The sequence below is a fragment of the Gemmatimonadota bacterium genome (assembly GCA_039715185.1).
In the GTDB taxonomy this organism is placed as follows: domain Bacteria; phylum Gemmatimonadota; class Gemmatimonadetes; order Longimicrobiales; family RSA9; genus DATHRK01.
Map to the genome: position 1 here is coordinate 57,672 of JBDLIA010000001.1, position 54,086 is coordinate 111,757.

Annotated in this window: 55 protein-coding genes, 1 tRNA gene and 1 pseudogene (1 of these 57 only partly in view); 55 read left to right on the top strand and 2 right to left on the bottom strand. The window is 70.4% G+C overall.

Annotation, left to right across the window (positions count from 1 at the left end; all coding sequences use genetic code 11):
• From ABFS34_00250 to ABFS34_00345, 20 genes and pseudogenes are all read left to right on the top strand, one after another.
• Window positions 1-141, top strand: the 3' portion of a protein-coding gene (locus ABFS34_00250) for an outer membrane beta-barrel protein (GenBank protein ID MEN8373858.1). The gene continues 591 nt to the left of window position 1, outside the view; 141 of the gene's 732 nt are visible here — the last part of the coding sequence; the start codon falls outside the window, past its left edge; the stop codon is at window positions 139-141.
• On the top strand, window positions 138-1,145 hold the full coding sequence (locus tag ABFS34_00255) for a Gfo/Idh/MocA family oxidoreductase (GenBank protein MEN8373859.1): 1,008 nt from the start codon (window positions 138-140) through the stop codon (window positions 1,143-1,145). The genes ABFS34_00250 and ABFS34_00255 overlap by 4 nt, the downstream gene beginning before the upstream one ends.
• A gap of 182 nt (window positions 1,146-1,327) precedes the next feature.
• Window positions 1,328-1,519 (top strand): annotated as a pseudogene (gene rpmE, locus ABFS34_00260) (50S ribosomal protein L31).
• Window positions 1,520-1,693: 174 nt separating this feature from the next.
• On the top strand, window positions 1,694-2,767 hold the full coding sequence (gene prfA, locus ABFS34_00265) for a peptide chain release factor 1 (GenBank protein ID MEN8373860.1): 1,074 nt from the start codon (window positions 1,694-1,696) through the stop codon (window positions 2,765-2,767).
• 26 nt (window positions 2,768-2,793) lie between these two features.
• Window positions 2,794-3,636: a peptide chain release factor N(5)-glutamine methyltransferase gene (prmC, locus tag ABFS34_00270; GenBank protein ID MEN8373861.1), complete on the top strand. Its 843-nt coding sequence runs from the start codon at window positions 2,794-2,796 to the stop codon at window positions 3,634-3,636.
• Window positions 3,637-3,719: 83 nt separating this feature from the next.
• Window positions 3,720-4,088, top strand: a complete 369-nt coding sequence (locus tag ABFS34_00275) for a YlbF family regulator (protein MEN8373862.1) — start codon at window positions 3,720-3,722, stop codon at window positions 4,086-4,088.
• Between the two features lie 7 nt (window positions 4,089-4,095).
• The gene (locus ABFS34_00280) at window positions 4,096-4,758 is read left to right on the top strand and encodes a CDP-alcohol phosphatidyltransferase family protein (protein ID MEN8373863.1); all 663 of its coding nucleotides are present in this window, start codon (window positions 4,096-4,098) and stop codon (window positions 4,756-4,758) included.
• Window positions 4,739-6,064, top strand: coding sequence for an inositol-3-phosphate synthase (locus ABFS34_00285; GenBank protein ID MEN8373864.1), 1,326 nt, complete (start codon window positions 4,739-4,741; stop codon window positions 6,062-6,064). The genes ABFS34_00280 and ABFS34_00285 overlap by 20 nt, the downstream gene beginning before the upstream one ends.
• Window positions 6,051-6,707: a dTMP kinase gene (gene tmk, locus ABFS34_00290; GenBank protein ID MEN8373865.1), complete on the top strand. Its 657-nt coding sequence runs from the start codon at window positions 6,051-6,053 to the stop codon at window positions 6,705-6,707. The genes ABFS34_00285 and tmk overlap by 14 nt, the downstream gene beginning before the upstream one ends.
• Window positions 6,708-6,761: 54 nt before the next feature.
• Window positions 6,762-8,414: a S41 family peptidase gene (locus tag ABFS34_00295; GenBank protein MEN8373866.1), complete on the top strand. Its 1,653-nt coding sequence runs from the start codon at window positions 6,762-6,764 to the stop codon at window positions 8,412-8,414.
• A 25-nt stretch (window positions 8,415-8,439) separates the two neighbouring features.
• The gene (locus tag ABFS34_00300) at window positions 8,440-9,252 is read left to right on the top strand and encodes a sulfite exporter TauE/SafE family protein (protein ID MEN8373867.1); all 813 of its coding nucleotides are present in this window, start codon (window positions 8,440-8,442) and stop codon (window positions 9,250-9,252) included.
• Window positions 9,253-9,319: 67 nt separating this feature from the next.
• On the top strand, window positions 9,320-10,315 hold the full coding sequence (locus tag ABFS34_00305; GenBank protein ID MEN8373868.1) for an asparaginase: 996 nt from the start codon (window positions 9,320-9,322) through the stop codon (window positions 10,313-10,315).
• On the top strand, window positions 10,312-10,959 hold the full coding sequence (locus ABFS34_00310; GenBank protein MEN8373869.1) for a carboxymuconolactone decarboxylase family protein: 648 nt from the start codon (window positions 10,312-10,314) through the stop codon (window positions 10,957-10,959). Before ABFS34_00305 ends, ABFS34_00310 begins: the two co-directional genes overlap by 4 nt.
• Window positions 10,959-11,984, top strand: coding sequence for a GTPase ObgE (gene obgE, locus ABFS34_00315; protein ID MEN8373870.1), 1,026 nt, complete (start codon window positions 10,959-10,961; stop codon window positions 11,982-11,984). Before ABFS34_00310 ends, obgE begins: the two co-directional genes overlap by 1 nt.
• A complete protein-coding gene (dprA, locus tag ABFS34_00320) occupies window positions 11,972-13,174 on the top strand; it encodes a DNA-processing protein DprA (GenBank protein MEN8373871.1) in 1,203 nt (400 codons plus the stop codon). Before obgE ends, dprA begins: the two co-directional genes overlap by 13 nt.
• A gap of 72 nt (window positions 13,175-13,246) precedes the next feature.
• Entirely contained in the window at window positions 13,247-14,431 is a 1,185-nt protein-coding gene (gene hemW / locus ABFS34_00325) for a radical SAM family heme chaperone HemW (protein MEN8373872.1), read from the top strand.
• Window positions 14,428-15,519: a heat-inducible transcriptional repressor HrcA gene (gene hrcA, locus ABFS34_00330; GenBank protein MEN8373873.1), complete on the top strand. Its 1,092-nt coding sequence runs from the start codon at window positions 14,428-14,430 to the stop codon at window positions 15,517-15,519. The genes hemW and hrcA overlap by 4 nt, the downstream gene beginning before the upstream one ends.
• A gap of 6 nt (window positions 15,520-15,525) precedes the next feature.
• On the top strand, window positions 15,526-16,671 hold the full coding sequence (gene dnaJ, locus ABFS34_00335) for a molecular chaperone DnaJ (protein ID MEN8373874.1): 1,146 nt from the start codon (window positions 15,526-15,528) through the stop codon (window positions 16,669-16,671).
• Between the two features lie 28 nt (window positions 16,672-16,699).
• Window positions 16,700-17,569 carry a 50S ribosomal protein L11 methyltransferase gene (locus ABFS34_00340; protein ID MEN8373875.1) on the top strand — a complete coding sequence of 290 codons (870 nt, stop codon included), beginning with the start codon at window positions 16,700-16,702 and terminating at the stop codon, window positions 17,567-17,569.
• An 85-nt stretch (window positions 17,570-17,654) separates the two neighbouring features.
• The gene (locus ABFS34_00345; GenBank protein MEN8373876.1) at window positions 17,655-18,290 is read left to right on the top strand and encodes an aquaporin; all 636 of its coding nucleotides are present in this window, start codon (window positions 17,655-17,657) and stop codon (window positions 18,288-18,290) included.
• Between the two features lie 6 nt (window positions 18,291-18,296).
• Here the strand turns inward: ABFS34_00345 and ABFS34_00350 are convergent, their stop codons facing one another.
• Window positions 18,297-18,746 carry a hypothetical protein gene (locus tag ABFS34_00350; protein MEN8373877.1) on the bottom strand — a complete coding sequence of 150 codons (450 nt, stop codon included), beginning with the start codon at window positions 18,744-18,746 and terminating at the stop codon, window positions 18,297-18,299.
• 206 nt (window positions 18,747-18,952) lie between these two features.
• On the opposite strand from ABFS34_00350, the gene ABFS34_00355 reads away from it, so the two are divergent.
• From ABFS34_00355 to ABFS34_00525, 35 genes are all read left to right on the top strand, one after another.
• Window positions 18,953-19,303, top strand: a complete 351-nt coding sequence (locus ABFS34_00355) for a histidine triad nucleotide-binding protein (GenBank protein MEN8373878.1) — start codon at window positions 18,953-18,955, stop codon at window positions 19,301-19,303.
• A 7-nt stretch (window positions 19,304-19,310) separates the two neighbouring features.
• Window positions 19,311-19,754 carry a GatB/YqeY domain-containing protein gene (locus ABFS34_00360; GenBank protein MEN8373879.1) on the top strand — a complete coding sequence of 148 codons (444 nt, stop codon included), beginning with the start codon at window positions 19,311-19,313 and terminating at the stop codon, window positions 19,752-19,754.
• 13 nt (window positions 19,755-19,767) lie between these two features.
• A complete protein-coding gene (locus tag ABFS34_00365) occupies window positions 19,768-22,146 on the top strand; it encodes a Smr/MutS family protein (protein MEN8373880.1) in 2,379 nt (792 codons plus the stop codon).
• Complete coding sequence (gene dnaG / locus ABFS34_00370) at window positions 22,143-23,993, top strand: DNA primase (protein MEN8373881.1); 1,851 nt, start codon at window positions 22,143-22,145, stop codon at window positions 23,991-23,993. Before ABFS34_00365 ends, dnaG begins: the two co-directional genes overlap by 4 nt.
• An 86-nt stretch (window positions 23,994-24,079) precedes the next feature.
• On the top strand, window positions 24,080-24,787 hold the full coding sequence (locus tag ABFS34_00375) for a C4-type zinc ribbon domain-containing protein (protein MEN8373882.1): 708 nt from the start codon (window positions 24,080-24,082) through the stop codon (window positions 24,785-24,787).
• Window positions 24,784-26,568: a single-stranded-DNA-specific exonuclease RecJ gene (recJ, locus tag ABFS34_00380; protein ID MEN8373883.1), complete on the top strand. Its 1,785-nt coding sequence runs from the start codon at window positions 24,784-24,786 to the stop codon at window positions 26,566-26,568. Before ABFS34_00375 ends, recJ begins: the two co-directional genes overlap by 4 nt.
• The gene (gene rsmD / locus ABFS34_00385) at window positions 26,565-27,095 is read left to right on the top strand and encodes a 16S rRNA (guanine(966)-N(2))-methyltransferase RsmD (protein ID MEN8373884.1); all 531 of its coding nucleotides are present in this window, start codon (window positions 26,565-26,567) and stop codon (window positions 27,093-27,095) included. Before recJ ends, rsmD begins: the two co-directional genes overlap by 4 nt.
• Entirely contained in the window at window positions 27,088-27,582 is a 495-nt protein-coding gene (gene coaD / locus ABFS34_00390) for a pantetheine-phosphate adenylyltransferase (protein ID MEN8373885.1), read from the top strand. The genes rsmD and coaD overlap by 8 nt, the downstream gene beginning before the upstream one ends.
• Window positions 27,579-28,481, top strand: a complete 903-nt coding sequence (locus tag ABFS34_00395) for a phosphate acyltransferase (protein MEN8373886.1) — start codon at window positions 27,579-27,581, stop codon at window positions 28,479-28,481. The genes coaD and ABFS34_00395 overlap by 4 nt, the downstream gene beginning before the upstream one ends.
• Window positions 28,482-28,572: 91 nt before the next feature.
• Entirely contained in the window at window positions 28,573-28,905 is a 333-nt protein-coding gene (locus ABFS34_00400; GenBank protein MEN8373887.1) for an STAS domain-containing protein, read from the top strand.
• Between the two features lie 24 nt (window positions 28,906-28,929).
• Window positions 28,930-29,415 (top strand): ATP-binding protein, encoded by a 486-nt coding sequence (locus tag ABFS34_00405; protein MEN8373888.1) that lies wholly within the window; start codon window positions 28,930-28,932, stop codon window positions 29,413-29,415.
• Window positions 29,412-30,968: a GAF domain-containing SpoIIE family protein phosphatase gene (locus ABFS34_00410; GenBank protein ID MEN8373889.1), complete on the top strand. Its 1,557-nt coding sequence runs from the start codon at window positions 29,412-29,414 to the stop codon at window positions 30,966-30,968. The genes ABFS34_00405 and ABFS34_00410 overlap by 4 nt, the downstream gene beginning before the upstream one ends.
• A 2-nt stretch (window positions 30,969-30,970) precedes the next feature.
• Window positions 30,971-31,810 carry a 16S rRNA (adenine(1518)-N(6)/adenine(1519)-N(6))-dimethyltransferase RsmA gene (rsmA, locus tag ABFS34_00415; protein MEN8373890.1) on the top strand — a complete coding sequence of 280 codons (840 nt, stop codon included), beginning with the start codon at window positions 30,971-30,973 and terminating at the stop codon, window positions 31,808-31,810.
• On the top strand, window positions 31,807-32,547 hold the full coding sequence (locus ABFS34_00420; protein ID MEN8373891.1) for a histidine kinase dimerization/phospho-acceptor domain-containing protein: 741 nt from the start codon (window positions 31,807-31,809) through the stop codon (window positions 32,545-32,547). Before rsmA ends, ABFS34_00420 begins: the two co-directional genes overlap by 4 nt.
• 69 nt (window positions 32,548-32,616) lie before the next feature.
• Complete coding sequence (locus tag ABFS34_00425; protein MEN8373892.1) at window positions 32,617-33,264, top strand: redox-sensing transcriptional repressor Rex; 648 nt, start codon at window positions 32,617-32,619, stop codon at window positions 33,262-33,264.
• Window positions 33,264-34,547 carry an arginine deiminase family protein gene (locus tag ABFS34_00430; GenBank protein ID MEN8373893.1) on the top strand — a complete coding sequence of 428 codons (1,284 nt, stop codon included), beginning with the start codon at window positions 33,264-33,266 and terminating at the stop codon, window positions 34,545-34,547. The genes ABFS34_00425 and ABFS34_00430 overlap by 1 nt, the downstream gene beginning before the upstream one ends.
• The gene (locus ABFS34_00435; protein ID MEN8373894.1) at window positions 34,508-35,473 is read left to right on the top strand and encodes a 3'-5' exonuclease; all 966 of its coding nucleotides are present in this window, start codon (window positions 34,508-34,510) and stop codon (window positions 35,471-35,473) included. Before ABFS34_00430 ends, ABFS34_00435 begins: the two co-directional genes overlap by 40 nt.
• Window positions 35,474-36,364, top strand: a complete 891-nt coding sequence (locus ABFS34_00440; protein MEN8373895.1) for an MBL fold metallo-hydrolase — start codon at window positions 35,474-35,476, stop codon at window positions 36,362-36,364. It begins immediately after the preceding gene.
• 212 nt (window positions 36,365-36,576) lie between these two features.
• Window positions 36,577-37,788, top strand: a complete 1,212-nt coding sequence (locus ABFS34_00445) for a thiolase family protein (protein MEN8373896.1) — start codon at window positions 36,577-36,579, stop codon at window positions 37,786-37,788.
• 1 nt (window position 37,789) lies between these two features.
• Entirely contained in the window at window positions 37,790-38,377 is a 588-nt protein-coding gene (locus tag ABFS34_00450) for a biotin transporter BioY (GenBank protein ID MEN8373897.1), read from the top strand.
• 61 nt (window positions 38,378-38,438) lie between these two features.
• Window positions 38,439-39,299, top strand: coding sequence for a 3-hydroxybutyryl-CoA dehydrogenase (locus ABFS34_00455; GenBank protein MEN8373898.1), 861 nt, complete (start codon window positions 38,439-38,441; stop codon window positions 39,297-39,299).
• Window positions 39,296-40,432, top strand: coding sequence for an acyl-CoA dehydrogenase family protein (locus ABFS34_00460; protein ID MEN8373899.1), 1,137 nt, complete (start codon window positions 39,296-39,298; stop codon window positions 40,430-40,432). The genes ABFS34_00455 and ABFS34_00460 overlap by 4 nt, the downstream gene beginning before the upstream one ends.
• A 54-nt stretch (window positions 40,433-40,486) precedes the next feature.
• Window positions 40,487-41,542 carry a Glu/Leu/Phe/Val dehydrogenase dimerization domain-containing protein gene (locus ABFS34_00465; protein MEN8373900.1) on the top strand — a complete coding sequence of 352 codons (1,056 nt, stop codon included), beginning with the start codon at window positions 40,487-40,489 and terminating at the stop codon, window positions 41,540-41,542.
• Between the two features lie 40 nt (window positions 41,543-41,582).
• Entirely contained in the window at window positions 41,583-42,851 is a 1,269-nt protein-coding gene (gene glyA, locus ABFS34_00470; GenBank protein ID MEN8373901.1) for a serine hydroxymethyltransferase, read from the top strand.
• Window positions 42,852-43,028: 177 nt separating this feature from the next.
• Window positions 43,029-43,379 carry a Minf_1886 family protein gene (locus ABFS34_00475; GenBank protein MEN8373902.1) on the top strand — a complete coding sequence of 117 codons (351 nt, stop codon included), beginning with the start codon at window positions 43,029-43,031 and terminating at the stop codon, window positions 43,377-43,379.
• 159 nt (window positions 43,380-43,538) lie between these two features.
• The gene (locus tag ABFS34_00480) at window positions 43,539-43,685 is read left to right on the top strand and encodes a hypothetical protein (protein ID MEN8373903.1); all 147 of its coding nucleotides are present in this window, start codon (window positions 43,539-43,541) and stop codon (window positions 43,683-43,685) included.
• Window positions 43,686-43,719: 34 nt separating this feature from the next.
• Window positions 43,720-45,312 (top strand): NAD(P)H-hydrate dehydratase, encoded by a 1,593-nt coding sequence (locus ABFS34_00485; protein ID MEN8373904.1) that lies wholly within the window; start codon window positions 43,720-43,722, stop codon window positions 45,310-45,312.
• A gap of 82 nt (window positions 45,313-45,394) precedes the next feature.
• A complete protein-coding gene (locus ABFS34_00490; GenBank protein ID MEN8373905.1) occupies window positions 45,395-46,972 on the top strand; it encodes a hypothetical protein in 1,578 nt (525 codons plus the stop codon).
• Window positions 46,973-47,020: 48 nt separating this feature from the next.
• Window positions 47,021-47,974: a thiamine-phosphate kinase gene (gene thiL / locus ABFS34_00495; protein MEN8373906.1), complete on the top strand. Its 954-nt coding sequence runs from the start codon at window positions 47,021-47,023 to the stop codon at window positions 47,972-47,974.
• Window positions 47,971-48,804 carry a lysophospholipid acyltransferase family protein gene (locus ABFS34_00500; GenBank protein MEN8373907.1) on the top strand — a complete coding sequence of 278 codons (834 nt, stop codon included), beginning with the start codon at window positions 47,971-47,973 and terminating at the stop codon, window positions 48,802-48,804. The genes thiL and ABFS34_00500 overlap by 4 nt, the downstream gene beginning before the upstream one ends.
• Complete coding sequence (eno, locus tag ABFS34_00505) at window positions 48,801-50,072, top strand: phosphopyruvate hydratase (GenBank protein ID MEN8373908.1); 1,272 nt, start codon at window positions 48,801-48,803, stop codon at window positions 50,070-50,072. The genes ABFS34_00500 and eno overlap by 4 nt, the downstream gene beginning before the upstream one ends.
• A gap of 41 nt (window positions 50,073-50,113) precedes the next feature.
• On the top strand, window positions 50,114-50,446 hold the full coding sequence (locus ABFS34_00510) for a septum formation initiator family protein (GenBank protein MEN8373909.1): 333 nt from the start codon (window positions 50,114-50,116) through the stop codon (window positions 50,444-50,446).
• 43 nt (window positions 50,447-50,489) lie between these two features.
• A tRNA-Met gene (locus ABFS34_00515) sits at window positions 50,490-50,563 on the top strand.
• 32 nt (window positions 50,564-50,595) lie between these two features.
• Window positions 50,596-51,138 carry a 5-(carboxyamino)imidazole ribonucleotide mutase gene (purE, locus tag ABFS34_00520; GenBank protein MEN8373910.1) on the top strand — a complete coding sequence of 181 codons (543 nt, stop codon included), beginning with the start codon at window positions 50,596-50,598 and terminating at the stop codon, window positions 51,136-51,138.
• Window positions 51,135-52,226 (top strand): 5-(carboxyamino)imidazole ribonucleotide synthase, encoded by a 1,092-nt coding sequence (locus tag ABFS34_00525; GenBank protein ID MEN8373911.1) that lies wholly within the window; start codon window positions 51,135-51,137, stop codon window positions 52,224-52,226. The genes purE and ABFS34_00525 overlap by 4 nt, the downstream gene beginning before the upstream one ends.
• Before the next feature lie 10 nt (window positions 52,227-52,236).
• On the opposite strand, the gene ABFS34_00530 is transcribed toward ABFS34_00525, so the two are convergent.
• Complete coding sequence (locus ABFS34_00530; protein ID MEN8373912.1) at window positions 52,237-53,970, bottom strand: Mur ligase family protein; 1,734 nt, start codon at window positions 53,968-53,970, stop codon at window positions 52,237-52,239.
• Between the last annotated feature and the right edge of the window lie 116 nt (window positions 53,971-54,086).

Sequence of the window (54,086 nt, forward strand, 5' to 3'; positions counted from 1 at the left end):
TACGGGGAAGCGCGCTGGAACCTGCTCAGCGATCTGAATTTCGGGGGCTTCGCGGTGGGCGCGCAGTTCATGTTCCGCGGTCGGGATCCGACCGTCGTGGGGAGTGCCCCGGCGCCGCCGGCACCCCGTCGGGCGCGATGAGCGGCAAGTTCCGCGTCGGAATCCTGGGCACTGGGGGGATCTCTCAGGTCGTTCACCTGCCCACGCTGACCCGCATGCGCGGGGTCGAGGTATCGTGCGTGGCGGACCGCGATGCCGCCAAGGCCGGCACGCTCGCCGAACGCTTCGGCGTGCCGGAGGCGCACGCCTCGGACGAGGATCTGCTGGGCGATGCGGGGCTGGACGCCGTGGTCGTGGCGACCCCCAGCCACCTGCACGAGGACCACGCGATCGCCGCGCTACGTGCCGGCAAGCACGTTCTCGTCGAGAAGCCCATCGCGCTCAGCGCAGAAGGGGCGAAGCGGGTCCTGGAGGCGGCGGAAGAGGCCGGCAAGGTCCTGATGGTAGCATTGAACAACCGGTATCGGCCGGACGCCAGGGCGCTCAGGCCGTTCATAAAGGGTGGCGAGCTCGGAGAGGTGTTCCACGTCCGCGTGGGTTCTCTCAAGCGCAAGACCCGGGCGGCGCGGCCCACCTGGCGCCACGATCCCGAGTCGGCGGGGGGCGGCGCGCTCATGGATCTGGGGGTACAAGCGCTGGATCTCGCCCTCTGGCTGCTCGGCTACCCGGGCGTCGAGCGGGTCGTGGCGCACGCGCACCGGCCGTCGGGCTCGACGGTCGAAGACGCGGCCTCCGCGCTCATGCGCTGCCAGGGAGGCGCGGCCATTTCGTTGAACGTGACGTGGAGCTTGTTCGAAGGGCGAGACCGACAGTACCTGGACGCGCTCGGCACCCAGGGTTCGGCTTCGCTGACCCCGCTTTCCGTGCACAAGGAAGTCGAGCAGGGCGTGCTGGACGTCACTCCGCACGTGGCGCCGGGCCGCACCAACCTGTATACGAGTTCGTACCGCGAGATGCTCGCCGACTTCGTGCTGACCGCGAACGAGGATCGGGCGTACGTGGCACCGAGCGAGCAGATCGAGTTGATGGAGGTCATGGCCAGCGCGTATCGCTCCATCGAGCAGGGGGCGGAAGTCGTGCGCTGATTCGCTCGCGCCCGGTCGGCCGGCGGTTGTCGGCTTTCGTCACCTCGATTATTTTCTTCCGGCTTCGAGCCTAGTGGACTGTAACGGATGATGGCTCGAGTGCTAGGTACTCATCTGTTACAGTCCATTGGTGATATGCGACGAACGCCCCGTACGGGGGGCGCAACAGGAGTGGAGGGGCCATGAAGCAGGGTATCCACCCGGAATACAAGGCGACGCGCGTGCACTGTGCGTGCGGCAACTCGTTCGTTACGCGCAGCACGACGGACGATATCCACGTGGAGATCTGCTCCGTGTGCCACCCGTTTTTCACCGGCAAGCAGAAGCTCGTGGACACCGCCGGGCGCGTCGAACGCTTCCGGCAGAAGTGGGGCGGAGGAAAGGCGGAGGCCACCCCCGCCGAGGAGCCGGAGTCCCCGGAGCCCTCGGAAACCCCGCAACAGGCCGGCGACGAGGCCTGAAGCGAGCGAGCTTGGAGCCGGGGAGACCCGGCTCTTTTTGCTTGCCCGAGACCCAACTGCTCCGAGTTGACTCCCGGCGAATACGGCTTGCCCGACGACCTTGCCCGCGCGAACGAGCTCATCGCCCGACACGAGGCGCTGACCGCCCGCCTTGCCGACCCGGAGGTCCTGGGGGACCCCGCGATCCTGCGCGAGGTGGCGCGGGAGCACGCGGAGCTCTCCGACGCCGCCGCCGTGGCTCGGGAGCTGCGCGACGCGCTCGGCGAGCTGGATCAGGCTCGGACTCTCCTCGACAGCGAGGACGAAGAGTTGGCCGCCATGGCCGCGACCGAAGTGGCCGAGCTGGAGGCGCGGGCCGCGGCCTCGGCCGAAACTCTGCGGCGGCACCTGACGCCGCCCGATCCGCTGGCGAACCGCGCGGCGGTCGTGGAGATTCGAGCGGGTACGGGGGGCGACGAGGCGGGCCTGTTCGCCGGCGACTTATACCGCATGTACCTCCGCTACGCGGAGATGCGGAAGTGGACGATCGAGCTGATCAACGCCTCGGAGGGCGAGGTCGGTGGGTTCAAGGAGGTGGCCTTCCTGGTGCGTGGACGGGACGCTTACGGGAGCCTGCGTCACGAGTCGGGCGTGCACCGGGTTCAGCGAGTCCCCGCGACGGAGAGCCAGGGGCGCATCCACACGTCGGCCGCGACCGTGGCGGTTCTGCCCGAAGCGGAGGAAGTAGATATCGAGGTGCGGGACGAGGACCTGCGCATCGACGTGTTTCGCTCTTCGGGGCCGGGAGGGCAGTCGGTCAACACGACCGACTCCGCCGTGCGCATTACCCACGTGCCTACCGGCGTCGTGGTCACCTGCCAGGACGAGAAGTCACAGCACAAGAACAAGGCCAAGGCCATGAAGGTGCTGCGCAGCCGGTTGCTCGACGCCAAGATCTCCGAGCAGGAGGCAGAGCGCTCCCGCGAGCGCAGGACGCAGGTCGGCACGGGCGACCGATCCGCCAAGATCAGGACCTACAACTTCCCTCAGGGACGGGTCACGGACCACCGCATCAACCTGACGCTGTACAGGCTGTCGGAGATTCTCGACGGTGATCTGGGTGGCCTGGTCGACGCGCTGAAGGAAGCGCGCGAGGCGGAGCAACTGGAAGCCGCCGGTTGATCGCGCGAGGGGTTGGGCCGCGACCGATGACCGTCGGACGGGTCATCCGGGAGGTGGCCGCTCGCCTGGCGGCGCGGCACGCTGCCCACGAGGCGCGCTTTCTCGTGTCCGGCGTTCTGGGGCTCCGCACCGTCGACTTCGGAGCGCGATCTTCGCGCGCCGTGGACCAAGAGGGCTTGCGTCGAGTCGGCGACAGCGTGGAGCGGAGATTGGCCGGAGAGCCGCTCGCCTACATCCTGGGTAACGCGGCGTTTCGCGAGCTGGAGCTCTCGGTGGACGGGCGAGTGCTGATCCCCCGCCCCGAAACCGAGCTCGTCGTGGAGCAGGTGATGAAGCTGCCCGTGCCGGCGGCTGGGCGGGTGTTGGAGGTCGGAACCGGCAGCGGCGCGATCGCCCTCAGCCTGCTGCACGAAGGCCGCTTCCAGCGTGTCGTAGCTACCGACCTGTCCGCGGCGGCACTGGAGGTGGCGGCGGCCAACGCCGGGGCGTTGGGCCTGGCCGAGCGCGTGGACTTCCGGCTTGGAGATGCCTACGATCCCGTCGGGAGCGGCGAGACGTTCGATGTGGTGGTCTCGAACCCTCCGTATGTCGCGGAGAGCGAGCGCGGCTTTCTCCCCGCGGAGGTGGAACGCTGGGAGCCCGCGACGGCGTTGTTCGCCGGCGATGGGCTCGCCGTGATCGGCCGCCTGGTCGCGGGGGCGGGGTCGGTGCTGGCTCCGGGCGGATGGCTCGTTCTGGAAATCGGCGCGGACCAGGGCGTTGCGGCGCGGGGGGCGTGCGTTGCTGCCGGCTTGAGGGGCGTCCGCGTGGTGCCGGATCTGGCCGGGCGGGATCGCATGGTCGTCGCGCGAGCCGCGCGAGGGGAATAGGCAGCGGCGGGTAGCTGTGCGCGTGCCGGGGGGTCGTCGGGCTCCCGTGGTGGGCAAATCACCGGGACAGAGGACGAGGCTGCATGGACTCCAGGGAAGGCACGTTGAGGAAGGCCGAGGAACTCGGGCGTCTGGTCGGGCAGAGCGACGAGTACAAGGCGCTGTTACGCGCGCGCGAGCGCATCGAAGCGGAGGAGTCCGTCTCGGATATGATCCGTTCGCTCGCCGAATTGGAAGAGCAGCTCGCGGCGGCGCTGCGCAGCGGCCAGACACCGGACCCGGAGACGACCGGACGCTACGAGCAGGTGTTCGGAGAGCTCCAGGCGCACCCCGCCTACCAGGGCCTCGTGGCCGCGCAGGCCAACTTCGACAAGGTCATGACCGCGGTGAACGAGGCGATAGCGCAGGGCATGGATTCGGCCGCCCACTCGGGCATCATCCTGCCCTCCTGACACGATCGTGCAACTCGCTTCCCTGCGTGGCGTCGTCTACGGGATCATCGACCCGCTGACCAACTGGCTCGTGGCCCGAAGGGTTCACCCGAACCTGCTGACTACCTTGGGGTTCGCCGTGACGATCGCGGCCGCGCTGGCCTTCGATCAGAACATGGTCCGGAGCGCGGGGTTCCTCGTCCTGCTTGGAGGCTTCTTCGACATCGTCGACGGCCGCGTGGCGCGGCTGAGCGACCTCGGCAGCAAGTTCGGAGCGTTTTACGACTCGACCCTCGACAGGATCAGCGAGATCGTCGTGTACATGGGCATCCTGTCCCTGTACAACGACTACCGGGTCGAGTTGGGCGACGTGAGCATGATCTACCTCGTCATGGCCGCCATGGCCGGCTCCTTGATGGTCAGCTATACTCGCGCCCGCGCCGAGGTGATGGGACTGGACTGCCGCGTCGGCGTGATGCCGCGCGCCGAGCGCGTCGTGCTGATCGGCCTGGCATCTCTCGTGTTTGGCCAAGCCTGGAACGGGATCGCCCTCAAGGGCGTGATCCTGCTTCTGGCGGTTCTGACGAACTTCACAGCTCTGCAGAGGATCGTGTGGGTATACCGCCAGGTGGGCGGCGTCCCGCTCGGGGCTCCGCCAGGGACCCTCAAAGATGAGGAAGCCAGTGAGTAGTTTCGATGTTCGCCCGGCGAGCGGGCGTCTGGGGGTGCTGCTTCCGGGATTCGGCGCGGTCGCGACCACGTTCGTGGCCGGGGTCGAGCTGATCCGGAGAGGCCTCGCGGAGCCGTTCGGATCGGTCAGCCAGATGCAGCGCATCCGACTGGGGAAACGGACCGACGAACGGCAGCCCAAAATCAAGGACTTCGCGCCGTTGGCCAGCCTGGATGACCTCGTGTTCGGCGCCTGGGACCCGATCCCCGACAACGCGCTGGAGACCATCAGGAAGTCCGGCGTGCTGGAAGCCGCCCAGGTTGAGCCGGTGGCCGACGCGCTGGAGGCGCTCGCGCCCATGCCGGCGGTTTTCGACCCCGCCTACGTGAAGCGCTTGAACGGGCCCAACGTCAAGACCGGCGCCAACAAGCTGGAGTTGGGCGAGCAGCTGAGAGCGGACATCCGAGGCTTCAAGGAGTCCAACGGCTGTGATCGCCTCGTGATGGTCTGGTGCGGCTCCACCGAGATCTTCATGAAGCCGGGCCCCGCGCACGAGTCGCTCGAGGCGTTCGAGGCCGCGATGGAGCGCAACGATGACGCGATCGCGCCGTCCATGATCTACGCGTGGGCGGCCCTCAAGGAGGGCGTGCCGTTCGCCAACGGAGCGCCGAACCTCACCGTGGACACGCTGGCATTGCAGGAGTTGGCGGAAGCCAACGGCGTCGCCATCGCCGGGAAGGATTTCAAGACCGGCCAGACGCTGATGAAGACCATCATCGCGCCCGGCCTGAAGGCCAGAATGCTCGGCTTGAACGGGTGGTTCAGCACCAACATCCTGGGCAACCGTGACGGCGAGGTGCTGGACGACCCCGAGTCGTTCAAGACCAAGGAAGAGTCCAAGCTCGGCGCGCTCGAGTATATCCTCCAGCCGGATCTCTATCCCGAGTTGTACGAGGGTTTCTACCACAAGGTGCGGATCAACTACTATCCGCCGCGCGGGGACAACAAGGAGGGCTGGGACAACATCGACATCTTCGGCTGGCTGGGCTACCCCATGCAGATCAAGGTCGACTTCCTGTGCCGGGATTCCATCCTGGCCGCCCCGATCGTCCTCGACCTCGCGCTGTTCATGGATCTTGCACAGCGGGCTGGCCTGAGTGGCACGCAGGAGTGGCTGTCGTTCTACTTCAAGGCCCCGATGACCGCTCCCGGCCTGTACCCGGAGCACGACATCTTCATCCAGCACACGAAGCTCAAGAACACGCTGCGGCACCTCATGGGAGAGGGCCAGATCACGCACCTGGGCATGGAGTATTACGGCGAGTAGGGGGGCAGGGGAGCGGGGCCGCCTCCTCGTATTCGAGGGCCCGGACGGCTCGGGGAAGACCACGCAGGTCCGCTTGCTGCGCGACCGACTGGCGCGCGAGGGGATCCCGCACCTCTTCGTTCGCGAACCGGGCGGAACCGAGCTGGGGGAAGCGCTTCGGCCGGTGATCCTGCGCGGCGCCGAGATGAATCCCCGCTCGGAGCTACTGCTCTACCTGGCCGCGCGCGCCGCGCTGGTGGAGGAGAAGATCCTGCCCGCTCTCGCGGCCGGGACACTCGTCGTGGCGGATCGCTTCTATCTATCCAGTCTGGTCTACCAGGGGTACGGGCGCGGCTTGTCGCTCTCTGAAGTGACTCCCATTATTGAGTTTGCGACCCAGAACCTAAAGCCCGACCTTACCTTGGTCATGGACGTTCCGCCGCGTACGAGCCGAGAGCGTTCGCAGCGAAAGGGTCCCGATCGCATCGAAAGCGCGGACGAGTCCTTCCACGAGAGGGTGCGCGCGGGGTACCTGGAGCTCGCGGCGGCCGATGCGGCCATAGAACTCGTGGACGCGACGCCGGGCGTGCGCGCGATCCACCGCGCGGTGCTTTCCATCCTGGGCCGGCGGTGGCCGGAAACTTTCGCATCTGCCTCGGGTTAGCTAGCTAGGTAAGCAAGGCCGCACAGGCCGAACCGATCCCCCAAAGGGACCGCTATGAGGAAGACCGTCTACATGCCGCTGCTGGTCGGAGCCATCGCGCTCACGACGGGCGGCTGGTTCCTTCAGAAGGGCGCAGCCGAAGAGCTGAACCTCTATTCCCAGGTGCGCATCTTCGAGGAAGTGGTGGACATGGTGTCCAACCGCTTCGTCGATGAGAGCGGCCAGGACGAACTCTATCAGATGGCCGTGGAGGGGCTGCTCAACGAGCTGGGCGACCCTCACTCGATGCTGATGGACCCGGATCAGTACGCGGATCTGCGCCTGACCACCACGGGTGAGTACGGCGGCCTCGGCATCCAGATCGCGGTCCGCAACGGCTGGATCACCATCATCGCGCCCATTCCGGGCACCCCGGCCGAGCGCGCCGGGCTGATGGCTGGAGATCGCATCGTCGAGGTCAATGGGGTGTCCACCGAGGGCTGGACAGAGGACCAGGCGGTGAAGGTCCTGCGGGGGCCGAAGGGCAAGTCGGTCGATATCAGGATCGGCCGTATCGGCGCGGAAGAGCCGATCCCGTTCCGGCTCAAGCGCGACGACATCGAGGTTCGCGCCGTGCCGTCCGCCTACCTGATGGATGACGGCGTGGGGTACGTCGAGGTGGTGCAGTTCAGCGAGTCGTCGGCCGGGGAGGTCCGCGAGGCGGTCGACAGTCTCGTCGATGAAGGCATGACGAGCCTCATCCTCGACCTGCGAGACAACCCGGGCGGGTTGCTCGACCAGAGCTTCGAGATGGCCGACATCTTCCTGCCCGAAGGGGTCGTGATCACGGAGACCAAGGGGCGGGTGGATGACGACAATCGGCGCTACGAGGCCAGCGACCGCGACCACTACCCGGACGTGCCCATGGTGGTGCTGATCAACCGGGGCAGTGCGTCCGCCTCGGAGATAGTCGCGGGAGCGCTGCAGGATCACGATCGCGCGTTGTTGTTGGGGGAGCGGACGTTCGGCAAAGGATCGGTCCAGACGCTGTTCCCGCTGCGCGCGGGGGACTACTTCCTCAAGCTCACGACCGCGCGCTGGTATACCCCTTCGGGTCGGTCGATTCAGGGCCCGTATGGGGTCGGTGCGAGAGCGGAACTGCCTGCCGTGACGGACGACGCGGCGGAGCTGGACGACGACGGCGGACAGGAGATCTTCCACACCGACGGTGGCCGCGAGGTTCTGGGCGGTGGCGGGATTACTCCGGATCTGGACCTCGACGGCGAAATCGACCCGGAGGTGGACGCGTTCTTCAAGGCCATGAACCGGTTCGGGGCGGCGTACAACAACGCTGTCTTCGACTACGCCAACACGTACGCGGCCGAGCACCAGGGCTTGCGGCCCGGTTTCCGGGTGACTCCGGAGATGCTCGGCGGCCTCTATGCGAGACTGCTGGAGGAGGACGAAGTCGAGCTCGAGCGCCCGGTCTACGACGGGGCGCGGACGTGGCTGACTCGTCAGTTGGGCTATCGGATAGCCTACGCCAAGTGGGGGCAGCAGGGGGCTCGGATGCGTTGGAACGCAGACGACCCGGAGGTCGTGACGGCTCGCGATGTGTTGCGCGAGTCGACGACGCCGGCCTCCGTCTTCGCGGCGGCGCAGAGAGTGGAGAACGGGGTCGACTCCGCCGCCCTGGCGGGCGCCGGCGCCGAGGAGGGCCAGCCGTAGGAAGAGCGACGGAGTCGGTGGCGCGATGACAGTTGCCGGGGCCGCGATCTTGCTGGCCACCGGCGCGGCCGTCGGGCTCGTGTCCGGACTTGCCGGAATCGGAGGAGGGGTCCTCATGGTGCCCCTCCTCTACGCGTATTATGACGTCGTCGGCGCGGATGTCCCCTCGGCTGTAGCCCACGCAACCAGCCTTGCCGTGATCGCCCCCACGGCCCTCCATGGGGCGCTGAGGTTCGCCCGCTACGACCTGGTCGCCTGGCGCGCGGCGCTGGCGATGGGCGGGGGGGCTGCTGCGGCGGCTCTGCCGGCCGCGTTGCTCGCCGCTCGCGTCCCAGACCCCGCCCTGAGGGCCGGCTTCGCGCTTTTCCTGCTGCTGACCGCGGCTCGCATGGCGTTGCCGTACAGGCGGCGGGACGACGCGACGGACCGCGCGCCCGGCGCGACCTCGGCGCTCGTGGCCGCTGGCGTTCTGGTGGGCACGCTGTCGGCGCTCCTGGGCGTGGGCGGGGGAGTGGTCGCGATCCCGCTGCTCTACAACGTGGGGCGCCTCCCGCTCCGCCAGCTCGCGCCCACCTCGCTGGCCGTGATCGCCCCGGCCGCCGCGACGGGCGCGATCACCTACGCTCTGTCCGCTGGCGGCGCTCCTGCGCTTGGCTGGAGCCTGGGCATGGTCGACGTCGGCGCGGCGGCGGCGCTCGTCGCGGGGTCGTTGCCACTGGTGGCCGCGGGGGCGCGCCTCAACATCCGCGTGCCCGAGCCGGCCCTGCGCGTCGGCCTAGCGGTACTCCTGGCCGGCGTGGCGGCGCGGCTCCTGTGGGGCCTGCCCTGGTTCTCGTGAGGGGGAGATCCTCCGGCGCGGCCGCTATTTCGACGCCCCGCGGGGGCGTCCAAAGAAGGGGAGCGGGATGACCGAGTGCGGCACGGTGGATGTTCTGCGCGGCGGCCTGATCGAGTCTCGGCACGCCTTTCACGCGGTGGTCGCCGACGGGAGCGGTCGGTCGCTCATGACGCTGGGATCGGCCTCGGTGCCCACGTTCACCCGTTCGGCGATCAAGCCGCTGCAGGCGAGCGCGGTGGCCGCCGACGGCGCCTTCGACGCCTTCGACATGGGTTCGGACATGGTGGCCCTCGCGTGCGCGTCGCACGGCGGGGAGGAGGACCACGTGGCGCTGGCCCGGGCCATGCTGAGCCGGGTCGGCGCGAGCGTGGAGGACCTGGCGTGCGGCCCCCACGAGCCCATGTACGCCCCTGCGGCGCGCGCGCTGGCCGGCTCGGGCACGGCGCCCGGGCGCTTGCACAACAACTGCTCCGGCAAGCACGCCGCCATGCTGGCGCTGGCAGCCCACCTCGGGACCGGATTGGAGGGGTATCACAGGGCGGACCACCCGGTGCAGAGGCGTATGGGGGAGGAGCTGTGTCGCTGGGCAGGGCTCGACGCGGACGCCCTCGAGACGGGCGTCGACGGGTGCGGCGCGGCGACCTTCCGCGTGCCGCTCGCGGCCCTGGCGATCGCGTTCGCCCGTTGGAGCGTGGCCGAGGGCCCGCCGGCCCGCGTGCGTGCGGCGATCGCGTCGCACCCCAGGCTGCTGGCCGGCACCGGGCGCCTGTGCACGGCGATAGTTCGCGAGACCCGAGGCTCGGTCCTGGCGAAGGTCGGCGCCGAGGGGGTCTACTGCGCCTGCGTGCCGGAACGCGGGTTGGGCGTCGCGCTCAAGGTCGGAGACGGCGCGCGGCGCGCGGCGGAGGCCGCCCTCGTGGCGCTCCTCGAAGCCCACGGCGCGCTGGGCGCCGACCAGGCCGCGCGACTCGGCGCCGCGGCCGCTCCGCCCGTGTTGAACACGCGCGGGGAAACGGTGGGCGGCGTCGTGGTGCGGATGCCGGCGGGGGTGGGCGCGCCGTGAGCGGGCAGGTGCGCGGCGCGACGATGACCGGGGAGTTGACGTCGGAGGTGGAGGTCCTGGTCCGGCTGTCGGCGGCGATCGGGGCGGGTCGGTCGGACGAGCGCGAGAGCGCGTTCCGGGACGCGCTGGAGCATTCCCGAGCCGCGGTCGAGGAGGCGCTCCTGCAGAGCCATCTGTTCGCGGGGTATCCGGCGGCCATCGCCGCGCTGGGCCGCTGGCGTGCCCTGGCCGGCGCCTCGGGGGCCGAAGCCGGGCTAGAAGAGGGCGTCGACTGGGCGGAGCGGGGCGCGGCCGTGTGCGAGCGGGTGTACGGAGGACAGTACGGGCGCTTGCGCGCCAACGTAGCCTACCTCCATCCCGAACTGGAACGCTGGATGGTCCGCGATGGCTACGGCAAGGTCCTGGGTCGCCCGGGGCTCGCGCTGGCGGCTCGCGAACTCTGTGTGGTCGCGCTTCTGTGCGCGCAGGACGCAGAGCCCCAACTCTACTCGCACATGCGCGGCGCTTTGCAGGTGGGGTGCACGGAGGAGCAGGTGGAGACGGTGCTGGAAATCGCCGGGCGGATCGTCGCGCCAACGAACGCGCGAGCGGCCAGGCGGGTCTGGGCGAAGGTGCGACAGCGTACCGGCTCGGGAAGAGGCTGATGTTTCTGGATCGTGCGGAAGTCGAGGTCTACGGAGGTACCGGTGGCTCCGGCGCCGAGGCGTGGAGACGCGAAACGGGCGTCGCGCGCGGGGGCCCCGCGGGCGGCGACGGCGGCAAGGGCGGGGACGTCGTGCTCGTCGCCGACGAGCACATGGCCACCCTGCTGGACTACCGGTACCGGCAGCATCACCGCGCCGAAAGGGGCAAGCACGGCGAGGGATCCAACCGCACCGGCAGAAGCGGCGCCGACCTGGAGCTCGCGGTGCCGCGAGGCACGGTCGTGCGCGAAGCGGGGAGCGGAGTGCTCCTGGGGGAGCTCATGGCCGTCGGAGATCGCCTGGTCGTGGCGCGAGGCGGCCGCGGGGGCAGGGGCAACGCCGCGTTCGCGACCCCGACCAACCGCGCTCCACGCCGCTGGGAACCGGGCGAGGAGGGCGAGGAGCGCAGGATAGCGTTCGAACTCAAGCTCATCGCCGATGTGGGACTGGTCGGGCTACCCAACGCGGGCAAGTCGACCTTCCTGGCGGCGGTTTCACAGGCCCGACCCAAGATCGCCGATTACCCGTTCACCACCCTGCAGCCCAACCTCGGCGTGGTGGCTCGCTCCGAGGGCCGCACGATGGTGATCGCGGACATTCCGGGCATCATCGAGGGAGCCCACGAGGGCAAAGGGTTGGGGCTCCGCTTTCTGCGACACATCGAGCGCACGCGTGCGCTCGCCATCCTGGTGCCCGTCGACAGCGCCGACGCGAGCGACGAGTACCGACTTCTGCTGCGAGAGCTGGAGGCGCACTCTCCCGAGTTGGCCGGGAAGCCGCACTGCGTCGTCCTGACCAAGTCGGACCTGCTCGGCCCGGACGACGACCCCCCCAGCATCGACGCGCCCGGCGCGTGGGCGATCCACGTCGTATCCGCGGTGACGGGCGCCGGCCTGGATCCCCTCCTCGAGGGACTCTGGACCCGTGTGGCCCAGGAGCGTTCCGTCGAGTCGGCCCCCCTGAAAGAGGAGCCGTGGCACCCGTAGAGGCGGGGTCCCCTCGGGCGGCTGTGGGCGTATCCACCGCGCCGGGTGAGTCCATCGGCGACGTCGCAGCTCGCGTACGCGCCGCCGGGACACCCACCGATCCCCGGTCGCTGATCGCGCTGGTCGAGCTGACCGCGCGCCACCTGGGCACGCCCGGGCCGATCTGGAGGGCGCTCGACCGGTGGGGCGATCCCCTGCACGCCCTGCGAGCGACGCATGACGCCGGCCCGCGCGGAGCGGCACCCGCACCCCGCCGGGGCTCTGCCGCCGCCGGCGCGGGCGACGCCATCCCCTACTGGGACGCCGACTATCCCGCTCGCTGCTGGCATCTGCCGGATCCTCCGCCCTTGCTGTTCTGCCGCGGCGACCGCGCGTCCCTACGATCTCCGTGCCTGGCCATAGTGGGCACCAGGCGCTGCAGCGAGTACGGCCGCCGCGCGAGCGAGGCGATCTCGGCGTTCGTCGGCTCCCGTGGAATCGTCGTGGTCAGCGGCTTGGCGGAAGGCATCGACGCCGCGGCTCATCGCGCCGCGCTCGGTACCGGCACCGTCGCGGTCCTGGGGTGCGGGCTGGACGTCGCCTACCCGCGCGGAAATCGGTCCCTGCGCGACTCCATCGCGCGCGCCGGCCTGCTCGTGTCGGAGTTTCCGCCGGGCACCCAGCCGCTGCCCTTCAACTTTCCGCGGCGCAATCGCATCATCGCCGCCGTGTCGCAGGCCGTGGTCGTGGTGGAGGCGCCGCATCGAAGCGGCGCGCAGAACACGGTGACCCACGCGCTGGACCTGGGCCTGGAGGTCGGGACCGTCCCCGGTCCGATCGACAGCCCGAGCAGCGCGGGGTCGAACCGTCTTCTGAGGGAAGGTGCCGTTGCGATCACCCGTCCGCAGGACGCTCTGGACCTGATCGAAGAGGCGTTGGCGCCCGGGCTCTTCCGGCCGCCGACCCCCGGCCACGGTGAGGCGGAGAGCCCCTCCGCGAACTCGCCGCGTTGGTCCGCTCGCACGCGGGAAGATCGGCCGTTGGGTGGCGAGGGTGAGCTGTGCCGCGCGCTCGGCGCGGCGCCCGAGCGCATCGACGATCTGGCCGCCCGGGTCGGGCTGAGCGCCGCCGCGGCCGCCTCCGGGTTGATGGAGCTGGAACTGCTCGGGTTGGCGCGGCGTTGGCCGGGCGGCCGCTACTCTCGGCCGTGAGTCGGGGCGGCGCCGGTTCGACTCCGGCGGGTCGGGCGCAACGGCCGGCTCACCCCGGGGTATGCGCCGGACATGAATCCGCGAGCCATCTACGTCCACGCGCCGTTCTGCCGCAGGCGTTGCGCCTACTGCGATTTCGCCGTGACCGTGGCGGCGGACGCCGATCCGCGAACGTGGGCGGAGGCGGTCGCGCTGGAACTGGTCGCCGTCGCCGCGCGGGAGCGCTGGAGCCTACCGTTGAAGCCCCACACGCTCTATGTGGGAGGGGGCACTCCATCGCTGTTCGGCGCCGCTGGCATGGCCGCTCTGCGGCACGCGCTGGCGGACACTGTGGACCTGTCGGGCGTGAAGGAGTGGACCGCCGAGGCCAACCCGGAGTCTTTCGATCTGGCGGTGGCGCGCGGGTGGGTGGACGCTGGAGTCAATCGCCTCAGCCTGGGGGCGCAGACCTTCCACGCGCCGGCGTTGCGCTGGATGGGTCGTTTGCACGGCCCCGATGGGCCGGCGCGCGCTCTGGAAGCGGCCCGTGAGGCGGGCATCACGAACATCAGCCTGGACCTGATCTTCGGACTGCCGGAGCGCCTGGGTCGGGACTGGGGGCGCGACCTCGATTGCGCCCTGCGACTGGAACCCACGCACCTGTCCTTATACGGTTTGACCGCCGAGCCCGGCACGCCGCTGGGTCGGTGGGTGGCCGAAGGCCGTGAGCGACTCGCTGATGGGGACGGCTACGCGGAGGATTACCTGCTGGCGGCCGGGCGTTTGGGCGACGGCGGGTGGGACCACTACGAAGTGTCCAACTTCTGCCGCCCGGGCTGGCCGTCGCACCACAATGAAGCCTACTGGGATGGCACTCCGTACGTAGGCCTGGGTCCGGGGGCGCACAGTTTCGCGGGCTCGCGCCGGTGGTGGAACCTCCGGGACTGGCGCGCGTACCGGAGCGCCGTCGAGCGAGGTGAGGCGCCGGCGGCGGGCGCAGAAACGGTGTCCGGAGAGACTCGCGCGCTGGAGGAGCTGTGGCTGGGGCTGCGGACGGCCGCGGGGGTGGACCTCGTCGACGAAACCGAGATCACCATCGCGCGGGGGTGGGTCAACGCCGGGTTGGCGCTTTTCACCAGCGGCGCGCGGGTGCGACTGACCGCCGAGGGCTGGCTGCTACTGGACAGGCTCGCCGTGGAGCTCTCCGCGAGCGGAGGGCGAGATGCGCGGCGGGAGGGCGCCGGCCGGGCCGCCACGGCGACGGGAATGGAGAATTGAGGGAAGTCACGCAGACGCCACTCAGCGCGCGCGAGCGCCAGGTCCTGGAGGCGGTCGTGCGTACGTACGTGCGCACGGCCGAACCGGCCGGCAGCCGTACGATCGCGCGCGGCTTCGATCTGGGCGTGTCGCCCGCCACGGTGCGCAACACCATGGCCGACCTGGAGGCCAAGGGGTACCTGTTTCATCCGCACGCCTCGGCCGGCCGCATCCCCACGGACCTGGCCTACCGATTCTACGTGGACGCCGTGATGGAGCCGGTGCCGATGACCGCCCAGGAGCAGCGGGCGCTGCTCGAAGAACTCGCGGAGGGCGGCGGCGTGAGCGGCATCGAGTTGTTGCTGCAGCGGGCGGCCGGTGCTCTGGGGGTTCTAACGGGCGAGCTGGGCGTGGCGCTGGCGCCCAACCTGGCGGACGCCGTGCTCGAGCGGCTGGAGCTTGCGCCGCTGTCTTCGGGCAAGGTCGTGCTGGTCCTGACGCTGTCTGGCGGCCAGGCGCGGACCGTCTACATCGAGGTGGGCGGCGAGCTGATACCGGAGGCGGTCGTCGTCGTCGCATCGATCCTGAACGAACGGCTCGCCGGACGTTCGCTGCGCGAAATCCGCGCCACCCTTCCCGAGAGACTGCGCGACTCGGCGCCGCCGGGTGACCTGGCCGCGTCCCATCTGCTGAACATACTGGTGGAGTCGGGCGACGAGCTCTTCGCGCCTACCAAGGCGGCGGCGGGTCGTGTGCACCTGGGCCGCACCAGCGTCCTCGCGCGGCAGCCTGAGTTTTCCTCGGGTGAAGAGCTGAAGAGCCTGATCGAGCTAACCGAGCAGCGGGACCTGCTCGCCACCGTGCTGACCGGGTCGAACTCCGGACAAACCCTCCGCATCACCATCGGTAGCGAGCACGAGCACCCCGAGCTGGGCGCGTTCACGGTGGTCACGTCGCGGTACCACAGCGACGGCGTGTCGGGGGTGATCGGGGTGGTGGGGCCCACCCGCATGCCGTACGAAAAAGTCGTGGCCATCGTGGAACAGACGAGCGGCCTTCTCTCGGTTCTCTACGGTGGCGATCAGTCGCCCCGACTCGACCAACGGTGACCCCGCATGCGTGATTACTATGACATCCTCGGGGTGCCGCGCGGGGCCGACCAGGAGGAAATAAAGAAGGCGTACCGTCAGCTCGCGCTCCAGTACCACCCGGACCGGAATCAGGGCGACGGGCAGGCCGAAGAGCGCTTCAAGGAGGCCACCGAGGCGTACGAGATCCTGCGCGACGCGGACAAGCGCGCGGCTTACGATCAGTACGGACACGCCGGGGTGAGAGGAGCGGGTGGGGCCGGGTTTTCGGGATTCGACTTCTCGGACGCGCTGGAAATCTTCATGCGCGAGTTCGGGGGTTTCGGCTTCGCGGACATGTTCGCCGGCGGACGCGGCGGCCGCAGGCGTTCGCCGCGCGGGGCGGATCTTCGTGTCCGGCTCCCCATCACGCTCGCCGACGTGGCGTCCGGGGTGAAGAAGACCATCAAGGTGCGTCGCCAGCAGCCGTGCGAGCCCTGCGGGGGATCCGGCGCCGCCGAGGGGACGGGCGCCACGGTGTGTGACGGCTGCGGGGGTAGCGGAGAGGTGCGTCGTGCCCAGCGCTCTCTACTGGGCCAGATCGTGACCCTGGGGCCGTGCCCGCGCTGCGACGGCGACGGGCAGCGGGTGGAGCACCCGTGCGCCACGTGCGGTGGATCGGGAACCGCGCCAGGCGAGAAGAAGCTGGACGTCGACGTTCCGCCGGGCGTATCCACGGGCGACTACATCACCATTCGAGGCCAGGGCAACGCCGGCCGCCGCGGTGCGCCTCCGGGCGACGTGCTGGTCGTCCTGGAGGTCGCCGAGGATCGCAGGTTTCGGCGCGACGGCGCGGACGTCCTGTTCGAGCTACGGGTGACGTTCTCCCAGGCGGCGCTGGGTGCCGAGCTGGACATACCCACGGTCGATGAGGAGGCGCGCCTGAAGGTCCCCGCGGGGATCCAGTCGGGCAGCCTGCTGCGTCTGCGGGGGCGCGGCTTGCCCCGACTCCGAGGCGGCGGGCGCGGCGATCAGATCGTGCGCGTCAGCGTGTGGACACCCGACCGCCTGGACGACGAAGAGCGGGCCGCCCTGGAGGCGTTGGCGGAGGTCGAGCGGGCGCCCCCCGGCCCGGAGACCGACGCCGGCGATCGGGGATTCTGGAGCCGCGTCAAGGAGGCTTTCACGGCGTGAGCGCGCCACGCCCCGGCACGGCGCGGCGATGATCGACCCCGAGGACTGGCTGCGGGTTTGGGTCGGCGTGGCGCCGGGCGACGCGGACGCGGTCGCCGTCGCCGAGGCGCTGATCGCGGCCGGTGGCACCGCCGTCGAGGAAACCCCGGAGCGCCTGGGCACCTACCTGCCGCTGAGCGGAACGCCGGAACAGAGGATAGCCGAGGTGCGCGCGGCGCTGGCCTCGGCGGGCCTGCGGACACCCCCGGAAATAGGCTGGAGCATCGAAGCGGCGCGCGACTGGGCCGTGGCCTGGAAGGCCGGTCTCGGCGCCCGCCGGGTGGGCGCCCGCATCGTGCTGCACCCGTCCTGGATAGAGCCCGCCGCTCTGCCCGAAGACATCGCCCTCGCGATCGATCCGGGCATGGCGTTCGGCACCGGAGAGCATGCCACCACCCGCGGGGCGCTGCGCCTGCTAGAGGCCGCGCTGCGGCCAGGGATGACCGTGCTGGACGCCGGCACCGGGAGCGGAGTGCTCGCGATCGCGGCGCGCAGGCTGGGGGCCAGCCACGTGGTGGGCGTGGATGTGGACGGCGAGGCGGTCGCTACGGCCGCCGCCAATGTGCGCGCCAACGACTGCCAGGGAGGCGTGCGTCTCGAAGTCGCGGCCGTCACCTCCGCCTGGTTGGGGTCGTGTCCCCAAAGTCCGTTCGATCTGATCCTCGCGAACATTCTTAGCGGCGTGCTGGTGCCTCTGCTGACGCCCCTGAGCGATGCTCTCGCGCCGGACGGCGCGCTGATCGTGTCGGGGATCCTGGAGGACGAGGCGGGGGTCTTCCGGGCGGCGGCCGAAGCGAAGGGGTTGAGCACCGTACGTGAGGACATCGAGGACGGCTGGTGGAGCGCCCTGCTCGCCTGATCCCCGCTTGCGCTCTCCGGCCGAAGCCGCCGACACTACACCGCGTCGATGCACACACAACCCGCTCGTCCGAAGGAGGATTCGCATGCGTCAGTATCTGACGGAGTTCATCGGCACGTTCTTTCTCGTGTTGACGATCGGACTCGTCGTCGCCGACGGAACCGCCATGGGGCCCCTCGCGATCGGGTCGGCGCTGATGATCATGGTGTACATGGGCGGGCACGTCTCGGGCGCGCACTACAACCCCGCGGTGACGCTCGCGGTCTTCATGCGCGGAGGCATCGAATCTCGCTGGGTGGCCGGTTACTGGGCCGTGCAGCTCCTGGGCGCTCTGGCCGCCGCCGCGGTCGTTGGCGCGGCGACCGGCGCCACATTCGCGCCCGCGCCCGGGCCCGATGCGTCGGCCGGAGGCGCTCTGGCGCTCGAAGCCCTCTTCACCTTTGCGCTCGCGCTGGTGGTCCTGAACACGGCCACAGCCGACGAGACGAGCGGCAACTCGTACTTCGGGCTGGCGATCGGCTTCACGGTCATGGTGGGTGCGTTCGCCGCCGGGCCCATCTCCGGAGGCGCGTTCAATCCCGCGGTCGGCATTGGACCCATCGTCTGGCACTCGGTGGCGGGCGGGGGCGGCTACGGGGACCTGTGGCTGTACCTGGTCGGCCCGCTGGCCGGCGGGGCGCTCGCCGCGGTCGTGTTCAAGGCCCAGCACCCGGGTGCCTGAGCCGGATTACGCCGGGTCGGTCGCGAGCGCGCGCAGCCGGCGGCCGACCCGATTCGCGGCGAGGGTGGCTCCAACGATTTCGCGTCGCTCGAGATCGTCGGCGCCCGCGTGGCCCCACAGACCGGCTAGCGCGAGCGCGACGCCCTGGCGGATCAGCTCGTTCCCGGTGTGGGGCCCGGGCGCCCCTGGGGCGGGAAGCGGAAGCAGCATCGGCGGACGGTCCGTTGCGATCTGCAGAGCCGCGACCAAGCGTGCGTCACCGGCTACGCTGGGGTGTTTCGCCCAGGAAAGGGGCGGCGACCGCAACACGAGCAGTCCCGGCAGAGACCCCGACCGTGGCAGAGCCCACGCGGACGCACCGCCAGCCGTCTCCTGCGCTTCCTCCAGGGTCGGCGCGATCGCGCCCGATCCCCTGGTCAGCGTGCGAACTTCCTCTACGAATTGAGGTCCGTACATTGCTCCCTCCCGCACGCAGGGTGGGTCTCGGGGCCGCGCGCGGCCATGGCGGATCGGGACCCGGCCCGGCAGCCGCGGGGCGAGGCCTATCGGTCGCCCGTTTCGGTGGTTGCTGGGCCCGCCCGCGCCCCGCAGCTTGACTGTCGGTGGCAATCGAGTACGCTCCGACGGGCCCGGCCGTCGTCGGGCCTAGACGAGGAGGGCGCATGGGCGAGAGCGGATGCATTTTCTGCGCGATCGGCGCGGGCACGATGAGCGCCGACATGGTGCACCAGGACGACCGGGTGATCGCGTTTCGCGACGTCGCTCCCAGGGCGCCCGTGCACGTCCTGATCATTCCGAAGCGACACCTGGCCTCGGTGGACGCCGCCGGCGCGGAGGACGAGGAGCTGCTCGGCCACCTCTTTTCCGTCGCGCGCGATGTGGCGCGGGCGGAAGGCCTGGTGCCGGACGGGTATCGGCTCGTGGTAAACAGCGGTCCGGCCGCCGGACAGACGGTCGACCACCTGCACGTGCACCTGCTGGGCGGCCGCGAGCTCGGCTGGCCGCCGGGCTAGCGGCGGCATGACGGAGCCTCTGCCGGCGCGGCTGCGCGCCGACCTGAACGACGCGCGCCGCCAGCGTGACCGGGCGCGGACGCTGGTGCTCACGACCACGCTGTCCGAGATGAAGAACCGCGAAATCGAGCTCGGGCACGAGTTGGGCGATGAGGAAGCGCGCTCCGTCGTATCGACCGCGGTGCGGCGCCGCCACGAGGCAGCGCAGCACATGCGCGACGCCGATCGGCCCGAGCTCGCCGAGCGCGAGGAATCCGAAGCCGAGCTGCTGAAGACCTACCTGCCGGCGCCGCTGACCGAGGCGGACGTGCGCGCTCGCATCGACGCCGCCATAGCCGGCGGAGCCGCCGACCTGGGCGCCATCATGCGGGTGATCATGCCGGACCTCCGCGGCAGATTCGATGGCAAGGACGCCAACCGACTCGCGAGGGAAGCCCTTCCCGGGGGCTGAGGCGCGGACCGGCGTGACGACTCGACCCGCCGGATCGCACGCGCTGCAGGTGCTGGGGTTCGGCGACGCTCTCGAGCTGGTGGCTGCCCACGCGGCTTCGGAGCTGGGCCGCGCTGCGGTCCTGAGCCTGAGTCCGCTCACCGACCCCGACGCTGTAGGTGAGCAGATAGGCCGCGTGTCCGCGATGCTTTCGCTGCACGATCGGGACGCAGGCTGGCGCGCGCCCGACGTGCCGGACGCCTGGGAGGCCCTCCGGTCCGTGGCCGCGGAGGGCTTCGTGCTGTCTCCGGCGCAGCTGAGGCTCGTCTTCCGCCTGCTGGAGGCGGGAGCCGACGCCGCGCAGCAGCTCCGCGACCCGGACGAGGCGCCGGCCCTGGCCTTGCTGGCCGCTCGCCTCTATGCCGACGAGGGCATGGCCCGCCGTATCGACGCGGCGGTGGATGAACGCGGGGACGTAAGGGACGGCGCGTCCGCGGACCTGCGCCGGATCCGGCGCGAGCTCGAACGCGCCAACGCGCGCATCGTCAAGGAGTTGGAGCGTTTCGCCCGGAGTCTTCCGGATCGGGTGCGAGTGCCGGACGCGTCCGTGTCCGTGCGGGATGGCCGCTACGTCATCGCAGTGCGGCGCGAGGGTCGGGGCCTGGTCGGGGGACTGGTGCACGACGAGTCGGCGTCTGGAGGCACGCTGTTCGTGGAGCCCCCCATCGGCGTCGAGCTCATGAACCGCCTGCGAGAGCTGGAGCGCGCTGAACAGCGCGAGATCAGGCGCATCCTCGGCGAGCTGACCGACATCGTGCGGCCGGTGCGGCAGGCGCTCGGGGAGTCACTCGAGGCGCTGACCGAACTCGACTCCCTGACCGCGCGCGCTCGTTACGCCAGGGCCGTGGGCGCGGCGACGCCGACGCGCATCGAAGAGGGCGGTGGGCGTCTGCGCATCGTGGGCGGAGGTCACCCGAGCCTGTTCTCGGACGACGGCCGACCGGTGCCCTTCGACCTGGAGCTGGCGGCCGACGAGCGCACCGTGGTCGTCTCGGGCCCCAACACGGGCGGCAAGACCGTCCTCCTCAAGTCGATCGGCCTGCTAGCGGCGCTGCACCAGGCGGGAGTGGTTCCTCCCGTCGCGGAGGGGACGGCCCTGCCCGTGTTCGACGGCCTGTTCGCCGACATCGGCGACGAGCAGTCGATCGAGGCAAGCCTGTCTACCTTTTCGGGCCATCTCAAGAATCTGCGTGAGATCCTGGAGCGGGCGCGACCTGGATCGCTCGTGCTCATCGACGAGCTGGGTAGCGGGACCGACCCGGCGGAGGGGGCCACGCTGGCGCAGGCGATTCTGGAGACGCTGACGCGACGCGGCGCGACGACGGTCGCGACGACCCACCTCGGGACCCTGAAGCGACTCGCAGGGGATGAAGCGGGAGTCGTGAACGCCTCGCTCCAGTTCGACGCCGACCAGTTGCGCCCCACCTACCAGTTGGTGAAGGGAATCCCCGGTCGCAGCTTCGGCCTGGCCATCGCCCGCAGGCTAGGCTTTCCGGAGGACATCGTCGACCGCGCTGAGGCGCTGCTGCCGGAGGCCGAACGGGCGGCCGAGAGACTGCTCGCGGAGCTGGAAGCGGCGCTGAGCGCCGCAGACGCCGAGCGGCGCGAGGCGGAAGATCTGGCGCGGCGCGAACGCGCGAGCCTGGTCGAGGTGGAGGAGCGCGAGCGCACGGTGGCAGAGCGGGAGCGCTCGGCCGCGCTGGAGGCGGCCGAGCAGGCGCGCACGCTCCTGCTCGAGGCGCGAGCCGAGGTGGAGGCGGCGCTCGTTGAGGCGCGCGCGGCTGGCGGGGACGCCGCGGGCGCGGCCGCGGCGCGGCGGCGCGTGGAGGCCGCGGCGCGACGCCAGGCCGAGCGCATGGACGATCTGCGCCAAGGCGAGTCAGCGGCGCTCGCATCGGAGGACCCCCTCGCAGAGGGCGATACGGTCCGGCTACGCGCAACCGGCGCGCTGGGCACCGTGCGCGAATTGCGCGACGGCGGCGCGGTGGTGGACATCGGCGGAGTCCGCCTGCGCGTGCGCGCGGCAGACATCGACCGGGCCCCACCGCAGTCCCCGCAGCGACGCAAGGGAGCGGGCCCGTCGCCGCCGGCGGCCTCCTCCGTGCACGCCGCCCCGGAGGTGGATTTGCGGGGTCTGCGGGCGGAGGAGGTCGCCGCCCGTCTGCACCCGGCGCTGGACGCCGCGGTCGTGGCCGACCTGCGGGCGCTGCGGATCATCCACGGCAAGGGCGATGGCGTGCTGCGCGAGGTGGTGCGCGAGTTGCTCGAGGCCGACCGCCGGGTGAGGGCCGTCCGAGCCGGCGTCGCCGGTGAGGGCGGCACGGGGGTCACGGTCGCGGAGCTGGGCTCGTGATCCGGGACGATCTGGTGGAGGAGGTCCGGCTCCGTTCCGACATCGTGGAACTGCTCGGTGAGCACGTGCCGCTCAAGCGCGCGGGCAAGGACTACCGAGGCCTGTGTCCGTTCCACAAGGAGAAGACGCCCTCCTTCTACGTGGTGCCGGCCAAGGGGTTCTACAAGTGTTTCGGCTGCGGGGAGTCAGGCGACATCTTCGCCTTCTTGATGAAGCACCTCGGCCTGGATTTCCCGGGTGCCGTGCGGACGGTGGCGACCCGCGTGGGAGTCGACATTCCCGACCGCGACGAGGGTCCCCGGGGCCCGGACCCCAACGCCCCTCTGCTGGAGGCCCTGTCCTTCGCGGCGGAGTTCTACGCCGGCCGGCTCGCCGACCCGAACGCCGGCGCGGATGCACGCGCTTACCTCGAGCGGCGGGGCGTGTCGCCGGAGGCCCGGGAGCGGTTTCAGCTGGGCTACGCACCCGATGGGTGGCGCGCGTTGCGGGAGGCCGCGCGGGCGCACGGCATCGACGATGAGCGGCTCCTCGAGGCCGGTTTGATCAAGACGAGCGAGCGCTCCGAGGAACCCTTCGACCGGCTGCGACACAGGCTCGTCTTCCCCATCGTCGACACCAGGGGCCGCGTCATAGGCTTCGGCGGCAGGGCGCTCGGGGAAGCCGACGCGCCCAAGTACCTCAACTCGCCTGAGACCGCCGTCTACCACAAGGGGCGTGAGCTGTACGGCCTGCACTGGGCACGGACCGCGATTCGCCGCGCGGGCGAGGCGCTGGTGGTGGAGGGGTACATGGACTTCGTGTCGCTGGCCGCCGCCGGGATAGAGAACGTCGTGGCTCCTCTGGGCACGGCCATGACCACCGAGCAGGCGACCCTGCTCGCGCGCTACACCGACCGCGTGCTGCTCCTGTACGACAGTGACGCGGCGGGCCAGCGAGCGACGTTTCGCAGCGGAGACGTGTTGCTCGCCGTCGCGGTGCACCCCCTGGCCGTAACGTTGCCCCGGGGGGAAGATCCGGACTCGCTGGTGCGCGCGGGTGGCGTCGACGCGCTTACGCCGTACCTTAGTGCCGCCACTGACCTGCTCGACCGGAAAATCGAGATCCTGAAGGAGCACGGCCTGCTCGAAGACATCGACGGCCTGCGGACCGCCGTCGACAAGCTCCTGCCCACGCTACGGGCGGTGCGCGATCCGGCTCTCCGAGACCTGTACGTCGCGCGAGTATCGGAGCAGACCGGGGTACGCAAGGAGACGATTACCGCCGAGATCGGAGGCGGCGCCGGCGGCAGGCGTCGTGCGGGCGTGGCTCCAAGCGGTCCCCCTGCCCAGGTGTCAGCGCCCGACCTTCAGGGGCCCGCCCGCGAATATGGGCTCGTACTCCTTCTCCAGCGGGACCCGCGTCTGCGCGTTCCGGCGAGGGAGGCCATCGATCCCTCCCTGTTCCGCGATCCGACTCTACGTGAGATCTTCGTCGCCCTGATCCGGGAGCCGACGCCCGACGCGCCCGCCGAGCAGACGGGCGCGGGGGAAGACGGTCCCGTTCCGGTGGCCCCGGCGGACCTCAGCGCCGAAGCGCGCCACCGGTGGGACGAGTTGGTGCGGGATCCGGAAGAGTTGAGCCACGGCGACGCCATGTTCGCCGACACGGTGCGCGACATGCTCGCGGAGGCATTGCACGCCGAGTTGGACCAGGTGGACGAGGCCATGCGCGTGGCTCGACTCCAGGGCGATGATGAGGCCATGCGAGAACTTCTGGGCCGGCGCACGGCTCTGGCCGGGAAGCAGCAGCAGCTCCTCGCCAGCGGCGTGGAGCGGCAGTTCAAGAAGCACAGGCGGCGGGCGCGGTAGGGCCCGCCGCGCGCCTTGGGCCCTTGCCCGGGGAGCGCTCGAGGCGAAACCGAGGTTTCGCGAACCGATGACCGAGCACACGGACGATGAACGACGTGCACAACGCTTTGTTGAAGCTCCAGGAGTTGGATAAGGAAATCCACGCTGCACGCGCCAGAGCCGGTGAGTACGGCCCGCAGCTAGAGGAACTCGAGGCGCCGCTGGCCGAGCTGGAGGCCGCCGTCGCATCCTCGCAGAAGGATCTCGAAGGGACGAGCACCGAATTGCGCCGGCTCGAGCGCGCGGCCGAGGAGAAGCGGGTCCGCCAGCAGAAGTACGAGGAGCACCTCGAGCGGGCGCGCAACGCGCGCGAAGAAACCGCGGCCAGGGCGGAGCTGGACCTCGTGCGCAAGGCCGTGGAAGCGGACGAGCGCGAGGCGCTGGAGCGCATGGAGGCGGTCACGCGCATCGAGCTTCGCCTCGACGAGTTGGGACGCAAGCTGGACGAAGCCCGGCAGGAGGCCGGACCCGTGCGCGACGAGTTGGAGAAGGCACAGGAAGCGGCCAACGCCGAGCTCGCCGTTCTCGAGGCCCGGCGCTCGGAGGAAAGCGCCGACATGGACAGTGGTGCGCGACAGCTCTATGAGCAGGTTCGGGGTGGGCGCACCCGGACGGTCGTCGTTTCCCTCACGGCGGACGGCGCGTGCGGCCACTGCTTCAGCATGATCCCCATCCAGCGGCAGACCGAGATTCGCCGAGGCGGCGAACTGGTGCGCTGCGAAGCCTGCGGCGTGATTCTCTTCACCGAAGAATGAGCGCTTCGGGCGCCCATGCCGAAAGGACGTGGCGCCCCAGGCCCAGGTCCTCTGAGCCCGGTCCGGGCGTCGCGGAGGTCGTTCGAGACCTAGCCTTGCCCCCCACGGTGGCTCGTTTTCTTGCGGTTCGTGGGCTTACGAGCGTGGACGAGATTCGCGCCTTCCTGCGGCCCCGCCTGGAAGACCTGGGGGATCCGCACCGCCTGGCCGACCTGCCCGAGGCGATCGCCCGACTGAGCCGGGCACTGGACGCCGGCGAGACGATATTCGTGCACGGCGACTACGACGTGGACGGCATGTGCGGGGCCGCCCTCTACGCGCGCACCCTGCGGCGCCTGGGCGCGGCTGTCGTCCCCTTCGTTCCACACCGGACCCGAGACGGCTACGACCTTTCGGAGGCCGGCGTGGAGCGCGCGGTGGAAGCGGGCGCGTCGGTGCTCCTCACGGTCGACTGCGGATCGGTCGCGCACCAGGCCGTCGCCCTGGCACGCGAGCGTGGCCTCGACGTGATCGTGACGGACCACCACCAGTTGGGGCCCACTTTGCCGCCGGCGCTCGCCGTGGTGAATCCCGCCCGCGCGGACTGCCGTTACGGTGAGCCGCTGTGTGGTTCTGGCGTGGCGTTCAAGGTATGCGAGGCGCTGGTCACGGCTCGCGGGGGGGACCGGGACGCGCTGCTGTGGGAGCTGGACCTGGTCGCGCTGGCGACGGTCGCCGATCTGGTGCCGCTCGCGGGCGAAAATCGCGTTTTGGCGCGCTACGGCATGCGCGTGCTGGCCAATACCCGCAACGCCGGTCTGGCGGCTCTGCTGCGCGAGAGTGGAGTCGATCCGGCCGCGTTGCGGACGCGCGACCTGTCGCACGCGCTCGCTCCCCGCCTCAACGCGGTCGGGCGTCTGGAGGACGCCGCTCAGGGGTTGGCCCTGCTCCTGGGCGATCCGGGCCACGATGTACACGCGACCGCGCGCGCGTTGAACGACCTCAATCGGCGCCGCCAGGAGCTGGACCGGGCCATCCTGGAAGAGGCCCTCGAAGCGGCCACGGCCAGGTACGATGTCGCCGAGAGCCGGGGCGTGGTGGTGGCCGGGCGGGGCTGGCATCCCGGCGTCATCGGCATCGTCGCGTCCCGGCTCGTGGAGCGTCTGCACCGGCCTACGTTCGTGCTGGCGCTGCCGGATGGAGAAGGCCTGGCCCGCGGCAGCGGCCGCTCGATTCCGGGATTCGATCTGGTCGGCGCGCTGGCCGAGTGCGCGCCCATGTTGCATCGCTTCGGTGGACACGCCATGGCCGCGGGTCTCGACATGGCGGCGGACCGCGTGGAGGAGTTTCGCTCCGCGTTCGAAGCGGTGGCCGAGCGCCGGCTGGGGCCCGAGCAACTCGTACCGACGGTGCGCTTCGACGCCGACCTTCCTCTGCCCCAGGCGTTGGAGGAGTTCGCCGCGTTTCAACCCCACATGGAGCCGTTCGGGATGGGCAACCCGACGCCGACGTTCCTGGCCCGCCAGGTGAGCGTGGTGGGTGCTCCGCGCGTGGTCGGGAGTGGACACCTGCGCCTTCGGCTCCTACACCACGGCAGCGAGAGCGAAGCCATCGGGTTCGACTTCGCGGACGAGTGGGGTAGCGTGGCCCCCGGAACCAGTCTGGACGTGCTGTACCAGCTGCGGGACGACCATTGGCGTGGGCGGCGGCGTACGCAGGTGCGGTTGGTCGACCTGCGGGCGGCGTCGGCCCCGGACTCCCTCCCGCTGACGCCGAGCCCGGGCACGGGCACGGGGACGTGAGGATCATAGCCGGGCGTTGGGGCGGGCGTCGCCTGCGACCGCCCAGGGGTAGCCTGGTCCGCCCCACGACGGACCGCATCAGAGAAGCGTGGATGAGCGCCGTTCAGCCTCGGCTCCCCGGCGCCTCGGTGGTGGACATCTGCGCGGGCTCCGGTGCGCTCGGGCTAGAGGCGCTCTCGCGCGGAGCGGAAAAGGTTACCTTCGTGGAGCGTTCCGCCACGTCGCTTGCCGCGCTGCGCGCCAACATCGAAGCGCTCGGCGCCGGCGACGAGACCCGCGTGCTGCGCGCCAACGCCATCGACTACGTGAAGGGACTCGAGGCGGGCTCGTTCGACCTCGCCCTGGCGGACCCTCCCTACGAGCGAGGGCTCGCTACTCGCATCGCCGAGGCGTACATCGAGAAGCCGTTCGCAACCGAGCTCTGGATCGAGCACAGTCGCCGCGAGACATTGCCGGAGACGCCGGGCGGCCACACGCGCCGCTACGGAGATACACTGCTGACCACGCTGACGGGTGACCATGTCTGAACGCAGGGTCGCGATCTATCCGGGGTCTTTCGACCCCATCACCAACGGCCACGAGGACATCGTGCGCCGCGCCCTGGACTTCACGAGCCGCGTCATAGTGGCCGTCGCGCACTCCGCGACCCATAGCAAGCGAGGCCTGTTCGAGATTCACGAGCGCGTGGAAATGATCCGCGAGGTGTTCGCCGACGATGAGCGCGTCGAGGTCGACGATTTCCAGGGCCTGCTGGTGGATTTCGCCCGGTCGCGTCAGGCCGGCCTGGTGGTGCGTGGGCTCCGCGCTGTATCGGACTTCGAGTACGAATTCCAGATGGCACTCATGAATCGACACCTCGCCAGCGACCTGGAAACCGTTTTTCTGGCTCCCGACTCTCGCTATACGTACCTGTCCGCGTCGCTCGTCCGGGAGATCGCCGCGCTGGGCGGCGACGTCACCGACTTCGTGGCGCCCACGGTGCTTCGGCGACTGGAGGAGCGCCTGCGAGGGTGAGTCGCTTCCTCGCTGACCTACGCGCTCGCGCGGCCGTGGCCGACCGCCGCATCGTCTTCCCGGAAGCGACGGATCCCCGGATCCTGGACGCGGCGCTCACGGTAGCCGGTGAACGCCTGGGAACGCCGCTGCTGGTCGGACCACCGGATGAGATCGAGCGCGCGCTGGTAGGGCGCGGTGAGTCCGCGGGCGTGGAGGTAGTGCCCGGCCCCGGGGGCGCGGACGCGGTCGCCTTCGCGGCCGAGCTCGTGCGCGCCGGCGGCGCCGACGGCTGCGTCGCGGGCGCGGTCGAGAGTACCCCGACCGTGCTGCGCGCGTACCTGAAGGCGTTTGGGCCGGCGGCCGGAGTGCGCACCGTGTCCTCCGCGTTCTACGTCGCTCTGGAGGACCCGACGGCGGGGGATCGGGTGCTCACGTTCACCGACGCGGGCGTGGTGCCAGAGCCCGATGAAGCCCAGTTGGTGGAGATCGCGCGCGCGGCGGCTCACGCCAGAAGGGCGATCGTCGGGGACGAGCCGCGCGTTGCGTTCCTGTCCTACTCCACGCACGGCAGCGCGGGCGGAGACTCGGTGCAGCGCGTGCGCGCGGCCGCCGAGCGGTTCGCCGAGTTGGAGCCCGAGATCGCGTCAGACGGCGAGCTGCAGGCGGACGCCGCGCTCGTGCCGGCCGTGGCGCGCAGGAAGGCCCCCGGCTCGGCGCTCGAGGGCGACGCCAACGTGCTGGTGTTCCCCGATCTGGACGCAGCGAACATAGGCTACAAGCTCGTTCAGAGGCTCGCGGGCGCGATCGCCCTGGGACCGATCCTTCAGGGCGTGGCCCGGCCGGCCAACGACCTGTCCCGGGGGGCGAGCGTGTCCGACATCGTTCACGTCGCTTGCATCACGAGCCTGCTCGGCTGACACTGATTTTCGGGGGCTCCGGCGCGGCACCGAAGTTGCCTGCCGCTAGAATTGAAAAACGACAGGTATCGCGCACACGCGAGGTTCTTTCATGACATTCCAGGTACAGACCCAAGGCGAGGTCACGGTCATCGCGGTCGAGGGCCAGTTGATCGTCGGCAATCGCCAGGAACTCAAACAGACGGTGCTGGACGCGATCGAGTCCGGATCGAGGAAGTTTTTGATCGATTTCGCGGGTACGGGCTACATAGATTCTTCGGGATTGGGAGTGCTGGTGAGCCTGTCCAAGAAGATCCGCGAGCAGGGTGGGGAGCTGCGCCTGGCGAACCTCAACGACGACCTTCGGAGCCTCTTCGAGCTGACCAAGCTGGACACCCTGTTCCAGATCTCCAACAGCCGAGAGGAAGCCCAGGCGAGCTTCTGAGGCTGGGCTTCCGGGACCCGTATCGTGAGCAGCGAGGGCGGAGGGCACATCGATAGGACGCTAGCGCCAGCCGAGGCGGCGCCCCAATTGCGCATGGATCTTCCCATCGATCTGGGCGGGATCCCGGCCGTCCTCGACGAGCTGATGCGCAGGGGCAGCGCCGCCGGATTCCCGCGCCGGAAGCTGCGCCTCAATCTCTGCGTAGGAGTCTGCGAGGCGCTGTCCAACGCCATGCGACACGGCGGGGCCGGGCCTCAGGAAGCGGTCCGCCTGGAGGCCGCGTTTTCGTCGGTGCGCATCGAGGTGCGCATCGCCGACGGCGGCGTGGGCTTCGACCCGGAACGGATCCCTGACCCCACGCTCCCGGAGAACATGGTCGGCGAGGCCGGCCGCGGCGTGTACCTGATCCGGAAGTTGATGGATCACGTCGAGTACAACGACGTCGGCAACTCGCTGTTCATGGTGCTGTATGCGCGCCGGCGGGCGGGCCGGCGGGCGCCTTCCGGATGACCTGGGGGGAGCCTCTGGCGCTGCCGGCGGCCGCGCGCGCGTTCCTGAACGCGTACGGGACGGCGCACGGCGCGGGCCTGCGCGTGCGCAGGCGGGACGGCGCCAGAGGGGCCTACGAGGTGGCGTTCGAGCACGGGTGGCCACCCGGTGGGGCGGAGGTGAGCGCCGAACGTGTCCTCGACGACGGCGTCCTTCTGGAGGTCGCGATCGCCTGCCCGCTGGCGAGCCCGGACAAGGCGGGATTCGTGGCCGAAGTGGTGGCCGCGCTGCTCGGCTACGAGCGCGAAGCGCGCTCCACGGCCCAGGAGCTGTCGGAGCGCTACGAAGAGATCAACCTCCTCTACACGATCAGCGAGATCCTGGCGTCGGTCCTGTCCATGGACGACGCCACGCAAAGGATCCTGGCGCACGTGGCGGACGTGCTGGGTGCGCGCAGGGCCGCCCTGTGGACGCCCGAGTCGAGCGGGGAGGCGCTTCGGCTGCGCGCGGTCGTGGGGACGCCGCCGGTGCGCGAACGGATCCCCATCGGCGACGCGGACTCGGTCACGGCTCAGGTATTTCGGGAAGGCGAGCCGGTCAACCTGGAGCGCGGCGCCGAGTACCAGCGCTCCACACCCAGGGACGCTGCTACGTCGCGCGAAGCGCTGCTGGCGGTGCCGGTGAGCTACACCCCCCCGGAGGGGGAGACCCGGCGCGTTGGAGCCATTACTCTGGTCGGACACACCGGCAGCGAGCGCTTCACGGCCGGCGACGCGCGCATGCTCGCGGCGATCGCTTCGCAGGTGGGCGCCGCCATCGAGGCACAACGGCTGGTGCAGCAGAGCCTGCAGAGGGAGCGGCTCGCGCGCGACATGGAGCTCGCACACCACCTTCAGGCGAAGCTGTTGCCGGACAGCCGTGAGTTCGCCGACCTCGCCGAGGTGGCCGCCCGCAGCGTGCCCGCCGAGTCCATCGGTGGCGACCTCTATCAGTTGTTTCGGCTGCAGGACGGGCGCATCGGCGTCATGATCGGAGACGTGAGCAGCCACGGCGTCGGCGCCGCGCTGATCATGGCGTTGACAATGAGCGCGCTCGCGGTGCACGCGCGGGAGTCCTCGGCGCCGGGCAAGGTGCTCGCCCGCGTATACGAAACGCTGCGCGACGAGTTGGAGAGCACCGAGATGTATCTCACGCTCTTCTACGGCGTGATCCAGCCGGACGGCAGCCTGGTCTACGCCAACGCCGGCCACCCGCACGCCTTCCGATTCAGCCCCGGCGGTGAACCCGAGCGGCTGGCGGCCACGCACCCGCCGTTGGGCATGGCCGACGTGGAGCCCGCCGAAAGCGTGACCGGCTGGGCCCGGAAGGACACACTGTGCCTCTTTACCGATGGCCTGTCCGACGCCTACCCCGCGGTGGACGGCTCGAGCGGCGAAGGAGCCCTGTTGGCGCGCATCGGTAACGGTCTCGCCGGTCCCCTGAGCGACATCGTGGCCGCCGTCGTGAGCGACACCGACGGTGGCCTGGATGGCTCCCCGGTAGACGACCGAACCATCCTTCTGGTCCGGCCCTGACGGTGCCTCGAGGCAAGGTCGACCCCCGGCCTCGCGCCAAGCGGTCTCTCGGCCAGAACTTCCTGGTCGACCCCAACATTCAGCGCGCGGTAGTGGAGGCGCTCGAGCTGACCTCGGCGGATGAAGTGGTGGAGATAGGGCCGGGCCGGGGGGCGCTTACCCAGCACCTGGCCGGTCGCGTCGCGCGACTCGTCTGCATCGAGCTGGACGACGCGCTCGCTGCTGAGCTGACCGCTCGCTACTCGGCGGACGAGTCGGTCGATGTCGTGCACGCCGACTTCCTGCGCACCGGCCGCGACGACGTGGGCCCACTCGGCCCCGACTTCAAGATCGTCGGCAATCTGCCGTACAATCGCACCTCCCCCATGCTGTTCAGGATTCTGTCCGCGGCGTGGCGGCCGGCGCTGGCGGTGCTGATGGTGCAGCGGGAAGTGGCCGACCGCATCGTCGCTCCGCCGGGCACCAAGACGTACGGCGCGCTCAGCGTCGGCACCCGTGTGGTGGCCGAGGTGGACCGGGTCTTCAACGTCTCGCCGGGCGCGTTCCGGCCCGCCCCGGACGTGCACTCCAGCGTGATCCGTCTCCGCCCGCACCGGCCGCCTCGGCTGAGCCCGGCCGAGGAAGAGGCCACACGCACGCTGACGCGCGCCGCGTTCGCGCGCCGCCGGAAGCAGTTCCAGCGGGTGCTCCGCGACGCTCCGGAATACCGGCTGACTCCGGACCGGATAGAGGCCCTGGAGCGGCAGCTCGGGGTAGATCTGTCGGCCCGTCCCGAAACCTTTGCACCCGCCCAATTCGTGGCGCTCGCAAGGGCTCTGGGGGAGGCGACCCGGGAACGGTGAACGGTCACCCGACGGATCCGCCGCGGGCCATTTCTCGGGCTCTTCTCGACGAGATCGGGCACGAGCTCAGGACGCCGCTATCGTCGGTACTCGGGCACCAGGAGCTGCTCGCCGAGGGCGTGCTGGGTCCGCTGGACGCGTCGGTCCAGCGCGCCGTCGGTCGCGTGGGAGTGGCGGGGCGTCAGCTGGCCCACCTGATCGAGGGGGCGTTGGACCTCGGCGGATGGCTCACGGGCAACCCCCCGGCGGTGATTTCAGCGCCCGTCGACGTCCCGGAGCTGGCGGAGGACGTGGCCGGCTATGCCCGCGAACTGGCGACCGAAGATGCTCCCTGGGACATCGAGTCGGGTGAGTTGTCCGGCGCCTTCACGACGGACGTGCGTCGCCTGGAGCGAGTGCTCGTGCTCGCCTCGACGGCGGTAGGGAAGGAGGCGGCCGGCCCGATCCGGCTCCGGATTTCGCTCGCGCACGGGGCAGGGGGCGGGGCGCTGCGGGCCGAGTGGCAAGGACCCGCGGGGCGTTGGCTCTGGCTTCCCGAGGCGTCCGGCGACCCGGCGCAGGTGGTTGCCGCGTCGCTCGACGCGGTCGCTTCCGAGGAGGGCGCCGGGGCGCCCGGCTCGTGGCTGAGATCCGCCGTGGCGGCGCTCACCGCGACCATGCTCGGTGGAACCATGCGCTTCCGCGATGACCCCGAAGGCGGGCGCCTGGAGGCCTGGATCCCGGACCTTACGGCGTAGGTTTGACGGGGCCATCGGTGCCCGGTAGCTTGCTTTGTGAATGGATTCACAAAGCCCCCGGCGGCGCCGATGAAGAAGGTCTCGGACTCCACGGTATTGCGCCTGTCGCTCTATCGGCGCCACCTCGCCGAATTTCAGACCCAGGGCCGTGAAACGGTGTCCAGCGAGGATCTTGCGTCGCGCGCGGGCACTACCGCGGCGCAGGTGCGCAAGGACCTGTCCGTGTTCGGCACGTTCGGCAAGCGCGGACTCGGCTACCCGGTCGCCGAGCTGGGCGATGCGCTCAAGGCGATCCTGGGACTGCATCGCCCGTGGCGCGTCGCGGTGGTGGGCACCGGGCGGATCGGCGCGGCGTTGATGGGATATCGCGAATTCGGCTCTGAGGGATTCCAGATCGAGGTGGGCTTCGACGCCGACCCCGCCAAGGTCGGCACCCACGTGCACGACGTGGAAGTGCGCTCGGAGGTGGACCTGGAGCGCGAGCTCGCCGAGAGGGGCATCGACATCGTCATAGTGGCGGTACCGGCGGCGGCGGCCCAGGCGGTGGTCGATCGCGCGGTCGAGGCGGGCATCGGCGCCCTCCTGAACTTCGCCCCGGTCGCGCTCGAGGTGCCGGACGGCGTGGCGCTGCGCAACGTGAACATGGCGGTGGAGCTGGAGGGCCTGTCCTACGCGCTGTCGGAGGCCCGTCGGGGCCGCCCCGGGGGAGCCTCCTGATGGCGACCGCGTCCGAGCCGACACAGCCCGAAGGCGGAGCGGCCGAGGTGCCCGTCTGCGTGACGTCAGAAATCGGCGCGCTGGAGGCGGTCGTCTGCCACACGCCCGGACCGGAACTGCTCGCGGTCACTCCCGCGACGCGCGAGGACTTTCTCTACACCGACATCATCGACCTGGACGCGGCCCGCTCCGAGCACCGCGTATTCAAGTCGATTCTGGCGCGGTTCGCGGAGGTGTACGAGGTCCGCGACCTGCTCGTAGACCTTTGCGGCAAAGAGGAGGCGCGCACGTTCCTCGTCGATCGCGCCGCCGAGATGATCCACTCCAAGCCGCTCGCCGCGCGCCTGCGCGAGCTCGACGCGGACGAGTTGGTCTCCTACTTCATCGAGGGGCGCGAGGTACACGAGGGGCCGCTCCAGAAGATGCTCGGCGTCCAGGGCTACGACCTGCCCCCGCTGCCCAACCTGTTCTTCACTCGCGACGCCGCGATGGTGGTGGGGACGGGCGCGGTGGTGGGGTCCATGCGTTACACCGCGCGCTGGACCGAGGAGCTGATCACCAAGGCGCTCTTCACCCACCATCCGGCCCTCGCGAACACCGGCCTCATCTACGACGGCAGCGAAGAGCGCCGGGGCGGCTATACCATCGAGGGCGGAGACCTCCACGTGCTGCGGCCCGACCTCGTCGTCATGGGCCTCAGTCAGCGCTCCAGCCCGGGCGCGTTCGACGCGGTTTCCGAGCGACTCGTCGCCGAGCAGGGAGTGCGTGACATCCTAGTGGTGGTGCTCCCCACCGACCGCGCCATGATCCACCTCGACATGATCTTCACGATGGTGGATCACGAGCACGGCATCTTCTTTCCGCCCGAGTTCATAGGACCTGAGCGTGCGTCGATCCTGCACTTCACGGCCGGGCGGACGGGCATGCGGGAAGAGAAGGACTTCTTCAGCGCCCTGGAGGCCGTGGACATGCCGCTCAACCCGATCTACTGCGGCGGCCACCGGCGGACGTATCAGGAGCGGGAGCAGTGGTCGAGCGGGTGCAACTTCATGGCGGTGCGTCCCGGCCTGGTACTCGGCTACAGCCGCAACGAACACACCTATCGGGAGATGGAGAGCGAGGCCGGCTATCGTATCGTGGACGCGGTCGATTTCTTGACGGGCCAGGAGGAGATCGCCGAAGATCAACGCGCGGTGATCTCGTTCGATGGGGCAGAGCTGGTACGGGGGGGAGGGGGTGCTCGATGCATGACGCTTCCGGTGCGCAGGGCGCCGGCCTGGTAGAGGAAGGGCCCGGGGGCTCGGGCCGCGCGGAATCCGAGGCGCCCGGCGCCGATCTCTGGGACGCTGACCGGGACACGCGGCTGGCGGCGGCCCGAGCGGCTCTGCGCGACCTGGAACGCGCCCAACGCGCATCCGGTAAGCGCGGCGCCGAACGACCCCGGGTGGTGCGGGAGTCCCCACTCGTTTGGCCGGGTGAGGTCGCCCCGGCGGTCACGCCGTTCGGGCTCGTCCCCTGGCAGGAAGGGAACGTCGGCCCGGCCATGCCTGGTCCTTCGGCGGGAGCGGCGCCGGGCGACGACGCGGCGCTGGAGGAGATGGAGTACGCGGTGCTGGACGTGGAGACGACCGGCGGCTCCGCCGCGTTCGGGCACCGAATCACCGAGGTGGGCGTCGTGTGCCTTACCGGCCGAGGGGAGTTCCGGGGCGAGTTGCGCACGCTGGTGAACCCGGGCCGAGCGATCCCCCCCGCCATCAGCCGGCTGACCAATATCTCGCAGGCGATGGTGGACGCCGCGCCCGGCTTCGCGGACATCGCGGAGCGGGTCGCCGCGGCGCTTCGAAACAGGGTCCTGGTGGCGCACAACGCGGGCTTCGACTGGCGCTTCCTGCACGGCGAATTCGACCTGTGCGGGCGCCGGCTGCGCGTCCGCGAGCGGCTGTGCACGGTGCGCATGGCGCGACGCCTGGTTCCCGAAGTACGGCGCCGCTCGCTGGACGCGCTGTGCCACTACTTCGCCATTCCCAACGAGGCGCGCCACCGGGCCTGGGGGGACGCGCGTGCCACGGCCGCGCTCCTCATCCAGCTGATCGCCCGGGCGGAGGAGCGGGCCGCGCCCACGCTCGCGGATCTGCGCGCGCTGATGCGGCCGGCCGCGCGCCCGAGTCGGCGCCGCTCCGCGCTACCGAGATCGATGGAGTGGGCGTAGGTGGACGCGACCGGCCTGGTGACGTCCCGCGCCCTGGGAGACTTTCGCATACACGCGCTGAACGCAGGTGCCATCCGACTCGATGGCGGCGCGATGTTCGGCGTGGTGCCGAAGCCGCTGTGGGAGAAGAGGGCTCCAGCGGACGACCGCAACCGGATTTCGCTCGCGCTACGCTGCCTGCTGGTCGAGACGCCCGACTCGCTCGTGCTGATCGACACCGGCGTGGGGAACAAGGAGTCCGAGCGCTTCCTGGACATCTACGGCATCGACAACGCCGGCGACCCCACCCGGCTCGAGGACGCGGTGCGCGCGGCCGGGTTCGAGCCCGACCGGATCGATTACGTCGTCAATACGCACCTGCACTTCGATCACGCAGGCGGCAACACGATGGTCGAGGCGGGTCGGGACGAGCCGGTTCCGGCCTTTTCACGAGCGCGTTACGTGGTGCAGAAGGGCGAGTTCGAGTTCGCCCACCGGGCAAACGAGAGGGTGCGCGCGAGCTACCTGCCGGCCAGCTACGAGCCGATCGCGGACGCCGGCCTGTTCGAGTTCGTGGATGGCGACGTCGACATCGTGCCCGGCATGAAGGCGCTCCGGACTCCGGGGCACACGCCGCACCATCAGTCGATCCTCATCGAGTCGCGCGGACAGACGGCGTGCTTCCTCGCCGACCTCGTGCCCACCGCGGCGCACCTGCCGCTGGCGTGGATCATGGGCTACGACCTGGAACCTCTCGTGACGCTCGAGTCCAAGCGGCGGCAACTGGAGCGGGCCCGGACGGAGGGTTGGTTGCTCGTATTCGAGCACGACCCCGTCACCCCGTGGGGTCGCCTGGATCCGGACTCCGAGCGGCCCCGGCTCCTTGCCGAGGCCGACCTCGAAGGGCCGTGACGGAGGGCCGCTGGAGGCGCGCGTGATTTCGGCTCGCGCAGCCATGCTCTTGTTAGCGGGAGCGACCGGTACGGGAGGGGCACCGGTCGCGCTCAATGCCGCGCGCCCGCGCGCGCGAGCGCGCTAGACCCGATCCGCAGCCGCCGCTATCTTTCGCCGCCGCTTCGCGTTGTTCCGGCGCGCCAAAGGCAGCAAAACTCAACGGAGGACTCATGAGCGATCCGCGGCGTACCGCGGTCGTCGTAGGCACCGCACGCACGCCGATCGGGCGCTTCCTGGGCGGGCTGGCCCCCAAATCAGCTACAGAGCTAGGGTCGGCGGCGATCCGTGCCGCGCTCGAGCGTTCCGGCATAGACGCATCCGACATCGACGACGTGATACTCGGTAACGTCGTGTCGGCCGGCCTGGGTCAGGCGCCGGCTCGACAGGCGGCGCTCGGTGGCGGGTGCCCGGACAACGTGGGCGCGATGGCGGTCAGCCGCGTGTGCGGATCGGGGCTGCAGGCGGTGATGCTCGCCGCCCAGGCGATCCGGGCGGGCGACGCGCGCGTGCTGGTCGCCGGCGGCATGGAGTCGATGTCGAACGCTCCGTACTACGTGTTCGGGCACCGCACGGGGGTGAAGTTCGGCAACCGCTCGATGGTGGACGGACTCATACACGACGGCCTGTTCTGCGGGTTTCACGAGTGCCACATGGGCGGGCACGCGGAGTACACGGCGTGGAAGGCCGGCATCTCGCGAGAGGACGCGGACGAGTTCGCGTTGCAGTCGCACCAGCGAGCCGTCGCGGCCCAGGACGGCGGAAGGTTCGAGGCCGAGATCGTTCCCATCGAGATTGCGAGCCGCAAGGGGGGCACGGTCGTGGCCGCGGACGAGTCGCCGCGCCGGGACACGAATCGTGAGGCCCTGGGTCGGCTGCCGACGGTGTTCTCGGGCGACGCGCCGTCGGAGGTCACGGAGCCCGTCGTCACGGCGGGGAATGCGCCGGGATTGAACGACGGCGCGGCGGCGCTCGTGGTCACCAGCGAGGAGTACGCCAGGGCCCATGGACTGGAGATTCAGGGTCGGATATCGGCCTATTCAACGGGCGCGGTGGCCCCGCAGGAGCTGTTTTTCGCGCCCGTGACCGCCGTGCGGCGTGTCATGGAGAAGGACGGCAGGTCCATGGCCGACTACGGCCTGATCGAGGCGAACGAGGCGTTCGCCGTGCAGGCGCTCGCCGACGGCCGTGAGCTCGGCTGGGACTGGGACCGGGTGAACGTCAACGGTGGCGCGGTCGCGCTGGGGCATCCGATCGGCGCCTCCGGGGCGCGCATCCTGGTGACGCTGCTGCACGCCATGCAGGATCGAGACGAGGAGACCGGCATCGCGACGCTCTGTCTGGGCGGCGGCGACGCGGTGGCCCTTTCCGTGGACAGGAGCTGACATGAGCCAACACTCGGTATCCCCGCCCGTCGCGGCCGTACACACGGCTCCGCGCGCCCTCGGGGTCCTCGCGGTAGTGCTCTTCGCCATGCTCACGGCGCTCGGAGCCCGTGTCGCGGTGCCGATTCCCGGCACCGCGATACCGGTGACGCTGCAGACGCTTTTCGTGCTGCTGGCCGGCGCGCTGCTCGGGCCCCGGCTGGGCGCGATCTCGCAGGGGGCCTATCTGGCCGCGGGCCTGGCAGGGCTGCCCGTGTTCGTCGCGGGCTCGGGCGCCGCGTACCTGTTCGGTCCCACGGGGGGGTACCTGCTCGCCTTTCCCGCCGCCGCAGCCGCCGCTGGTTGGTTCGCCGCGCGCGCGCCGGGTAATTCCGTTGCGTCCCTGGCCGCGCTCGCCGGGGGACTGTTCCTGGCGTCGCTGATCGTGTTCGCGGGAGGCGCCTCGCAACTGGCGATTCTCACGGGGGACGCGGCGCGCGCTGTGGAGCTGGGGGTGCTGCCGTTCCTCGCGGGGGACGTCGTCAAGGTCCTCGTCGCCACGCTCGTGGCCGCGCGCCTGCGCGACCGCGTCGCATCGGCGCTGCGCTGACCGCCCGGGCGCCCAGCCGGGGCGCGCGCGGGGCAACGGCGTTCCTTCTGGAATTCGAGGCATGACGAAGATAGACAGGGTGGCGGTCGTGGGTGGGGGCACGATGGGCAACGGCATCGCCCACGTCTTCGCCCAACACGGCCACCCCGTGACGATCGTCGACGTCGATGAGGACGCGCTGGAGCGGGCGCGGGCGACGATAGACGCCAACCTCGCTCGTCAGGTGCGCAAAGGGCGACTCGAAGAAGCGGAGCGCGCAGAGACGCTGGCCCGCCTGGGAGGCAGCACCGACCTCGCCGATGTCGCCGGCGCGGACCTCATCGTGGAGGCAGTGCCGGAACACCCGGGGCTCAAGGCGGATCTCATCGAGCGCATCGCCGAGGTGTCGGGTGAGGCGGTCGTGGCGACCAACACCTCTTCGATCTCGATCACCGACCTCGCGCGCCACGCGCGCGCCCCCGAGCGGGTCGTCGGCATGCACTTCATGAATCCGGTTCCCGTGATGTCGCTCGTGGAGGTGATCCGGGGCCTTCAGACATCGGACGAGACGACGCGGGCCGTGATGGACGCCGCGCGCGGCCTGGGCAAGACCCCCGTGGAGGTCAACGACTTCCCGGGCTTCGTGTCGAATCGGGTCCTGATGCCGATGATCAACGAGGCGGTGTTCTGCCTCATGGAGGGCGTCGCGACCGCCGAGGCGATCGACACCGTGATGAAGCTCGGCATGAATCACCCGATGGGGCCCCTCGCATTGGCCGACCTGATCGGGCTGGACACGTGTCAGTCCATCCTCGAGGTCCTGCAGAGGGACCTCGGAGACGATAAGTACCGGCCCTGTCCGCTGCTGCGAAAGTACGTCGCCGCGGGCTGGTTGGGCCGGAAATCAGGACGCGGCTTCTACGACTATTCGGAGGCAGGATGAGCGCGGTCGAGACGCCAAGCGAAGAGCTCGCGCAGGTTCGCGGGCTCGCTCGCGAATTCGCGGAGGCCGAACTGCGTCCCCACGTCGAGTCTTGGGATGCCGACCGGCGGCTCGACTCGGGCGCGCTAGGGCACATGGCCGAGCTGGGCTTCTGGGGCCTACTGGCGCCTGAACAGTACGGCGGCCTCGGCTTCGACCTACCCACCTATCTGGCGGTGCTGGAGGAGTTGTCCTGGGGAGAACCGGCCATCGGCTTGACGATGTCGATCCACAGCGCGTTCGGCGTGCGTCTGATCCGCGAACACGGAAGTGAGACTCAGCGCGCGCGTTGGCTGCCGGCTCTCGCGAGCGGCGAGTCGATCGCGTGCTTCGCGCTGTCGGAGGCCGTTGCGGGAAGCGACGCGCGCGCCCTGCAGACCGTGGCGCGCCGCGCCGACGACGGCTGGGTGCTGTCGGGGTCGAAGAAGTGGGTCACCAACGCCCGGCTGGCGGACGTGGCCCTGGTGGTAGCGCGCACCGAGGACGGCGCCGGCGGGGACACCGGCTTCGGCATGTTCCTGGTGCCCACGGACGCGCCGGGAGTGGAGGTGGGGGGCCGTGAGTACACGATGGGTCTGCGCGCGTTGGAGATCCTCACCGTCGAGTTGCGCGATGTCGAGCTTGACGGAGATGCGTCTCTCGGGGGCCTGGGCGAAGGCATGGCGCTGGCGATGGATGGACTGCGCATCGGGCGCCTGGGCGTCGCGGCGCAGGCCGTCGGCATCGCGCGGGCGGCGCTCGAACACGCGCGAACCTACGCCGACGAACGGGAGCAGTTCGGTAGCGCGCTGCGCCGGTTCGAGGCCATTCAGTTCAAGCTCGCGGACATGGCGACGAGGATCGAGGCCGCCGCGGGGCTGCTGGAGCGCGCGGCCGCGGACCCGACCATGGCGCACGCGTCCATGGCCAAGCTGTTCGCCAGCGAGACGGCCATGTGGGTCACCACCCAGGCGGTGCAGATCTTCGGCGGCTACGGGTACATGCGCGACTATCCCGTGGAGAAGCTGATGAGGGACGCCAAGGCCACGGAGATCTACGAAGGCACGAACGAGATTCAGCGCGTGATCATCGCGCGCTCTCTTTACGAGGACTGAGGATAGACGGCGGGCCCCGATCGGGGCGAGCGGCACCCACGACTGGAGCGGATAGTGGAGATTTTCGACCTCATCGGCGAGTACGGACACGAGCAGGTCGTGTTCTGCCATGAGCCGGAGGCCGGCTACAAGGGAATCATCGCGATCCACGACACTACGTTGGGGCCCGCGCTGGGGGGCTGCCGTTTCTGGAACTACGCGAGCGACGAGGAGGCCCTCATCGACGTGCTGCGGTTATCCAAGGGGATGACCTACAAGGCGGCCGTTGCGGGGCTGAACCTGGGCGGCGGCAAGTCGGTTATCCTCGGTAACAACAAGACCATGCGGCGCGAAGCCATCTTCCGCGCTCACGGCCGCTTCGTAGAGTCCCTCAAGGGTCGCTACATCACCGCCGAGGACGTGGGCACCAGCGTCGACGACATGGACTACGTGCTGATGGAGACCGAGCACGTGACCGGCATTCGCGGCGGCTCCGGCGATCCGTCTCCGGTTACGGCCTTCGGCGTCTACCGGGGAATCAAGGCCAGCGCCAGCAAGAGACTGGGGTCGGACTCCCTGGAGGGCGTGCACGTGGCGGTGCAGGGCCTGGGTCACGTGGGTTGCTACCTGTGTGAGGATCTCGCTGAGGAGGGCGCCAGGCTCACCGTGACCGACATCGACGCCGACAAGGTCCGGGACGTGGCCGAGCGCTTCGGCGCGGACACGGTCGGCCCGGACGAGATCTACGATGTGGACGCCGAGATCTTCGCGCCGTGCGCGCTGGGCGCCGTCGTGAACGACGACACGTTGCCGCGCTTTCGCTTCCAGGCGATTGCCGGGGCGGCCAACAACCAACTCGCCGAGGAACGGCACGGGGACGCGCTCGCCGAGCGCGGGATTCTGTACGCTCCGGACTACGTGATCAACGGCGGTGGCCTGATCAACGTGTACGGCGAGATCCAGGGCTGGACGGCGGAGCAATCCAAGCGCAAGGCGGCGGAGATCTACGAGAGCCTCCTGGCCCTGTTCGAGATCGCCGAGAACGAGGGGATCCCGACGTACGAGGCGGCTGACCGTCTGGCCGAGCGCCGCATCCGGCAGGTGGCCGCAATTCAGAGAAACTGGCTTTGAGGCACGTGCGACCCCCATCCGTCCCCCGACTGGAGCGCGCATGGAATTGCTGAGGCAGGCCGACCCGGAAGTGTTCGACGCGATCCGCTGCGAGGCGGAGCGTCAGCACTCCGGACTGGAGTTGATCGCCAGCGAGAACTTCGCGTCTCGGGCGGTGCTCGAGACGATGGGCACCGTCGCCACCAACAAGTACGCCGAGGGCTACCCCGGCCGCCGCTACTACGGCGGCTGCCACTGCGTGGATGAGGCCGAGCGTCTCGCCATCGACCGGGCCAAGCGGTTGTTCGGGGCCGAGCACGCAAACGTGCAACCGCATTCCGGCGCCCAGGCAAACATGGCCGCCTACTTCGCGGCGCTGAAGGCCGGGGACACGCTCCTTGGGATGGACCTGTCTCACGGCGGCCACCTCACCCACGGCTCGCCCGTCAACTTCAGCGGCCAGCTCTACCGCAGCGCCGCGTACGGCGTGGACGAGTCGACCGGCCTGATCGACTACGACCGGGTGCGTGAGTTGGCGCTGGCGGAACGGCCTCGCGCGATCGTGGCGGGTGCCAGCGCCTACCCACGGACGATCGACTTCGAGGCGTTCGCCGAGATCGCCCGCGAAGTGGAAGCGGTGCTGATCGTCGACATGGCGCACATCGCGGGCCTGATCGCGGGTGGAGCGCACCCCAGCCCAGTGCCCCACGCCGACCTGGTCACGAGCACGACGCACAAGACCCTGCGCGGCCCCCGCGGCGGGTTCGTGCTGTCCACCGAGGAGTGGGCGAAGCCGGTGAACAAGGCGGTTTTCCCCGGCATGCAGGGTGGCCCACTCATGCACATCATCGCGGCCAAGGCGGTCGGGTTCAGGGAAGCGCTGAGCGAGGAGTTCTCCGCTTACGCGCACGCGGTGGTCGGCAACGCGAAGGCGCTGGCCGAGGGGCTGCTCGCGCGTGGGCAGGCGCTGGTCAGCGGCGGCACCGACAACCATTTGCTGCTCCTGGACCTGAGCGCCGGCGAGTTGACCGGCAAGGACGCTGAAGCGGCCCTGGAGCGAGCAGGCATCACTACGAACAAGAACACCGTGCCCGGCGAGCGGCGCTCGCCCTTCGTGACATCCGGCATCCGCATCGGCACGGCGGCGCTCACCACGCGTGGCATGGGCGCGGACGAGATGGCGCAGATCGCCGGTTGGATATCCGAAGTGCTGGATGCGCCCGAGGACGAGGCGGTCACCAGAGCCGTCAGGGGGAGTGTGTCGGAACTGGTGGAGCGCTTCCCCCTGTACGCTTCGCTCAGGGACCAGATGGCGCCGATCGCGGTGTAGGCGTGGCCGAACTCGGCGGAAGACACGTCCTCGGCCCGGGTCGCGGCAACCCATGTTGCGCTGGCGCTCGCGCGCGTGCGTTTGCACATTACGGCGTAAACCTGCAGCGGCGGCCGGGCGCCGCGATGCACCGAACGCGGGACCTGTATGGGTAGTCTCGTACTGGATGAACAGGTGATGGACCAGCTTCGGGAGCGCAATCCGCGCTACCGTGAGACGGCCTATATATTTCTCATATCGGCGCTGCACTTCGTTCTCCAGCGGCTGGATGAGACACGGCACATTTCCGGTCGTGAGCTGACGGAAGGTGTGCGGGATCTCGCCATCGAGCGATTCGGTCCCATGGCTCGCACCGTGCTGGAGCACTGGGGGATCTCGAGGACCGAGGACGTTGGGGAGATCGTCTTCGCGCTGGTCGAATGCGGCATCCTGATCAAGCAGGACGAGGATTCACTGGACGATTTCTACGGGGTGTACGACTTCGAAGAGGTGTTCGAGCGCGATTATCCCTGGGGCGCTTCGATCTGAATAATTCGGGCAACGCGGCCGAGACCGCTTGCGAATCCGCTACGGCGGGGTGAAGACGCCGGTGCCTGCGAGCGCCAGCGCCAGTTGAGTACGATGAGGGGAGGGGTTTCGATGGCGGATCAGGAATTTCCCATGTGCCGCAAGTGTGGCAATGGGCACATGCTCCCTCTGTCCGATTACGGACGGGAGGGGGCGCCGATCACTTACAAGGCCTGGGTGTGCTCCGACCCAGATTGCGGCTTCAACATCCGGATCGACAACGGCGAAATCAGTTTCGGCCGGACGATCAGCCAGTCCTACAAGTAGGGAAGGTGGCTTCGGCCCACCGGCTGGTGGGCCGTTGAAGGCCGCGCCTGCATCGCCCCTGCGCGTCGTGTGGGGGCGTTCGCACGTCTGGCTCCCTACCGCGGGTGAGGCGGAGAGGCTGGATCGGGACGCCCGCGAACGAGCCGGCGTTCCCGAGCGCGTGCTCATGGAAAACGCCGGTCGCTCCGCCGCCCTGCTACTCCAAAGCATGCATCCGGAGGGCATCGTGGTGGCGGCCGTCGGGCCCGGCAACAACGGCGGCGACGCGCTCGTCCTGCTACGTACGCTGCGCGCCTGGGGCAGGGAGGTCCGTTGGCTGCCAACCGGCGCACGCGAGCCGGAGGCGGCGCTGGCCCACGGCTTCGAGCTGCCGCGCGTCGAGGAGCAGGCCGACTCGGCGTTCGCCGCGGCGGGCGTGATAGTGGACGGCATGCTGGGCACCGGGGCGCGAGGCGCGCCGCGCGGCGGCGTCCCGGCGATCATCGCCGCCTTGAACGGGTCGGGCCGACCCGTTCTTGCCCTGGACCTCCCCTCCGGCGTAGACCCCGATACGGGCGAAATCCCAGGCGAGAGCGAGGGCCGGCCGGCGGCGGCTGCGGCCGTACGTGCGGACGTGACGGTTTGCTTCGGCTGGCCCAAGCGTGGCCTTCTGCGTCCCCCCGGGCGAGCGCGTTGCGGCCGGATCATGGCGGTCGAGATAGGGTTCCCGCCCAGCGGCGATGCGGCTTCGGCGCAGGCGATCACCCCCGCCTGGGCGCTCGAGCGACTCCCCGCGAGGGCGTTCGGGACTCACAAGTACGAGGCCGGCTCGGTGCTTGTAGTGGCCGGGAGGTCGGGCATGGGAGGCGCGGCGGTGCTGGCCGCGAGGTCGGCCATGCGGGCGGGGGCGGGGCTGGTCAGGGTCGCGTCGAGCGAGGCCAATCGGTTGCTGATCCAGGAGGCCGTGCCGGACGCCCTGTTCGTCCCGCGCGAGGACGGTGAGGCGTTCGGCCGAGCGGCGGCCTCCGCCGACGCCGTGGTGGCGGGACCGGGCATGGGGACCTCGGCGGAGGACGGTGAGGCGCTGCGGGCCCTTCTCGAGGCGACGCCCGGGGTGCCCACGGTGCTGGACGCCGACGCCCTGACGCTGCTGGGCGCCGAAGGAGGAGCGGTCGCCGCCGCCGCCGCCGGACGCCCGCTGGTGCTTACGCCTCATCCGGGGGAGTTCGGCCGGATCTGGAGCGGCGGATCGGCGGCCGCCAAGGCGGATCCCGTGCAGGCAGCGCGCGAGTTCGCCGCCGAGATCGGGGGCACGCTGCTGCTGAAGGGCGCCCCCAGCGTCGTCGCCCGGGACGGCGCGCCCGTGCTGGTGGACGCCGGTGGGAGCTCGGACTTTGCCAAGGCGGGCATGGGCGACCACCTCGCGGGGCTGGTGGGAGGACTTCTGGCGCAGGGGGCCGAGCCGCGGGACGCGGCCGGCGTGGCGCTGGGCGTGAGCTCGTTGGCGGCGCTGTGGATAGGGGCCGGGCGCGGCCTGTCCCCCGCGGATCTGGCGGAGGCGATCGCTCCGGTCATGGTCGCGGAGCCGCCTCGCCAGCCCGAACCGGCGTTTCCGTTCGTGCTGTTCGACCAGGCTCCGCCGCGCTAGTGGACTGTAACAGTCCACTAGTGGCCGCCGCACAGGCCCGCTCCCGGGGGCACGTCACGTGCAGCGCGCTGTAACACTCATCATGACCCTATCCCGTGCCCGTATCCCAGCCCTGGCATTCGCGGCGGCCGTCGCTTCGGCCGTCGGCGGCAGCCTGTTCGCGCAGAGCGCTCGCTGGCGGCCGGAGGACCGCGTCCTGGTATCCGACTTCTCCGAGGTGGGAGCCCTGGCCACGGATGATCGGCTGATCTACGTGGGGTCCTCGGCGGGCATCGGCGTGTTCGACGTGAGCTTTGACCGGTGGCTGGACCCCATTACAGCGGAGGACGGCTACCCGGTCGCAGCGGACCCAACGGCGCTCGCCTTCGACATCGTCTCCAACGAGCTGTGGCTCGCCACGGTGGACGGACGTTTGTTCAGCTACTCGCCGTTCTTCGGTCGCTGGCGCGACGAGGGGCTCGCGGCCTCTCCGCCCGTGTTCGACATCGTCTTCTCCGATGAGCCGGGGCGGCCGGTGTTTCTCCGCGAGTCGAGCGGCTGGTCCGTGCTCGAGCGGGGCTCATTCACGGCGCAGTCGCTGCCGCGTGGGGTCTCCCCTCCGTTGCTCGGGTCGGCTGCGGCCGACCCGATGAGCGACCCTCTGATTCGCGCGCGGGGACGGACGCTGACCATAGACGAGGTGGGGCGCTCCTGGCCGGTGACGGACGCGGTGTCTCTGCTGGGCTCGCCCGACGTGTGGATCGGCACCTACGGCGGACACCTGTTCCGGTACTCGGACTTCGCCTCCGAGCCGGCCCACTACGTGTACGGCGTGCCCAGCCGCGGCGTCTCCACCCTGCTCGTCAGCGATGACGCGATTTGGTTCGGCGGCGACGCCGGGAGCCGCCGCCAGGGAGTGGCACGCGCCGACCATGACCTGGATCGCTGGCTGCAGTGGGAGGGCAGGGTTCACGGCGCCCCGCGCGGTCGCGTGCGCGAGCTCGCGGAGGTCGAAGGGCGGCTGTGGGCGGGAGCCGAGGACGGCCTCTACGTGCTGGAGGCGGACGGTCGCTGGAGCCGCGCCGGTGCCCGCCTGCCCGATGACCGGGTGCTGGCCGTGCTGCCGGCGCCCGGCGGCGCGTGGGTCGGGACCAGACGCGGTGCGGTCTTCGTGGACGCCGATGGCGAGACGACGTCCGGCGGCATAGCCCCGGGGGTGCGCGTCGCCGGGCTGGCGGCCTACCGCGGGGATCTGTGGCTGGCGACCGACGCGGGCGTTTTGCGCGCGGTGGGCGCGGCGCGGACCGGGGCCTCGACTACGCTCGTGCGATTGGGCGACTCGGATCCGCGCTGGGGCGCCGTGGCGCGCTCAGTCGTGGCGACCGAGACAGCCGTCTACGCTGCGTTCGACCGCGCCGTGCGGAGGGTCGATCGGGCCGGCGAGCCGGACCCGCCCCTGGGTCCCGGGGGGCGAGAAGCGCGCCTGCGGGTGGCCGACGGCCGCGTGTGGCTCGCCGGAGTGGACGGCGCCCGCGCCTGGGATCCCGATACCGGCGAGCTGATCGAGTTCGAGGTGGGCCCCGACATCCCCGCCGGGCCGGTTCGCGACGTGGGGGTCGGAGCGGGAGGCGTGTGGCTGGCGACTCCGTTGGGAGCGCTCCTGCTGCGCCGAGGATGGTAGACGTACTCAGGCGCCGGAGGCGCACGGTCGCTCGCCCGCGGGGCCGCCGTGGACGGTGAGTTCACGCTGATCGAGCGCATCCTGAACGCCCGCGGGTCGATCCCGGCGGGCGTGGCGGTGGACGCCGGCGATGACTGCGCCGTGATCGAGGCCGGCGAGCCGTTGGCGCTGGGCAACGACCTTTCCGTGGACGGCGTGCACTTCCGCCGATCCTGGCTCGCGGACCCGGAAATCGGCTACCGAGCCGCCTGCGCCGCGCTGAGCGACCTCGCCGCGATGGTTGCGCAGCCGCTGGGCGTACTGCTCGCACTTTGCCTGGATCCGGACAGCGGTGCCGACGAAGGGGCCGCGCTCGCGAAGGGCGTGACGGAGGCTGCGGAGGCGGTGGGCGCGGGACTCCTCGGCGGCGACATCTCCCGCGGCGGCGTCCTCACCCTGGACGTGGTCGCGGTGGGCCGCTGTCCGCGGCCGGTGCGGCGGACCGGGGCTCGCCCGGGCGACGGCGTCTGGGTGACCGGCGAGTTGGGAGCGGCGGCGGCCGCGGTCGCCGCATGGAAACGGGGCGACCCGCCCGAGGACGCGGCGCGCGCCGCTTTCGCCCGGCCGGCGCCGCGGATCCGCGAGGCGTCGTGGCTGGCGCGTGCCGGGCCGCCCACGGCGATGATCGATCTGTCCGACGGGCTCGCGGGCGATGCGCTGCGGCTCGCGCGGGCGTCCGGCGTCGCCGTGCACCTGGATGGCCCGGCCGTGCCCGTTCACCCGTGCGCCGGCGCTGACCCGAGCCTGGCCTTGCGGGGCGGGGAGGATTACGAGCTGCTGTTCACGGCGCCGGCCGACTCCGGGGCTTCCCGCCCCGCCGAATTCGAGGCCGAGCTCGGGGTCCCGTTGACGCGCGTTGGTGTGGTGCGTGCCGGGGAGGGTGTGTACCTTCGCGGCGCGGATGGAAGGGAGGCGCCGCTGGCGCGCGGCGGATACGATCACCTCGAGGAAGCGTCCGCGTGATTCGAACGTTGTGGGTTGGCCTGAATGGGTTCGTGGCGACGGTCGCGATCGGCGCCCTCGTCAACTTGGCGCCCCTGTTCGGTGTGCGCGCAGCCTTCTATCCGTGGGCCGCGCGCACCTGGTCGCGCTGGATCTTGAAGGCCACCGGGGTGCGGCTGACCGTTCACGGTTTGGAGCATCTCGTGCTGGATCGACCCCAGATCGTGATCAGCAATCACCAGTCCTGGTACGACGTCTTCGCCATCTCGGCCAGCATGCCCAAGGCGTTTCATTTCGTCGCCAAGAAGGAGCTCGAGCGTATTCCCCTCTTCGGACGCGCCTGGAAGGTCGCCGGGCACATTTCCCTCGATCGAAGCGATCGGCAGGCGGCGATTCGCTCTCTGGACGCGGCCGCCGAGCGCATGGCCCGGGAAGAAGCGGCGGTGGTCATATTCCCGGAAGGCACGCGCTCGCCGGACGGCCGCATGCTGCCGTTCAAGAAAGGCGCGTTCATGCTGGCCAAGAAGTCAGGCGTGGAGTTGCTTCCCGCCGCCGTCAGCGGCAGCCGGGAGGTCATGCCGAAGGGCACCTGGCGGGTGCGGCCGCACGATGTGACGGTCCGCTACGGGGAGCCCATCCCCACCCCCGGACCCGATCCGGTCGCTCAGGCCGTTGCGGCCGCGCGTGAGGCGATCTCGGACCTGCGCGATCCGGGCGACGAGCCCGGGGCGGACTCCGCGCTCGGCCGGGGCCGTGAGCGTCTGCCCGAGGGGCCCGATCTGCCCGCGAACGACGACGATTCGGCGCCCACGTTGCCGGCCGACGAGTCGCGGGCGGAGAGCATCCGCTGAGCCGGATCACGGCGGTGCGAGCGCGCACCATTATCGACTCGCGCGGCAACCCCACGGTGGAAGCGGACGTGGTGGTGGAAGGTGGCGCGATGGGCCGGGCGGCGGTCCCGAGCGGCGCGTCCACGGGAGAGTTCGAGGCCGTGGAGCTGCGCGATGGCGATCCGCGCAGGTGGGCGGGGAAGGGCGTAGACCGGGCGGTACGGAACGTTGAGGAGATCATCGCTCCCGCCGTGATCGGCCGCGACGCGCAGGACCAGGCGGGCCTCGACGAGGCGTTGCGGGAGTTGGACGGTACCGACAACAAGGGCGTCCTCGGGGCCAACGCGATTCTCGCCGTGTCCCTGGCGGCGGCGCGCGCCGGGGCGTCGGAGCGCGGCGTCCCGCTCTACCGCTACCTCGGCGGCGACGACGCGACCGTGTTGCCCGTCCCCCTGATGAACATCCTCAACGGCGGCGTGCACGCGTCGAACGGCCTGGACGTCCAGGAGTTCATGATCGCGCCCGTCGGCCTGCCGGACTTCCAGAGCGCCCTGCGTGCGGGGGTGGAGATCTTCCACTCGCTCAAGGGGCTTTTGACCGCCCGCGGCCTATCGACCAACGTGGGCGACGAGGGCGGTTTCGCGCCGGATCTGGACAGCAATCAGGCGGCGATAGACGCCGTCGCGGAGGCCATCGAGCAGGCGGGCTACCGTCCCGGGGAGGACGTCGCGCTGGCGCTGGATGTCGCCGCCAGCGAGTTCCACAGTGACGGTCTCTACGCCATGGACGGCGCCGAGCGTACGGCCGAGGAGATGACGGCGCTTTGGTCCGACTGGCTCGATCGCTACCCACTCGTGTCCATCGAGGACCCGCTCGACGAGAACGACTGGTCCGGCTGGCAGGCGCTCACGGCCGCCGTGGGTGACCGCGTTCAACTCGTCGGGGACGATCTATTCGTCACGAACCCCCTTCGACTGGCGCGCGGGATCGACTCGGGGGTGGCCAACGCCGTTCTGATCAAGGTCAACCAGATCGGAACCCTGTCGGAGACGCTGGAGGCGATAGGGATGGCGCGCGCCGCCGGATATCGCTATGTCATTAGTCACAGGTCGGGCGAGACGGAGGATACGTTTATCGCCGACCTCGCGGTCGCGACCGGCGCCGGCCAGATCAAGACCGGAAGCGCGAGCCGCACCGATCGGGTGGCCAAGTACAACCGGCTGCTTCGCATCGCGGAAGAGCTGGGGGAGCGGGCGCACTATCCCGGACGCGAGTTGTTTCCGGGCTGAGTAGAGCACCGGGGTGGTCGAGGACGGGGAGGGGAGGACCCATGGCAAGGGTGGTGGAAGAGCGCGCGACCTGGCGGCGATTGCTGCTGCCGGCGACCCTTGGGATCGCGGCCTACTACGCGGTCTTCGGCGGCGACTACAATGTCTTCGAGGCGTGGCGGCTGGACACCCTGCAGACCCGTGAAGCGGGCGAGTTGGCGCTCCTGCGCGCCGACGTCGACGTGCTGCGCGCCCGCACCGACTCCCTGGAGAACGACCCCGCTACCATCGAACGGCTCGCGCGCGAGCGTTTCGGGATGATCCGTGACGGCGAGATCCTGTACAGGTTCGTCGAGGACGATTCGACCGGCACCAAACCGTTGACCCCCCAGTAGCGCTCGGGTAATTTTCTCGGTTCGGCGTCCACGAGCGCCGCACCCCAGAGTAGCTCAGCTGGTCAGAGCGCACGACTCATAATCGTGAGGTCGGGAGTTCGAGTCTCCCCTCTGGGACTTCTCCCTTGACTCATAGCAGGAGCCGGCCGATGGAGGCTTCGTCGGAAGCAGTCTCGCCGCGGCCCGACGGGGTCCTGGTCGGGGTGATCATGGGCTCCACCTCCGATTGGGATACGCTGTCCCACGCGGCCGCCACGCTGGAGGAGCTCGGCGTGTCGCACGAGACGCGGGTCGTGTCGGCGCACCGCACCCCCGATCTGCTTTTTTCGTACGCCGAGTCGGCGGAAGAAAGGGGCCTGCAGGCGATCATCGCGGGCGCAGGGGGCGCCGCCCATCTGCCGGGCATGATCGCCGCCAAGACCACCGTCCCGGTGCTGGGCGTGCCGGTCAGGTCGCGTTCGCTCGCCGGCGTGGACTCTCTGCTGTCCATGGTGCAGATGCCGGCCGGTGTGCCGGTGGGGACTCTGGCCATCGGGCGCGCGGGCGCGGTCAACGCTGCGCTCCTGGCGGCGTCCATAGTCGGCCGCGCAAGGCCGGACGTCCTGGCGGCGCTACGGGCGTACCGAGCGCGACAAACGGAGCGCGTGCTGGCCACGCCGGATCCATCCTCAGAGGGTTCGACGACCGCGTGACGGTAGGCATCCTCGGCGGCGGGCAGCTCGGCCGGATGCTCGCCCTGGCGGGTATCCCCCTCGGTCTCGATTTCGTGTTCCTGGATCCGTCCCCGGACGCCCCCGCAGCGCACCTGGGGCGGCTGATAACAGCCCCCTACGACGACCCCGAGGCGCTGCGCGAGTTCGCCGCCGCGGCCGACGTCATCACCTACGAGTTCGAGAACGTGCCCGCCCGGACGGCCGACCTTCTGGCGGCGTCCGCGCCCGTCTGGCCTCCTGCCGCGGCGCTTACCGTGGCCCAGGATCGGCTCCAGGAGAAGCGCCTGTTCACTCGCCTGGAGATCGCGACGGCGCCCTTCGAGCCGGTGGACAGCCCAGCGGGCACCCGCGCGGCCGCCGAGCGGCTGGCAGGGGCGTGTGTTCTCAAGACCCGCAAGCACGGATACGACGGCAAGGGCCAGGCCCGGATCGCCGAACCTGCCGCCGCCGCCGCGGCCTTTGCCGCGCTGGGCGGGGAGCCCTGCATTCTGGAGACGGCGATTGCTTTTTCGCGCGAGCTCTCGGTCATCGCCGCGCGTGGCCGCGACGGCGACACCGTGGTCTACCCGCTCGTAGAGAACCGCCACACGGAGGGCATTCTGCGGCGCTCCGTGGCCCCGGCCCCGGGCACGGACGCCGTGTTCGGCCAGGCCCTGGAGTGCGTCCACGACATCCTGCGGGAGCTGGACTACGTGGGGGTACTGGCGGTGGAGCTCTTCGAAGTGGACGGCGCGCTCATGGCGAACGAAATGGCCCCGCGCGTCCACAACTCGGGGCACTGGACGATCGAGGGCGCCGAGACCAGCCAGTTCGAGAATCACCTGCGCGCGGTGGTGGGCCTGCCGCTGGGACCGATCGATCCGCGCGGGGTGAGCGTCATGCTCAACCTGATCGGCAGCCCGCCCGATGTCGACGCGGTCGCCGCGGTGCCAGGCGCGCACATCCACCTCTACGGCAAGGCGCCGCGGCCCGGTCGAAAGGTCGGCCACGTAACCGTCCGCGCCGACGACGAGTCGGGTCTCCAGGCGGCGCTGAGCCGGCTGGAAGGGGTCATCCCCGAGGGCTGATAGCGGTGGGTTACGGTTGCAGAGGCCGGGCGCCCGCGTCGCGCAGCACTGCCTCGACGCCGGCGCGGTCCTCGTGCGCCGGCAGAATGACGAGGTCCCCGGGCTCGGCCCATGCGAGGGCTGCGCGGGCCGCCTCCGGCTCGTCCGCGACCCGGTCGATCGCCTCCGGCGCGGCGCCAAGCCTTAGGAGCTCATCGACGATCACCGCCGGGATCTCTCCCTCCGGCCGCCCGCGCAGGTAGGACCGCAGCTCCTTCACCAGCACGCGTGTTGGGCTCAGCCCCCAGGCGGCGCGCGCCAGCTCCCGGATCGCCTCGTTCCCTCGGTCCCCGGCGTGCCCCAGGACGAGCAGGAGTCGCTTGGGCGCGAGCCCCGCCACCATGGCCCCCAGCGCGGCGTATCCGTGCGCGTTGTGCACGAAGTCGACGAGGACGCGGGCACCAGCGGCGTCGTAGAGATTGCCGCGGCCGGGGTTGTCCCGGGCTCCGCCACGCACCGACCGCAGGCCCTCCGCGATCGCCGAGTGCGGCAGGCCGAGCGCGCTCCCGGCGACGACCGCCGCCAGCGCGTTCGCCACGTTGTGCGCGGCCGCGCCGCCGAGCGTGATGGGCACCTCGGCGACGGGCACCACATCCACGAGTCGGCCGCTCCGGCTGCGCTTGATCGAGTCTGCGACGACGGCGACCACGTCGCCTCCGGCGCGCAGGTGGGATGCGACGAGGTCCGTGTCGGGTCGCATCGTGAACCAACTGAGCGGACCCGCAAGGCGGTCATGCGCGGCTGCGAGTCCGGCGTCGTCCGCGTTCAGGCCGAGCGGGGCCCCGGGGCGGCGCGCCAGCCCGGCGGTGAGCTTGGCCTGTACGAGCGCGTCGAGGTCGTGGACGCCGTACTCACCCAGGTGGTCCTCGGCGACGTTGGTGATCACGGCGCCGTCCGCCCGCGTGAACGCCACGCCGCGGCGCAGGAGGCCTCCGCGCGCGGTCTCCAGGACCGCGACCTCGACGCGCCGGTCGCGCAGGAGGGTCCTGGCGCCACCCGGTCCCGAGTAGTCGTCGCGCTCGACCCAGGCGTCGCCGATCTTGATTCCCTCGGTGGTCGTCGAGCCCGTGACCCGGCCCGCTGCTTCGGCCATGGCGGCGGCCAGCCGCACCACGGTCGTTTTGCCGTTGGTACCCGTGACGAGCACGGTGGGAACGTCGTGGATGCCGGCCCAGTCGACCTGATCGGGCGCGGGAACGTCGCGGGCGGACCACGTCGCGGAGCCGCTCCCCATGCCGACGCTGACCTCATCGTCATCCCACAGGAAGGCCACGTCGCGTCGCCTCGCCTCGGCCTCCAACGCGAGCAGCGCCGGGTTGGCTTCTTCCGCGAACGCCGACCGGGCCCGCTCCAGCGCGGCTTCCCGTCCCTTGGGCCCCTCTCCGCTCAAGTGGCCCACGGCCGACTCGAAAGCCCACTCACCCAGCTCGGTGGCCGCGTACAGGCCGTCGATGGGCGCCGAGAACGCCAGGCTCACGCCGCCGGGCCAGCGCCGCACGTGCGTGCGAACGTCCGACCAACCGAGAGCGGACAGCAGGTCCGTGACGCGCTCGCGCCAGGCGGCCACGAGGGCGTCGGCGTGTTCGTCGGGACACGCCGCGTCCAGGATCGCGGCCGGGCCCGGGCTGACCAGGTTGGGTCCGGTCAACCGACGGGAGTCGATCTGCTCCATGGCGAGCGAACCATCGCTCGCGTCACCACTCACGGACCTCGCCTCCTAGTGTACCGTTGCAGAAGTCCCGTAGGCATTCGGCCCGCGCTGCATCCCGCGGCTGCGGCGTTGGAACTCCTTGCCGTAGCGACGGCTACGGCGCGTCGTTC

Bases quoted from the DNA above. Each gene is read 5' to 3' on its own strand.
- ABFS34_00255 (MEN8373859.1), top strand. From the start codon at position 138: ATGAGCGGCAAGTTCCGCGTCGGAATCCTGGGCACTGGGGGGATCTCT.
- prmC (MEN8373861.1), top strand. From the start codon at position 2,794: ATGACCGTCGGACGGGTCATCCGGGAGGTGGCCGCTCGCCTGGCGGCG.
- ABFS34_00275 (MEN8373862.1), top strand. From the start codon at position 3,720: ATGGACTCCAGGGAAGGCACGTTGAGGAAGGCCGAGGAACTCGGGCGT.
- ABFS34_00285 (MEN8373864.1), top strand. From the start codon at position 4,739: ATGAGGAAGCCAGTGAGTAGTTTCGATGTTCGCCCGGCGAGCGGGCGT.
- ABFS34_00295 (MEN8373866.1), top strand. From the start codon at position 6,762: ATGAGGAAGACCGTCTACATGCCGCTGCTGGTCGGAGCCATCGCGCTC.
- ABFS34_00300 (MEN8373867.1), top strand. From the start codon at position 8,440: ATGACAGTTGCCGGGGCCGCGATCTTGCTGGCCACCGGCGCGGCCGTC.
- ABFS34_00305 (MEN8373868.1), top strand. From the start codon at position 9,320: ATGACCGAGTGCGGCACGGTGGATGTTCTGCGCGGCGGCCTGATCGAG.
- obgE (MEN8373870.1), top strand. From the start codon at position 10,959: ATGTTTCTGGATCGTGCGGAAGTCGAGGTCTACGGAGGTACCGGTGGC.
- hemW (MEN8373872.1), top strand. From the start codon at position 13,247: ATGAATCCGCGAGCCATCTACGTCCACGCGCCGTTCTGCCGCAGGCGT.
- dnaJ (MEN8373874.1), top strand. From the start codon at position 15,526: ATGCGTGATTACTATGACATCCTCGGGGTGCCGCGCGGGGCCGACCAG.
- ABFS34_00340 (MEN8373875.1), top strand. From the start codon at position 16,700: ATGATCGACCCCGAGGACTGGCTGCGGGTTTGGGTCGGCGTGGCGCCG.
- ABFS34_00345 (MEN8373876.1), top strand. From the start codon at position 17,655: ATGCGTCAGTATCTGACGGAGTTCATCGGCACGTTCTTTCTCGTGTTG.
- ABFS34_00350 (MEN8373877.1), bottom strand. From the start codon at position 18,746: ATGTACGGACCTCAATTCGTAGAGGAAGTTCGCACGCTGACCAGGGGA.
- ABFS34_00355 (MEN8373878.1), top strand. From the start codon at position 18,953: ATGGGCGAGAGCGGATGCATTTTCTGCGCGATCGGCGCGGGCACGATG.
- ABFS34_00360 (MEN8373879.1), top strand. From the start codon at position 19,311: ATGACGGAGCCTCTGCCGGCGCGGCTGCGCGCCGACCTGAACGACGCG.
- ABFS34_00375 (MEN8373882.1), top strand. From the start codon at position 24,080: ATGAACGACGTGCACAACGCTTTGTTGAAGCTCCAGGAGTTGGATAAG.
- recJ (MEN8373883.1), top strand. From the start codon at position 24,784: ATGAGCGCTTCGGGCGCCCATGCCGAAAGGACGTGGCGCCCCAGGCCC.
- coaD (MEN8373885.1), top strand. From the start codon at position 27,088: ATGTCTGAACGCAGGGTCGCGATCTATCCGGGGTCTTTCGACCCCATC.
- ABFS34_00400 (MEN8373887.1), top strand. From the start codon at position 28,573: ATGACATTCCAGGTACAGACCCAAGGCGAGGTCACGGTCATCGCGGTC.
- ABFS34_00410 (MEN8373889.1), top strand. From the start codon at position 29,412: ATGACCTGGGGGGAGCCTCTGGCGCTGCCGGCGGCCGCGCGCGCGTTC.
- ABFS34_00425 (MEN8373892.1), top strand. From the start codon at position 32,617: ATGAAGAAGGTCTCGGACTCCACGGTATTGCGCCTGTCGCTCTATCGG.
- ABFS34_00430 (MEN8373893.1), top strand. From the start codon at position 33,264: ATGGCGACCGCGTCCGAGCCGACACAGCCCGAAGGCGGAGCGGCCGAG.
- ABFS34_00435 (MEN8373894.1), top strand. From the start codon at position 34,508: ATGCATGACGCTTCCGGTGCGCAGGGCGCCGGCCTGGTAGAGGAAGGG.
- ABFS34_00445 (MEN8373896.1), top strand. From the start codon at position 36,577: ATGAGCGATCCGCGGCGTACCGCGGTCGTCGTAGGCACCGCACGCACG.
- ABFS34_00450 (MEN8373897.1), top strand. From the start codon at position 37,790: ATGAGCCAACACTCGGTATCCCCGCCCGTCGCGGCCGTACACACGGCT.
- ABFS34_00455 (MEN8373898.1), top strand. From the start codon at position 38,439: ATGACGAAGATAGACAGGGTGGCGGTCGTGGGTGGGGGCACGATGGGC.
- ABFS34_00460 (MEN8373899.1), top strand. From the start codon at position 39,296: ATGAGCGCGGTCGAGACGCCAAGCGAAGAGCTCGCGCAGGTTCGCGGG.
- glyA (MEN8373901.1), top strand. From the start codon at position 41,583: ATGGAATTGCTGAGGCAGGCCGACCCGGAAGTGTTCGACGCGATCCGC.
- ABFS34_00475 (MEN8373902.1), top strand. From the start codon at position 43,029: ATGGACCAGCTTCGGGAGCGCAATCCGCGCTACCGTGAGACGGCCTAT.
- ABFS34_00480 (MEN8373903.1), top strand. From the start codon at position 43,539: ATGCTCCCTCTGTCCGATTACGGACGGGAGGGGGCGCCGATCACTTAC.
- ABFS34_00490 (MEN8373905.1), top strand. From the start codon at position 45,395: ATGACCCTATCCCGTGCCCGTATCCCAGCCCTGGCATTCGCGGCGGCC.
- ABFS34_00510 (MEN8373909.1), top strand. From the start codon at position 50,114: ATGGCAAGGGTGGTGGAAGAGCGCGCGACCTGGCGGCGATTGCTGCTG.
- purE (MEN8373910.1), top strand. From the start codon at position 50,596: ATGGAGGCTTCGTCGGAAGCAGTCTCGCCGCGGCCCGACGGGGTCCTG.